The organism is Kitasatospora herbaricolor (assembly GCF_030813695.1).
GTDB lineage: Bacteria > Actinomycetota > Actinomycetes > Streptomycetales > Streptomycetaceae > Kitasatospora > Kitasatospora herbaricolor.
In genome coordinates this window covers 7969174-8026347 of record NZ_JAUSVA010000002.1, presented here as the reverse complement: position 1 = coordinate 8026347, position 57174 = coordinate 7969174, and the positions used below count along the sequence as shown (strand labels likewise).

Here is a 57174-nt window from a genome sequence, read left to right as displayed (position 1 = left end):
AGGAACAGAGCCTGTGAGCGTCAAAACCCCTGTCGGCGGCCGAGGGCGCGCTCGGCGCTCCAGCACCGCGCTCACCGTGGCCATGGGGCTGATGCTCCTCTACGCGCTGCTCCCGCTGATCTGGCTGCTGCTCTCGGCCACCAAGGACTCCAACTCCCTGAGCACCAGCTTCGGACTCTGGTTCGGGCACGGGTTCCACCTCTTCGACAACGTGTGGAACGTCCTCACCTACGACGGCGGCATCTACCTGCGCTGGTTCGCCAACACCCTGCTCTACGCGGTGGTCGGCGCCGGCGGGGCGGCCTTCATCTCCACCGCCGGCGGGTACGCCCTGGCGAAGTACCGGTTCCGCGGCCGCAACGCGCTGGCCGCCGTGGTGCTCGGCGCCATCGCGATCCCCGGCACCGCCCTGGCCGTGCCGACCTACCTGCTGTTCAGCAAGCTCGGCATCATCGACACCCCCTGGGCCGTCCTGCTGCCGTCCCTGGTCAGCCCGTTCGGCGTCTACCTGATGCGCGTCTACGCCATCGGCGCCGTCCCGGACTCCATGCTCGAAGCCGCCCGCATCGACGGCTCCGGGGAGATCAGGACCTTCTTCACCATCTCGTTGCGCCTGCTCGCCCCCGGCTTCGTCACGGTGCTGCTGTTCTCCCTGGTCGCCACCTGGAACAACTACTTCCTGCCGCTGATCGTCCTCAGCGACCCTCAGTGGTTCCCCCTCACGGTCGGCCTCAACCAGTGGAACGCCCTGGCGACCGGCGCGGCCGGCAGCGGCGCAACCACCACCGGCTTCTACCCCCTCGTGGTCACCGGCAGCGTGCTGGCGATCATCCCGCTCGTCGTCGCGTTCCTCTTCCTCCAGCGGTTCTGGCAGTCAGGCCTCGCCGCCGGAAGCGTCAAGGAGTAGCGCGTTCCCACCCTCACGTCCGGCCCTTCGCCCCACCACATCAAGGAAGTCCTGCCATGTCCCGTGCAAGCATGCCCTCACGCCGCAGACTCCTGGCACTCGTGCCGGCCGCAGCGCTCGCCTTCACCCTGACCGCCTGCGGCTCGGACGCCGCCCCCGTGGTCTCGGCCGACCCGAGTGCCGCCCTGGACACCGAGACCACGCTGACCTTCTGGACCTGGGCTCCGAACATGGAGAAGACGGTCGCCCTCTTCGAGAAGAAGTACCCGAAGGTCAAGGTGAACATCGTCAACGCCGGCCAGTCGGCGGCCGAGTACACCAAGCTCCAGACCGCCGTGAAGGCGGGCAGCGGCGGACCGGACGTCGCCCAGGTCGAGTACTTCGCCCTGCCCGAGCTCGCACTGTCCAAGCGGCTGGTCAACCTCAAGGAGTACGGCGCGGCGGCCCTGGAGCCCAAGTTCACCGCCTCCGCCTGGTCGCAGGTCGCGGTCGCCGACGGCGTCTACGCCATCCCGCAGGACACCGGCCCGATGGCGATGTTCTACAACAAGAAGATCCTCGACGAGCTGAAGATCGAGCCGCCGAAGACCTGGGCCGAGTTCGAGGCCGCGGCGATAAAGATCAAGGAATCGGACCCGAAGCGGTTCATCACCTCCATCGACCCCGGCGACGCCGGCGGCGTGGACAGCCTGATCTGGCAGGCGGGCGGCCGTCCCTTCCAGCAGAAGGACGCCTCCTCCGTCTCGGTGAACCTGCAGGACGCCGGCGCCAAGAAGACCGCCGACATGTGGACCTCGCTGATCAACCGCAAGCTCGTCGACACCGCCCCCGGGTGGACCAACGAGTGGTGGCAGTCCATGGGCAGCGGCCAGTACGCCATGTGGATCATCGGTGCCTGGGCCCCCGGCAACATCGGCTCCACCATCCCGGAGACCTCCAAGGACTGGCGCGCCGCGCCCATCCCGCAGTGGAACGCGGGCGACACCGTCTCCTCCGAGAACGGCGGCTCCTCCGTCGCGGTGCCCACCACCAGCAAGAACAAGGCCGCCGCCGCGGCCTTCGCGATCTGGCTGAACTCCGACCCGGAGGCCGTCCGCTCGCTCTCGGCCAACGGCCTCTTCCCGGCCACCACGGAGCTGCTGAAGGACCCGGCCTTCCTCGACCAGCCGGTCGCGGGCCTCGGCGGCCAGAAGGCCAACCAGGTCTTCGCCGAGTCCTCCGCCAACGTCGGCAAGGGCTGGCAGTACCTGCCCTACCAGCTCTACGCCAACTCGGTCTTCAAGGACACCGTCGGCCCGAACATCTCGACCGACATCAACACCGGCCTGACCGCCTGGCAGAAGCGCATCACCGACTACGGCAACCAGCAGGGCTTCAAGGTCGCCTCGCCGTGACCCGACGCCGGCGCCGGCCCGGGGTGCGAACCACCCCGGGCCGGCGCCGGCCGGTGACCGCCCCGCGAGCGCCCGCCGGGACGGCCCCGCCGCGCACCCACTTCCCCCAGGAGCACCAGCACCATGCCCGTCCTGCAGATCACCGACGAGGGATTCCGCCTCGACGACCAGCCCTTCCGGATCATCTCCGGCGGCCTGCACTACTTCCGCGTCCATCCCGAGCTCTGGGCCGACCGCCTGCGCAAGGCCCGCCTCATGGGCCTGAACACGGTGGAGACGTACGTCCCCTGGAACCTCCACCAGCCGCGCCCCGACGAGTTCCGCCTCGACGGCGGGCTGGACCTGCCGGCGTTCCTGGACCTGGCCGCCGCCGAGGGGCTGCACGTCCTGCTGCGTCCCGGCCCGTACATCTGCGCGGAATGGGAGGGCGGCGGCCTGCCCTCGTGGCTGCTCGCCGACCCCGACATCCTGCTGCGCAGCCAGGACCCGCGCTACCTGGCCGCGGTGGACGACTTCTTCGGACGGCTGCTGCCGCCGCTGCGCCGCCACCTGTCGACCAACGGCGGCCCGGTCCTGGCCGTGCAGATCGAGAACGAGTACGGCGCCTACGACGACGACACCGCGCACCTGGCGCACCTCGCCCAGCTGCTGCGCCGCTACGGCGTCGACGTCCCGCTCTTCACCTGCGACCAGCCCGGTGACCTGGCCCGCGGATCGCTGCCCGGCTTCCTCGCCACGGCCAACTTCGGCAGCCGCTCGGAACAGGGCCTCGCCGCCCTGCGCGCGCACCAGCCGGCCGGCCCGCTGATGTGCACCGAGTTCTGGATCGGCTGGTTCGACCGCTGGGGCGGCCACCACGTGGTGCGCGACCCCGCCCAGGCAGCGCAGGAGCTCGACACCCTGCTCGCCACCGGCGCCTCGGTGAACCTCTACATGTTCCACGGCGGCACCAGCTTCGGCTTCACCAACGGCGCCAACGACAAGCACACCTACCGGCCGACCGTCGGCTCCTACGACTACGACTCCCCGCTCGACGAGGCCGGCGACCCGACCGAGAAGTACGAGGCCTTCCGCCAGGTGATCGCCAAGTACGCCCCCGTCCCGGCCGAGCCGGTCCCCGCCCCCGGCCCCAGGACCGCCGCCGCCGGCATCCGGCTGGACTCCCGCGCGCCGCTGTTCGCCAACCTGGCGGCGCTCGGCACCGCCGTGGTCTCCGAGCGGCCGCTCACCATGGAGCAGCTGGGCCAGGACTTCGGCTTCGTCCTCTACGAGTGCGCCCTGCCGGCCGCCGGCCCCGTCCTGCTGGAGCCGGGCACCGTCCACGACCGCGCCCAGGTCTTCGTGGACGGCCAGCCGGTCGGCGTGCTGGAGCGCGAGAACCACGAGCACGCCGTGGCCTTCACCGTGCCGCGCGCGGGCAGCCTGCTGAGCGTGCTGGTGGAGAACCAGGGCCGGGTCAACTACGGCAGCGGGATCCACGACCGCAAGGGGCTGCTGGGCCGGGTGATGCTGGACGGCACCGAGCTGACCGGCTGGACCAGCCGGCCGTTGCCGCTCGGCTCGCTCGACGGGCTCACCTTCACCGAGGACGGCCCCGCGCAGGTCGGTCCGACGTTCCACCGCGGCACCGTGCACCTGGACGAGGTCGCCGACACCTTCCTCCACCTGCCCGGGTGGACCAAGGGCAACGTCTGGGTCAACGGCTTCCACCTCGGCCGGCACTGGTCCCGCGGCCCCCAGCGCTCGCTCTACGTCCCCGGCCCCGTCCTGCGCCAGGGGGCGAACGAGATCACCGTGCTGGAGCTGCACGCCGCCCACCGCGCGCTCACCGTCGAACTGCGCGACACCCCCGACCTGGGACCGACCGAGGAGTAGCCGCACCCGCACCCGCACCCGCTCCCGCTCCCGGTGCCGGTGCCGGTGCCGGTGGGGAGCATCGGAACACCCCGTCCGGGGGCCGCGGTCACGGAACGTACCCGCGGCCCCCGGCATTGCGCTGCACGGGGAATCCGCCGGCCCCGGCCCCGGCTCCGAAGCTCCCCCGGCTCCGGCGGCGCCGAACTGCACGAGGGCATCGTGCCTGGTGAGAGCCCTGCCGACCGGGCCGGGCCGCCGATCGGCGGCGCCGGGAACCCGTCCGCCGACGCACCGCGAGGCGCCCTCCCGGTGTCCCGGCCACCGGACCGCTCCTTGCCACCACCCCACCGAAGCGGGATAAATGGGGAGTATGAGCCAGTATTCGGGCACTCTCCGGAGTTGGCTGACCCGCCGTTCCGGCAAAGCCGGCACGGTGGACCCGCCCCCTCCCGAAACCGGCGACCCCCCGCAGCCGGAGGACATCACCGCGGTGGCGCCCCCGGGCGCGCGCCGCCCCCGGCCCCGGCAGACCCCGCGCAGCTTCGCCCGGGAGGTCTTCCTCCTCCAGCTGATGCTGGTGATCCTGCTGGTCGCCGCCGCGCTGGTGGCCGTCGTGGTGCAGACCCGGCGCGACACCATGGCCGACGCCCGGCACCGCACCCTCGCCGCCGCCGAGTCCTTCGCACACGCCCCCGGACTCGTGTCCGCCCTGAACGGCCCGGACCCGAGCGCCACGCTGCAGCCGCTCGCCGAGGAAACCCGCAAGGCCGCCGGCGTCGACGCCCTGATCGTGTACAAGCTCGACGGGATCACCCTGACCCACAGCGACCTCTCGCAGCTGGGCAAGCACGTGATCGGTCCCTACGCGCAGGCCGCCGAGGGCCAGGCCTTCACCCGGACCTTCAACGGCGCGCTCGGCCCGTCGGTGATCTCGGCCGCGCCCGTGAAGGACGCCTCGGGCCAGGTCGTCGGCATCGTCTCCGCCCCGGTCACCGTGGAGTCGGTGCAGAAGACGGTCAACCGGCAGCTGCCCGTCTTCCTGGTCAGCGCGGGCGCGGCCGTGGCCCTCGCCGCGGTCGGCGCGGGCCTGGTCAGCCGCCGGCTGAGCCGCCAGACGCACGGCCTCGGCCCGGCCGAGATGACCAGGATGTACGAGCACCACGACGCCGTCCTGCACGCGGTGCGCGAGGGCGTGCTCATCACCGGGGCCGACGGCCGGCTGCTGCTGGCCAACGACGAGGCCCGGCGGCTGCTGGACCTGCCCGCCGACGCGGAGGGCCGCCCCGTGGACTCGCTGGGCCTGGACGCGGGCACCGCCGAACTCCTCGCCTCCGACCGGATCGCCACCGACGAGGTCCACCTGGCGGCGGACCGGCTGCTCTCCCTCAACAAGCGGTCCACCACGCCCTACGGTGTGCACCGCACGAGCGTGGTGACCCTGCGGGACACCACCGAGCTGCGGACGCTCTCGGGCCGGGCCGAGGTGGCCCGCGGGCGGCTGCGGATGCTCTACGACGCCGGGATGCGGATCGGGTCCACCCTGGACGTCCCGCACACCGCCGACGAGCTGGCCCAGACGGCCGTCCCCGGGTTCGCGGACGTGGTCACGGTCGAGCTGCAGGACCAGGTCCTGCGCGGCGAGGAGCCGAGCGGGGCCAGCACCGAGCTGCGCCGCACCGCCGTCGCCGGCCTCGCGGCGGACCACCCGCTCTACCCGGTCGGCCAGCTGATCCACTTCGTGCCGGGCACCCCCATGGCGACCAGCGTGGCGGACGGCCGGTCCGTGCTGGAGCCGGATCTGGCCGGCTCCCCCGGCTGGCAGGGCCAGGACGGCGCGCGGGCCCGGAAGATCCTCGACTACGGGATCCACTCCCTGGCGGTGGTGCCCCTGCAGGCCCGCGGGGTGGTGCTGGGCCTGGTGAACTTCTGGCGGGCCGGGAACTCCCCGCCCTTCGACCGGGAGGACCTCTCGTTCGCCGAGGAGCTCGCCGGACGGGCGGCGGTGTCCATCGACAACGCCCGGCGCTACACCCGCGAGCACGCGACCGCGGTGACCCTGCAGCGCAGTCTGATGCCCCGCGGCGTGCCCGCCCAGGAGTCCTTGGAGGTGGCCCACCGCTACCTGCCCGCGCAGGCCGGGGTGGGCGGCGACTGGTTCGACGTGATCCCGCTGCCCGGCGCCCGGGTCGCGCTGGTGGTCGGCGACGTGGTCGGCCACGGCCTGCACGCGGCGGCGACCATGGGCCGGCTACGGGTCGCCATCCACAACTTCTCGACCCTGGACCTGCCTCCGGACGAACTGGTGAGCCACCTGGACGAGCTGGTGGCGCGGATCGACGCCCAGGACGAGGAGGGCGAGGACGCCGAGGGCAGCACGCAGCCGGCGATCACCGGCGCCACCTGCCTGTACGTCATCTACGACGCCGTCCGCGGTCGGGTCACCGCGGCCACGGCCGGCCACCCGCCGCCGGCGCTGGTCCACCCCGACGGGACGGTGACCTTCCTCCGCCCGACGGTGTCCCCGCCGCTGGGCCTGGGCGCGGGCATGCCCGTGGAGACCGCCGAGGCGACCCTGCCCGAGGGCTCCCGGCTGGTCCTCTACACCGACGGTCTGCTGCAGAACCGCACCCGTGACCTGGACACGGCGCTGGAGGCCCTGCGGCAGGCCGTGGGCGGGCCGGACCGCCGGCCGGAGGAGGTGTGCGCGGGCGTGATGGAGTCGATGCTGTCGACCCGGCCCGACGACGACGTGGCGCTGCTGGTGGCGCAGACCCGGCTGCTCGCCCCGGAGCGGGTCGCCGAATGGGACGTCGAACCGGACCCGGCGGCGGTCGGCCCGGTGCGCAACGCCTGCGCCCGCAAGCTGGCGGAGTGGGGCCTGGACCACATCTCCTTCGGCACCGAACTCATCCTCAGCGAACTGATCACCAACGCCGTCCGCTACGGCAAGGTGCCGATCCACGTCCGTCTGCTGCTCACCGAGACCCTGGTCTGCGAGGTGTCCGACGGGAGCAGCACGGCCCCGCACATCCGCCGTGCCAAGGACACCGACGAAGGGGGCCGCGGCCTGTTCCTGGTCGCCCGGTACGCCGAGCGCTGGGGCACGCGGTACTCCACCCGGGGGAAGACCATCTGGGCCTCCCAGTCGCTCGACAGCAGCGGGGTACCGGACGACGAGGCCCTGGGCGACATGTTCGCGGGCGAGTGGGACGACCTGGAACTCTGACCCGTGCCTGAGCCGTACGCCGGACGGACCGGCCCGCCGTACGCCCCGTACGCCGAGCCTGTCCGGCCGCCGCCGGGCTCGCCGTTACCCATCCGTGCCCGCCGCCTGCGCACCGTGCATCGCGAGGCACGATTCGGGCGGAAAGCGGACGAACACCGGCAGGGCCCGTCCCGGCCCCAGGGATTCGCAGGGCCGCCCGGGTGCGGTGGCCGCACCCGGGCCGGGCGGCCGGGAGCGTCCCACGCGCAGTGCCTTGACAGACTCCGGCCCTGCTCCCAGACTCTCCTCAACCCGCTGTGTTAGCGCAGACATCACGCTCTCGTCATGGTCTGCGGAACCGGCGCACCACCACGGTTCACCGCCCCCGGCCCACCCCACCCGGAGCGACGGTGCACCGAGCGACCGGCCACCACCGGTACGCCCGCCCCTCCTCGGGACCGCGACCGCCCTCCCGCCCGGCACAGCCGGCCGGCCGTCGCCTCCGCCCACCGCATGACCTCGCACGTCCGTCCCCACCTGCGCCTCCGGGCCGCCCGGAGCACGGACCGGTCATGCCTGAAGTGAAGAGCAAGAGGTAACCCACATGTCTCTCCGCAGCAAGGCCACCGCGGCGCTGTTCGCCGCGCTGGCCGCCCTCCCCCTCTCCCTGGTCGGTGCCGTCGCCCCGGCGCAGGCCGCGCCGGTCAGCATCGACAACGCCACCCAGTTCACCGACCCGAGCGGCAACCCGGTGCACGCCCACGGCGGCGGCGTGGTCAAGGTGGACCAGTACTACTACTGGTTCGGTGAGGACCGGAACGCCGACAACACCTTCCGGTACGTCTCGGTCTACCGCTCCACCGACCTCAAGACCTGGGAGTTCCGCAACCACGCGCTGACCCAGGCCACCGACCCGGAGCTGGGGTCCGCCAACATCGAGCGGCCCAAGGTCATGTACAACGCCGCGACGCACCAGTTCGTGATGTGGATGCACAAGGAGAACAGCGCGGACTACGGGGAGGCCCGGGCCGCGGTGGCCGTCTCCGGCACGGTGGACGGCGACTACAGCTACAAGGGCAGCTTCCGCCCGCTGGGCGAGATGTCCCGCGACATCACCACCTTCGTGGACACCGACGGCACCGGCTACATGATCTCCGCCGCCAACGAGAACCGGGACCTGCACGTCTACAAGCTGACGGCCGACTACACCGGTGTCCAGTCCCAGGTGCAGAACCTGTGGCAGGGCAGCTCGCGGGAGGCCCCCGCGATGTTCAAGCGGGGCGGCGTGTACTTCCTGCTCACCTCCGGCGCCACCGGCTGGGCGCCCAACCAGCAGAAGTACGCCACCGCCACCAGCATCACCGGCTCCTGGAGCGGCCTGAAGGACGTCGGCGACTCCACGGCCTTCCGCAGCCAGACCGCGTACGTGCTGCCCGTCCAGGGCACCGGCGGCACCAACTTCCTCTACATGGGCGACCGCTGGGGCAACTCGATGGGCAAGTCGGTCAACGACTCCCAGTACGTCTGGCTGCCGGTCAAGTTCCCGACCAAGACGACGATGAGCCTGGAGTACTCGCCGCAGATCACCATCGACACGGCGGCCGGAACCGTCAAGGGCATGAACGTGGTCTGGGAGACCCTGGCGGCCCAGCACAGCGGCAAGTGCGCCGACGTGGCCAACTACGACACCTCGGACGCGGTCCAGCTGATCCAGTGGGGCTGCGGCGCCGGCGCCAACGACCAGTTCTGGATCAAGAAGCTCGGTACCGGGTACGTCCAGATCATGGCCAGGCACAGCGGCAAGTGCCTCGACATCGCCGGTGCCTCCACCGCGGACGGCGCACTCGCCGTCCAGAACACCTGCAACGGCCAGCCGTCCCAGCAGTGGAAGCTCCGCGCCACCGACACGGCCGGCTACGTCGAGATCGTCGCCAGGCACAGCGGCAAGTGCCTCGACGTGGTCAACACCTCGACCGCCGACGGCACCGCGCTCGACCAGTGGGCCTGCTCCGGCGGCACCAACCAGCACTGGCAGCGGACCACCGTCTGAGGGTGCACCACAGGGCGACCGCACGGCCCGGTCGTGGACGGCAGGCTCTCCGCCGTCCACGACCGGGCCGGCGGCGCGCCCCGGCGGCGGTCAAACAAAATACGTTGTTGGTATATGTGACTTCTGGTTGAATCCTGAGAACCGGGCCCGCCGTGGTTTCGCCGGGAAGCGCGATCCGCGCGCCCTGCCTCCCGGGTCCGGAAACCGATCCGAGGATTCCTGGGGGAGCACACCGATGCCGAGCACCGCCCCGACCGCCCCGGCCACGGGGCCGGGATCCGTCCCGCCCGCGGACAGCGGATGGTCAGCCTCCCTTGCCACCACCCGCACCCGCCGGCCCGCACCCGCCCGGGTGTCCGGATGAGCGCCGGACCGCAGCTGCGCCGGGCCGCTACGGCCGGCCCGCCGGCGGCCGCGCTGTTCAGCCCGGCGGCGGTGGTCGCCTCCTGCGTCGGCTTCGTCCTCATCGGCGCGCTCCAGGCCCTGTACGGACCGGCGATCCCCGCCCTGCGCGAGGAGTTCGGGCTCTCCCCGTCCGCCGCGGGGCTGGGCCTGAGCGCCCACTTCGTCGGCGGCGTGGCCGGTGTCCTGCTCTTCGACCGGCTGCAGGGCACGCTGGGCGACCGGCGGATCCTGGGCAGCTCGTACCTGCTGATGGCCGTCGGTTCGGCCGGCTTCGCCCTGGCGCCGGCCTGGCCCTTCGCGCTGGCCGCCGCGCTGCTGGCCGGGCTCGGCTTCGGCGGCATCGACTACGGTCTCAACCAGCTCTTCGCGGTGGGCTTCGGGCACCGCTCGGCCGCCATGCTGAACATCCTCAACGCCCACTTCGGGGTGGGCGCGATCCTCGGCCCGGTGCTCATCGGCGCGGTGGGCCCCGAGCACTACCCCGCGGTCTTCCTCGGCTTCGCGCTCGCCGACCTGCCGCTGCTGCTCCTCCTGCGGGGCGTGCGCCCCCGGGAGGCGCGGGCACCGGACGGCGGCACCGCGCGGGCGGACGCCCCCGACGGAGCCGCGAGCCGCAGCCTGCGCACGGTGCTGGCGGCCTTCGTCGTGCTCTACGTCCTGCATGTCGGCATCGAGGCGGGCGTCGGCGGCTGGGAGCCCACCCATCTGGAGACGGTCGGCCACCGCGCGGGTCTCGCCGCCACCGCCACGTCCGTCTACTGGCTGATGCTGACCGTCGGCCGGTTCCTCGTCGCGCCGATGGCGCTGCGCTTCACCGCCCGGGCCGTCATCACCGCCTCCTGCGCGGGGATGACGGCCTGCCTGTTGCTGGCCTCCGTCCCCGGTCTCGCGCCCTACGCCTACGCCGGTGTGGGGCTGTTCATCGCGCCGATCTTCCCGACCGGCCTGCCCTGGCTGAACCGGGCCGCGCCGCAGGCACGACGGGCGGGCGCCCTGGTCGTCGCCGCGTCCATGCTCGGCGGCGTCGCGGCGGGCCCGGCGCTCGGCAAGGCGATCGAGTGGTCCGGGGTGCGCGCCGTCCCGCTGCTGCTCGCCGGGCTCTCGGCGCTGTGCCTGCTGGCCGCGCTGTGGCTGGGGCGCACCACCGGCTCCCCGGCGCGGCAGGGCGGTTGAGCCGTCGCCGGTGCGGCCGGCGGACGTCGGCCCCGGCCGCACCGGCCCCCTGCGGACGGTCCGTCCGTCGCGGACCTGACGTGGTACCAGCCTCCGTCCCCGTGACGCGTCGCGGCTGACGGCCCTTCGTGGTACCTTCGCCCTCGCCGTGAACAGCCGCGAACCGAGGGGGTGAGACCGATCGACGCAGTGACAGGTCGGGGCTCCCTCGCTCACGAGGTCTAGGGAGCGCCCGCAGAGGCATCCCGAAAGGCCGCTCCACCATGCGCTTCACCTCCCGCACGTCCTCCGACGGCGTCGTCGAGCAGACCTTCACCCTGGGCGGTGTCCCCGGTGTGCTGTGGACGCCGGACCGCCCGCCCGCCACCCGTCCCCTGATCCTGCTGGGGCACGGCGGCGGCCGGCACAAGAAGTCCCCCGACATCCTCCCCCGGGCCCACCGGTTCGTCACCGAGGGCGGTTTCGCCGTGGCGGCGGTCGACGTGCCCGGCCACGGCGACCGGCCGACGGACGAGGAGTTCGACCGGATCGCCACCGCCAACCAGGCCCGGATCGCGGCCGGCGCCGACCCGGCCCCGCTGATCGCGGGCTTCCAGGCTCTGGTGTCGCGCCGGACCGTCCCGGAGTGGCAGGCGGTGCTGGACGGCGTCCAGGGCCTCGACCACGTCGGCGCCGGGCCGGTGGGCTACTGGGGGGTGTCCCTGGGCTGCGGGCTCGGCGTGCCCTTCGTGGCCGCCGAACCCCGGGTCCGCGCCGCCGTGCTGGGCCTGGGCGGGGCGCTCTCGTCGGCCGGTGCCGCCGCGCGGGTCACCGTCCCGGTGCGGTTCCTGCTGCAGTGGGACGACGAGCGGGTGCCGCGGGCCCAGGGCCTGGCGCTGTTCGACGCCTTCGGATCGGCCGAGAAGACGCTGCACGCCAACCCGGGCGGGCACGGGGAGCTGCCGCCGGACGAGCCCGCGGACTCGCTGCGGTTCTTCGCCCGGCACCTGGGCTGACGCCCCTTCGGCCTGCCTCCCCGCCCGGCCGTTCGCCTCGGCGCGCCGGGGGTCCCCTCGGCGGCCTCCCGGCGGCCCCGCGACCGCCCTGCGATCAGCCGTGACCGGAATCCGGTGCGACGGCCAGTAGGGTGGATCGCGTGGGCATACGACTGTTGGGGCCGATCGAACTGCGGACCGCGGCGGGCGTGCCCGCCACCGTGGCCGGGCCGAAACAGCGGTCCGTACTGGCGCTGCTGGCCGTCGAGTTCGACCGGGTCGTCCCGCTGGACCGGTTCTTCGACCTGCTCTGGGGCGACGAGCCGCCGGCCCGGGCCAGGGCCGCGCTGCAGGGTCATGTCGCGGCCCTGCGCAAGGCCCTGGACGGCACCGCCTTCGAACTCCGTACCCGGGCGCCGGGTTACCTCCTCATCGGCGACGCGGAGCAGATCGACCTCTGCCGGTTCGAGGCGCTGGCCGCCCGCGCCGAGGCGGCCCGGGGTGACGACCGCGCGGCGGCGCCGCTGCTGAAGCAGGCCCTGGACCTCTGGTACGGCCCGCCGCTGGCCGACCTCGCCGACACGCCGCTCCGCCGGGACCTGGCGGAGCGGCTCGGCGAGGCACGGGCCCGGGTGCTGGCCGCCTGGGCGGAGCGGCAGCTGCGCCTGGGACTCGGCGCCGCGGCCGTACCGGAGTTGGAGAGCTACGTCCGGACGGACGGACTGCGCGAGCCGGCCGTCGCCCTGCTGATGCGCTGCCTGCTGCAGGACGGCCGGGCCCCCGACGCCCTGGCCGCCTACCACCACACCCGCGGCCGGCTGGACGAGGAGCTGGGCATCGCGCCGGGTCCGGCGCTGCAGGACGCGCTGCGGGCCGTCCTCGGCACGGCGGGCACCGGCCCGCCGCTGCCCGCCCGGCGGGACGTCGGGCCGGTCCCCGGACCGGACCCCGTGCGTGAACCGGACCCCGTGCGTGAACCGGCCGCCCGCGAACGGCCGGCAGCACCCGGGCGGCCCTGCGCCGCGGCCGCCGGCCTGGCGCTGCCCCGGCTGCCGGACGACCTGGTCGGCCGGGCCGAGGAGCACCGGTGGCTGGACCGCCTGCGCGGGCCCGCGCCGGCCGGGGGCGGGATCGCCGTCGTCACCGGCCCCGCCGGGGTGGGCAAGACCGCCACCGCGGTGAGCTGGGCCCGGCAGGCCCCGGGATTCCCGGACGGGCGGCTCTTCGTCCCGCTGCGCGGCTTCGACCCGGCCGGTCCCGCCGCACCCACGGAGGTGCTGGGCGCGCTGCTCCGCGCACTGGGCGTCCCCGCGGCGGGGCTCCCTGACGAACCGACGGCCCTGGGCGCGCTGTACCGGCGGGAGGCCGGGCGGCGTCGGCTGCTGGTCGTGCTGGACGACGCCAGGGACGCGGCACAGGTCGCCGGACTGCTGCCGGCCGGGCCGCACTGCGTCACCGTCATCACCGCCCGCGCCACTCTGGAGGAGGTGACGGTCACCCAGGGCGCGGCCCTGCTGCAGCTGGGGCCGCTGCCGGAGGCCGAGGCAGCCGTACTGCTCGACCGGCTGCTGCCGCCCGGCCCGGTGGAGCCCGGTACGGACCCCCGGGCGGCCGGGGGCGCCGCCACCGGCAAGAGTCCCGGCGCGGACGACGTCCGCCGACTCGCCGCGCTCTGCGACGGGCTGCCGCTCGCCCTGCGGACCGCCGCCGCCCGGCTCTGCGCCCGCCCGACCTGGAGCACCGCCACCCTGACGGACGCGCTGGCGGACGAACGGACCCGGCTGCAGACGCTGGACACCCCCGGCCCGGCGGGACTGCGCAGCCGGCTGATCATGACCTACCGGCACCTGCCCTGGGACGCCGCCCACCTGCTGGCCCTGCTGACGGTGCATCCGGACCGCCCGGTGGACACCGGCTCGGCGGCCGCGCTGCTCGACTGCGACCGGCCGCGGGCGCGCCGGGCGCTGGCCGCGCTGGCGGACCACCACCTGCTCACCGAGGTCTCCCCCGGCCGCCACGCGCAGTCCGGGCTGGTCCGCGGCTTCGGCGCGGAGCTGCTGGCCGAACAGGGCGACACGGTCGGGCGGTCCGCCGCCGTCCGGCTGTTCGACCACTACCGGGCCGCGCGGGAGCGCCGCGCGGCGCTCCCGGAGGGCGTCCGCCCGTCGCTCGCGCCGCCGGCCCCGCCGGCCGCTCCCCCGGCCGTCCGCCCGTCCCCGACCGGGTGAGCCGGGGCCGGGCAGAGCGAGACCGGGCAGGGCGATGCCGGGCGGGGCTCGGCGGGACCAGGTGGGGCAGGGTCAGGGCCGCCGGACGGGTGCCAGCGCCTTCGCCCCGGCCGGCGGCGGGCTCTCCCGGTAGAAGATGTCGATGTCGACCTCCTCGCCGCCGACCGTCAGGGTGTCCCAGGCCCCGCTCGCGAGCAGGGTGCGGACGGTCTCGCCCTTCAGCTGCCCCAGGTGCTCGCGCAGCGTCGCGTCGTCGGGCATGCCCGCGATCCGCGGCGCCAGGCGGTCCCTGATCTGCCGCAGTTGACCCAGCAGCGCCTCGCGGTCCGCCGATCCGTCCTCGCCCTCCGGCAGACCCTCCTCGATGCTCCGGGCGATCCGGTCCTTGATGGCGCAGGCCACGCCGTGCTGGTCGGTGGTCACCATGGCGTTCCAGGCGCGGCTCTTGTGCCGGTACTGGAGCATCGACATCGCCGCCTCGTGCCGGACGAAGTCGGCGTCCCGGAAGGACCGGCCACGCCAGGCGTTGTTCAGCGAGCGGGCGAGCGAGATCGCCGAGGCCAGGCCGCTGTTGAGGCCGCGGCCCGGCCAGAAGTGGATCGCGTTGGCCGCGTCACCGAGCAGGAACCCGTACGTCCCGGGGGTGTTGGCGGTGGCGGAGTAGAGGTGGGCGGTGAACCGCGGCCGCTGCACCATGTCCAGGCGGAACCCGGTGACGGCGCTGAGGTTGTCCTCGGTGACGCCGAACAGCGCCAGCCCCTCCAGGACCCTCTTCCACAGGGCGGAGCCCTTGACCAGCGCGGGCAGGAACAGCGTGCCGTGGGTCGAACAGCGGAAGTCGCCCTCCTCGTCCCGGCCCATCAGGCAGGGCCGGGAGGCCACGCACTGCTCGAAGACCTGCCGGACGGGGTCGACGCCGATCACCTCGCGGGCCTCGGCGTCGGTCAGCCGCATGTTCAGGAAGCCCTCGCCGCGCAGCGAGTTGAGCAGGAACCGGTTCTGGGCGACGGTCAGCAGGACGGCCGTCGGATCGGGCAGGTCGGACTTCACCCGCAGGCCGAGCACCACGTCCTGGACGTGCTGCCCCTCCAGCGAGTAGATCGAGGTGTCGGGGGTGCCGAACTTGTCGGTGAAGAACTCCCTGGTCCTGGAGCGGCCGCCCTCGCAGATCGCCAGCACGTGGCCCTTGGCGACCTCCTCGCGCTGCTCGACCGGGTCGAAGTTGGCCGGCACCAGCCGGATCCGGTCCGCCTTCTCGTTCGCCATCTCCAGCAGGACGTCCTCGACATGGGCGATCCGGATGTTCCGCGGGCCGAAGCCGCGGATGGAGTCCGGCCCGGCCGGCCACATCTCGGAGAACGCCTCCGCGGTGAACAGCCGCTCCTGGACCTCCTCCGGAAGGTTCAGGAACTGCCGGCTCTGGACGGTCACCACCTGCTGGCGCCGGACGTTGCCCTGCGCCTCGTTCTTCCAGACCACGCGTGCGCCGTCCTGCACCCAGCGCCCGTCGTGGACGGTGACGGCCACCCGCCGCCCCAGGTGGTGCTCCAGCAGCAGGGCGAAGGCCAGGCCCACCGGCCCGCCGCCCGAGACGGTGACGTGCAGGACGGGCTCCACCACGGCGGGCGGCAGGTGGAAGACCTCGGTGATGGTCTCCATCGGGTCGGTGACCTCGAAGGCGAAGACCTCCCCGCCGATCGTGATCAGGTCACCGGGCTCGAGCACCCGTGAGGTCACCGGAGCGCCGTTCACCAGCGTCCCGTTGCGGCTCCCGCGGTCGTGCAGGACGTAGCGGTCACCGTCGCGGACCACCTCCGCGTGCAGCCGCGAGGCGCTCCCGCTGGCGATCACCACGCCGCTGTCGCCGCTGCGGCCGAAGGTGACCGGTTTGCTGCCGATCGGGAACCGCCGTCCGGCCAGGGGCCCCTCGCGCCCGATGATCGCAGCTGGCATCGTCACTCCGCTCCTTGAATCTGTGGGTGCTCGGCCGTGTCCGGGCCTGGGCCGGCGGCCCGCCCGGGGCCGCCGGACGCATCTCGCCGACATCGTTGTGGTGGACGGTCTTCGGTGGCTCGCGCGGTCGGCCGGCTGGCCGTCCGGGCGCGGGGCCGCTGGTGAATGCGCCTGCGGGGGAAGCGGTTCGGCGTGAGGGACGCCGGGCGCCGGTTCGGCGTCCGGTCCAAGGGTTGTGGCAGTGGGCGGCCGCGCGCAAGGTCATGACGCGGGAAGTTGCAGACCAGTTGCACGATGGTTGCAAGCCGGCCGCGATCACTGCTTCGGGTGGGGCGCCAGGGCATCGGGGTACGGCGGGGACGGCCGGGCGACGCGGGACCGGGCCGGGCGTGACCCGGGCGGACCGTCCACGGCCACGGGCCGTCAGGTCCCGCGCCGGCGGCCGGGCGGGCTGTCACCGGGCGGGCCGGTTCGCGTACAGTCCGACTGTCGACGCTCCGTCAGGGACTTTCCCCAGCAGCCGAACAGGAGAAGACCGGTGGCCACCCAAGCGAGTCCCGTACCCGTCCCCCCGAACGACTCCGGGGCGCCGCCGGTACCCGAGGTGGACCCGGCCCTGGTGGAGCGGTGGCGCTCCGAGGGCGCCGACCTGGTCGACCTGCTGGCCCGGGTGCGCGAGCGGCTCGGCGGCGTCGCCGCCGTCCGGCTGGGGCCGGCCCCGACCGTGCTGGTCACCGACCCGGCGGCCGCCCTGCGGGTGCTGGCACAGCGGCCGGAGCAGTACGTGAAACGCTCCCATCGGGCCCGGCTGCTGATCGGCGACGGCGTCCTGGCCGCCACCGGCGAGGCCTGGAAGCAGCAACGGCGGCTGTTGCAGGCCCAGTTCACCGGGACCGGGATGCGCCGCTACGAGCAGCGGATCGAGGCGGCCGCCCGGCGGACCGCCGAGCGCTGGGCCGGCCACGCCCGCTCCGGGCAGCCGGTGGACATCGGCGCGCAGATGCGCAGCTTCGCCCTGGACACCATCTGGCGCTCCCTCACCGGGCACCCGCTCGACGCCGGGACCGAGAGCGAACTGGCCGCCGTCGGCGCGGTGGTGGCGGCCCTGCCGACGCTGCCGGCCGGCCCGCCCGGCGCGCAAGGGGCCGTCGCCGCCGACCTGGCCAGGATCGACGCCGTCGCCGCCCGGGCGATCGAGGCGGCCCGGGACGGCTCGGCCGGCCCGGACGGTCCTGGCCTGCTGCACGTCCTGCTGGCGGCGGCCGGCGAGCGGCCGGAGTACACCGACCGGCTGGTCCGCGACGAGCTGGTGACCCTGCTGGTGGCCGGCCACGAGACCACCGCCGGCACCCTGACCTGGCTGTACCTGCTCCTCGACCGGCATCCGGAGGCCCGCGCGCGGGCCCTCGCCGCCGGTGGCGACGGCTCGCCGGAGCGCCGCGAGGCAGTCCAGGCCCTGGTCAGCGAGACCCTGCGGCTCTACCCGTCGGCCTGGGTGCTGCCGCGCTACGCCACCGCGGACGACGTGCTGGGCGGCTACCGGATCGAGGCGGGCACCGACCTGCTGGTCTGCCCGTACCTCACGCACCGGGACCCGTCCCTGTGGCCGGAGCCGGAGCGATTCGACCCCCGGCGGTTCACCACGGCGGGGCTGCGGCCCACCGCCCCCGGCGGTTACCTGCCGTTCGGTCTCGGGCCCCGGGCCTGCCTGGGGCTGCAGTTCGCGCTGCGCGAGTCGACCGTGCTGCTCGAACACCTGCTGCCCGCCTACACCCTGGCCTTCCACTCGGTGCCCGCCGGGGCCGCGTACAGCATCACCGTCCGCCCCGACGGCCCGACGCCGGCGACCCTCACGGCGGTCGCCGACCGGGGTTGACACGCGGAGTCGACGCCCGGGCCGCTGTGGTGCGGCGTGGCGGCGAGCTCCGGAGGTGCCGGCCCGGCATCGGGGCCCGGCGGCCGTCTCAGCCGGCCGCCAGGGTGCCGGGGTCCTGGACGACGGTGTTCTGGGCGGCGGCGATGCGCCAGACGCCGTCGTCCTTGGCCAGGAAGTAGGTCGGGGTGCCGGGAAGGGCACCCGGCTGGTCGACGGCGAGGGCGGCCGGGTCCGGGTGGCCGTGGAAGATCGCGTCGAGGTACACCCCGTCGCGGGTGACGGGGCGCTGGCGGACCTTGACGGCGGCGATGTCCGGACGGACGAAGAGGATGTGGACGGGCCGGTAGCCGGCCGTGGTGGGCGAGTCCGCGGTGGGCGGCAGCACCGTGCGGGTGAAGGCGGCGATCTCGTCCAGGCCGGTGAGCAGCCTGCCGTGCCCGGTCGTCCAGATCGCGTCCGCCCGGAAGTGCCGCAGGAATTCCTCCGGCAGGGCGTGCTGCTGGGCGTGTTCGACGTCGGCGACCAGCGCCACAACCGCGTCCACGTCCTCCTGGGGAACGGTGACTCCTGCGATCTGCGGGCTCATGACGGATCTCCTCGCGACTGTCGGGCGGCTCCCTCCCGACGGGGGAGGGACACTCCCAGCCAACAAGGTGAAGCGCACTTCAAGTCAAGCGATCCACGCGGCCCGGCCGGCCACGTCGCCGTCCTGGTGGCCCCGCGACGGGGATCGCGGCCTCCGGTCCGGCCCGGCCGTTGCGCCGCGTCAGGACGGGTGACCGCCCCGCGCTCACCGCCCCGCCGCCTCCCGGGCGATCCGGTCGAACTGCGCGCCCATCGCCTCGGCGAGGGCCTGGGCGGCGGAGAGCGGGCGGACCATCACGGTGAACTCGTCGATCTTCCCGGCCTCGTCGATGTGCAGGAAGTCGCAGCCCTGGATCTGCTTGCCGCCCACGGTCGCGGTGAAGACGAGGGCGTGGTCGCGGCCGTCCGGGTTGGCGATCTCGCGCACGTAGGCGAAGTCCTCGAAGACCCGCATCGCGCCCCGGAGGATCGCCGCGGTGATCGCCTTGCCCGGGTAGGGCTTGAAGACGACCGGGCTGGTGAAGACGACGTCCTCGGCCAGGAGCGCCGCGAGGGCCTCCTCGTCACGGGCCTCGACGGCCTTGCGGAAGGGGTGCACGGGCCAACCTCTCGATAGTCAACAAATTGAGTAGGTGCTTCAGCGAGTATCCGGGTGCGCCCGCCCGGTGTCCAGAGCCCGAGCGCAGACGCCTCCCGGCGACCTGGCAGAGCACCGGAACGGACGCCGGCGCCGGAGCCGGACCGGCCGCCGGCTACCCGTCGCCGGCCCCCGGGCGGCCCGTCCACCTGGTGCTAGGTTGACGGGATGGCATTGCGCAACGCGGTGATGGCCGCCCTGCTGGACGGTGAGGCGTCCGGGTACGACCTCGCCAAGGCCTTCGACGCCTCGGTCGCCAACTTCTGGATGGCCACGCCGCAGCAGCTCTACCGGGAGCTGGAGCGGATGGAGGGCGACGGGCTGATCGCCGCACGCGTCGTCGAGCAGGAACGGCGGCCCACCAAACGGCTCTTCTCGCTCACCGAGGCCGGGCTGGCCGCCGTCCGGGCCTACACCGCCGAGTCGCCGGCCAGGCCCACGGCCGTCCGCGACGAGCTGATGGTCAAGGTCCGCTGCGCGGACGTGGGCGACCTCGGGGCGGTCCGGGTCGCCGTCGCCGAGCGGATCGCCTGGGCGACCGGCAAGCTGGCCCGCTACGAACGGCTGCAGGCCCGGATGCTGAACGGCCGGAGTGAGGAGCAGTACTTCGCCGGGGCCGAGCGCGTCGGCCCGTATCTGACCTTGCTGCGCGGGATGGCCTTCGAACGGGAGAACATCCGCTGGGGCGAGCTGGCGCTGCGGGTGCTCGAACAGCGGTCCGCCGTCCACGGCTGAACCGGCGGCGGCCGGCGGCCGCGAACGGGGCGCAGGAGAGCTGAGGCGAGGACGGCGCGGCCTGCCACGGAGCCCGCGGACCGGGCGCCGTGGCAGGCCGCAGGCGGAGTCAGGCCAGCAGGGACCTGACCGCGCGGCAGGTCACCGCCGACGGCCGGTGGATGCCGATCCGGCTCGCCACGGAGCGGATCCGACGGTTGGTCGCCTGTTGCGGGAGGTAGTTGCCGGAGTCGAGCAGGACGATGGCCAGGCGCATCGCCTTGAGGCGGCGGTTGTGGTCCTCGTACCAGGCCCGGGGCAGCCCGGGCGGCAGGGGCTGCGGGGCGGGCGGGCCGAGACGGCGGCGTGGGCGGGCAGGAGTTGCGGCCTTGCGCTTGGGCATCGAGCGGCTGACGGTGGCAGCGGACATCGGCGACCTCCTGGTGCGGCGGTGGGGTGCTCACTGACAACCCCCATTTTAGGCGGGGGGTCTGACAATCGGCCCGGTCCCGCGAAGGCCGGCGGCCCCGGTCCGCCCCGCCTCCCGGAGCGCCCTCAGGGGGCGCGGCGCCCGGTGACGGTGACCCAGCCGTCCGAGGTCCGGGTACCGCCGAGGGTGAGGGAACCCACGCCGGCGCGGTCGACCGCGAGGACCCGGCCGGGGCAGTGCGCGAGGAGCCAGCCGGCCAGCTCCACGGCGGACAGCGGGGCCGCCGTTGTACTCACCGTCCAGACGGCGGGCCCGCCGAGGACCGCGCCGCCGACGCGCTCCAGCCAGCGGGCGAGCCGGCGCCGCGAGCCGGCCGGGGCCTCCTCGTGGACGGCCGGCTCCAGCAGCGGGACGGCCCAGGCGGCGACCTCGGACGCGGGCCCCCGCACCCACAGCTCGGAGCGCCCGTGCCGTCGGAGCATCAGCTCGGCCTCACCGTGCTCGATCCGGCGCACGCTCGCCCGGGTCGCGCGCGGCAGCGGCGCGGCACCCGCCAGCAGACCCGGCACCGGCGCCGGTCCGCTCCCCCACCCCGCCGCCAGTTCGCCGAGCCACCGCCCGAGATCGCGCACGGTGGACAGGGCCCGCTCCTCCAGCACGGCGGGCGTGCCCAGCAGTGCCGCGTGCCCCGCCAGGTCCGGGGCCCGGGAGTCGAGGATCAACCGGGAGGTGCCGTCCACCCCGCTGCGCTCGGCGGCCTCCAGCGGTTGCAGGGTCAGCAGGACGGAGTCCCGCCGGCGCAGCAGGGTCGCTCCCAGCGGCTCGGCGAGCGCCGTCCGCGGCCAGTCGAACCCGGGCATGCCGCCGGGCAGCAGCGGCGACAACCCGTCCAGCCAGCCCGCCAGTTCGGCGGGCGTCCGGATCCGGCCGATCAGCGGGACGGTGCCGGCCGCCAGCCCGACCGGCGTGACGTGCAGGATCCGGACGCCGGGGCCGTCCGGGCCGAGGACGGGCTCGGCCGTGGGTGCGATCTCCAGGTGCGGCTCGGCGAACAGCCGGCCGCCGGAGGTGCGGACGTGCAGGCCGTCCACGCCCTCCGCGGTGAGCAGTTCGGCCACCCCGGCCGGGGTCAGACCCCGGGCGAGCTCCACACCGTAGGGCTGGTCGGGCCACCGAAGGTCACCCCGGACGACGTACCCGCCCGGCTGCGGGCCGGCCAGCAGCTCCCCGACCAGCTCCAGCCAGGCGGCCAGCGGCCCGTCCCCGGCCCGCCACTCCAACGGATCGCGCATGCTTCCCCTCCTCGCCCGGCCCACCGCCCGGCCCTTCGCCCGCCCGGCCGGGCGTGGCGGGCCCGCGTGGTGCGCGCCGGCCCGTCCCCGCCGCCCCGTGACGGGGACGGGGAACCAGAAGGCCGCCCGTGCCGTAGCCGAGGTGGCGGCCCCGCGGTCGTCGACGACGCCCGGACCGTGTCCGACACGGCCTGGCGGCGGGCGGCGCAGATCCTACCGGTCCGCCCTGCCGCCGGCCACGGTTCCCTGCCCGGTGCCCGGTGCCCGGCGCGCCGTCAGCGCACCACGTACAGCCGGCGCCGGCCGCCCGGCGCCGGGGCGGCCCACGGGGTGGAGCAGGTGCGGAGTTCCCACTTCGCCGATCCGTCCGGCTCGCCGTCCTCGCCGTCGGCGCCGGCCGGATCGCGGTACCAGATCCAGCCCTCGGTGCCGCTCCGGGCGCCCACCGTGCCGAGGATGCGCAGGCTGGACAGGTCGTGCCGGGTGCCGAGTTCGTCGCCCCAGAGCATCAGGGTCCGGATGTCCTCGGGGCTGGTGTAGAGCACGCTCACGCCGTACTTCTGGACGGTCTCCCAGAGTTCGTCCTCGCGCAGGCCCTCCGGGTCGGCGGTGTGGATCACCTGTGTGGCGCCCGCCGCGAGCGGACCGTGGACGCCCTCCGGCAGGCCGCTCCCCCAGCCCTCGGTGAACCGGCTCCAGTAGACGTCGACGTCCGGTTCGGGCTCGGGGACGAGGTGCCGGGCGGGTGTGGCGGCGCCGGAACGGCGGCGGGCGGCGGCGGCTTGGTGGACCCGGGCGGTGCGGCCCGACTCGGGCCCGCAGCATCGTGGTTGACCGGCCCTCGGTGGCCGGCCCGGCGAGGCGCCGGCGCAACTGCCGCCCGGGACGGGCTCCTCCGCGCCGGCCCCGGCCTCCGCCGGCCGGGCGCAGCCGCAGCCCGCGTCGGCGCCGCCGGTCCGCCCCGCCCGCTCGCGTCTGCGGACGGCCAGCGCGTCACCGGCCGCGCCCCCCGCAGCCGGCTCGGCGGAGCCGGCTGCGGGGGGCGCGGCCGGTACTGGTACGGCGCCGAGCCGGGCGCAGGCGAGTACCGCGACGACCGTCTCGGGAGTGGCCGCGGCCCGCACCGCCACCTGGTCGCCCGCGGCGGTGCCCCGCTCCGCCAGCGCCTCGGCGGCGCGGGCGACCTCCTGCTGGAGGCGGCCGTAGCTGAGCGAGCGGCCGCCGCCGGGGCCGCCCTCGAAGTGGATCGCGACCCGGTCGCCGAGGCCGGCCTCGACGTGCCGGTCGACGCAGCGGTACACCAGTCCAGAGCCGTTCCCGTACATGTCATCCCCGTACATGCTGCAAAACTCCTCAATCGAACAGGCGGAACAGTGCGGTTCGCGGACACCGGGTAGGCACGGCGGGCGGGCCGCCGGCGCGGCCCGCCCGCCCGGCCCCGTGGAGTGGACCGTCGGAACACCCGGGAAATCGGCCCGGAGCCTTCAGACGCGTCTGCCCCGCCCCGCCCGGAGTACACCCCCGAACACCTCTTCCGTGCCCGTCCCAGCACCGGCCCGACCCACCGGGCAAGGCAGGCCGGCCACGACCGCAGGACGACCCGGTGCCCCGCGCCCGTCCCTTTCGGTGCCCCGTCAGGACGGCGCACCGCCGCCCCGGGGGGTGCACCAGCTGCCCGGGTATCCGTAGCAACTACCGAAGTCCCCACCGGGTTCCGCCGTAGAACCCCAGGGCGGTCCACCAGGCCCGCGGATCCTCGCACGGCCCCAGCGCGGGAGCCCGGCCGGTGCCCCCGTCGAGCAGGCAACCGCCCTGGTGCGCACGGATCCTGAAGGCAGTCGCCAGCATGCCGGTGACCGGGTCGGCGCGGAACGCGGCCACCGAATGATCGACGAATCTCCACAATTGGGAGGCCTCCTCCTGGCCGGCCGGCGAGCGGTCGGCCCGGAGCCCGACCGTGCCGTCCACCAGCACCGTGAGCGCGCCGGGATCGTGGGAGCCGCTCGACGACAGGGCCTGCACCACCAGCTCCCCACCCGGAACGGGCCGGAGGATCCACTGCTGGGAGTCCCCGGTGGCGTCCCCGGCACCGGCCCGGGTCGAGGGACGCTCCTGCACCGGGCCGGACCCCAGTCGCAGGCCCGAGCGCTGCGCGACCAGCATCCCCAGACCCTGGTACGGGAGCGCGGCGGCCCGGACGGCGAGCGGCAGTTCGACCGAGCCCGCCCGCCCGGCCGGATCACCGCTGTCACCGCCCGCCGCCGGGCCCGCAGGGTCGGTGTACGGGCCGGCCGCGCGATGGGCCGGCCCGGGCCCGGCCGGCGGCCCGGCGGGCTGCCGGCCGGCGCCGCCGGTCAGTGGCACCGCCAGCACCAGCGCCAGGCAGGCGACGGCCTTGGCCGCCGTCGCCGCCGGCCCCTGCGGCGGGGCCGCCGACGCTCCGCCCCGGGCCGGGAGCGCCGACCCGTCCGACCGGCTCGGCCGGTCCTCCAGGAGGCCGAGGTCGTGGCAGCGTACGCCCGGCCCGGTCACGACGGACGCCGGCCCGTTCCCCCGGCGGCCCGCCCCCCGACCGGAACAACGGCGCGGCGTACGGCGGCCGGGCGTACGGCGGTCGGTTCCTGCCGGACCATCCGTCATCTCCTTGCTCGGACCGGACCCGCGCGGCGGGCGCGCCGCCGGGCGGCCCGGCGGGCCCCGGTGGCCCGAGGCGGGTGGGTCGGGCCGGGCTCAGGCCTTCGACGGGACGTAGTACGCCCGGTGGTGGGCGGCCACCGGCGCCGACTGGTACGTCCAGACCCCCGCCGCCGGGGCGTCGCCGACCAGGGTGGCCAGGTCCCGTCCGACGCCGCCGGCGCGGTCCGCGACCGCAAGCGTGACCCGGCTCGCGGTGGAGTCGTCCAACTCGTGGTATTGGTAGGGCTGGTGGACGTTCATCGGCCCGGCGAGCAGACCCGCCACCGGGTCGGTGCCGTACCCGGTGACGGGCGCGCTGTGGACCGGCTCCGGGGTGAGGCCGGCCAGATCGGCCGAGAAGGAGAAGAGTGCCCGGCCGGCCGGGCCGACGGTGCCGTCCCCGCCGAGCGCCGCCTGCCGGGCGACCACCGACCAGGCCGTTCCGCCGGCGGGGCCGTTGGGCGAGGGCATGACGCTCTCGAAGCGGCCCGGGTACTTGGGTTCGGCGTACAGCCGGCGGCCGGCGTCGATGGCGAGCGCGTTGTCGCACAGGACGTGGATCCGGGCGATGCCGAGCAGTTTGGTCTGGTCGACCCCGCGCGCGTACTCCCCGTACCCGATCGCGGCCGGCCGGCCGGCCGCGGCCGCCGGGTGGGCGACGATGTTGACCTCCACCTCCTGGGTGATCCCGCCGCCGGTCGGGTACTGGGCGAAGTACAGCTGGTAGTTGAGGGAGACGCAGGCCCGGCCGTCGAAGTCGGCCGCGGCCAGGTCCGGATGGTGCTCGGCGAGCAGGTCGCGGACCGGCCCCGGGGCCACCAGGTAGTCCAGCCCGACGATGTGCAGCGCGCCGTAGTGGAAGGGGAGTCGGTACGGCGCGGGGACGGGTGGCAGCGGCGGTCGCTCCGCACGCGCGGGGGCGAACGGCTCGCCCGCCCCGGCCCTGGGGGCAGGAGGGGTGGTCGGGGCGGTTCGCGGGGACGGGCTCACGGACGGGGACGGGCTCACGAGTGGTCGGCTCCTTCGAGTGCGGCGGGGCCCCGGAGCGGCACCGGCCGGTGGCGGGCGAGCAGGTCCTGGTGGATCCGCCCGGCGCTGCGCAGGGCGAGGGCCGCCATGGTCAGCGAGGGGTTGGAGGTCGCGACGCTGGGCATGCTGCCGCAGCCGACGGCGTACAGGTTGGGGTGGTCCCAGCAGCGCTGCCACTGGTCGACCACCGAGGTCCGCGGGGAGTCGCCCATGATGTGGGTCCCCGCGCCGTGGCCGGCCGCCCGGTAGGCGTAGGCACGGCCCTCGTGCTCGAACCGGCCGGGCCATACCGGTCCGGGTGCGAAGCGGGTCCGGTCCTCGGCCCCGAGGAGCGCGAAGAGCTGGTCCGAGACGGCCTTGGCGGCGGCGATCCCCCGTTTGACCCAGTCCGACAGGTCGTAGTGCAGGACCGGGCGCGGAATGCCCAGCGGGTCGCGGACGGCCGGGTCGAGGGTGACCCGGTTCGCCGGGTCGGCGTCCTGTTCCATCTCGAACTGGAAGGCGAACTCGCGGCCGATCCGGTCTCCGGCCGCCCGTCGCAGCTCCGGGCCGAACAGGCCGCGCCCGTCCGGCCCGCCGGTGCGCAGGAGTTCGGCGACCCGCCCGTCCGGCGGGCCGAGCGCCCAGGTCCACCCCCAGTTCCCGATCTCGATCCGGAACGGCGCCCGGCGGGCCCTGGCCGGGCCGAACCGGAACCCCTCCAGGCCGGAGGTCGAGCCCGGACCCCGGTAGGGGCCGACCTGCCGGGGCATCAGCCCCCAGGTGAGCAGCACCGGATGGTCCATCAGGTTGCGGCCGACCTGGCCGCTGCCGGCCGCCGCTCCGGAGAGCAGCAGGAGTTTGGCGTTCTCGATCGCGTGCGCGGCCAGCACCACCAGATCGGCCTCGGCGGTGCGGGGGACGGCTGCCGCCGCGCTCCCGTCCCCCGGGTGACGCAGGTACTCGACACCGGTGGCGCGGCCGCTCGCGTCCAGCCGCAGGCGGCTGACCACGGCCCTGGTGAGCAGGGTGACGGAGGAGGACCACCGGGCCTGGGTGCGCAGCGGGGTGTACTTGGCGCCGGACGGGCAGATCGGCACGCAGCTGGCGTGCCCGCGGCACACCGCGTCGTCCGCGGCGGGCCGGGGCCGGCCGTCCGGGCCGGGCTCCTGGTTCGGACGGCCGTTCCTGGCGTGCGGGGTGGTGACGACCCGCAGGGTGGTCGGCGCGGCCCCGGGTCGCTCGCGGACCGGGCGGCCGTCGAGCGCGCCGGCGATGACCGTGTCCAGGTGGGTGCGCGGGATCGCCCGGGTCGGGAACCGGTAGCCGGCCGGGAAGGGCAGGCCCACGTCCTCGCGCTGCTCGTCGACGTCGGCGGCCACCCCCAGCTCGCGTTCGGCGGCGCGGTAGAACGGCTCCAGCTCCTGGTACCCGATGGGCCAGTTGCGGCCGTGGCCGAAGTCGCCGGCGCGGAAGTCCTCGGGGTGCATCCGCGGCGCCAGGCCCGTCCAGGCCAGCCCGGTGCCGCCGTTGGCCCTCAGGTAACCGCTGGCGTACGGGAGCGGGCCGCGCTGTACGAAGTAGCCGTCCGCCTCGAAGCCGCCGTCCGGGCGGCCGGTGAGGTCGAGGATGTCCGGCGAGGGCGCGGCGGTGCTCACCGGGTAGGGCGAGTTGGGCACCTTGGCGAGGGCCGAACGGAAGGTCTCCAGTGCGTCGGCCCGTTCCCGGTCGGGGTCGTCGGGCGTTCCCGCGCCCGCTTCCAGCACCAGGACGCGCCAGCCGCGGGCGCCCAGGTCCCGGGCGACCAGGGAGCCGGCGAACCCGGCACCGACCACGATCACGTCCCACCGGCCGGCGGCCGGCCCGCTCACCGCTGCCCCGCCGGGGCGGTCGCGGCGCCGCTGCGGGGCCCCGGCGGCCCGGCGACCGGTTCCTCCACGGTCGGCGGGAGGCTCCAGCTGCCGTGCTCCTGCGGCACGGTGCCAGGCGCCCGGGTGCCGAAGGTGCGCCAGACCAGGCCCTCGGCGTAGGCCCGTGAGGAGACCACGAACGGGCCGTCCGCCGGCCTGACCACCCGCTCGTCCACCCGCTCCTCCACCTGACCGTCCGTCGGGGCGTCCGCCGATCCGCCCGCCGCCGCGTCCGGCGTCCCCGGCACGCCGGCCGGCGGGAGCCCGGGCCAGATGCCCAGGTACCAGAGGTGGACGACCGCCCGCGCCAGCTCCCGTACCGGTTCGTCGGGGAAGGCCGGCGGACGGTCGGCGCCGGCGGTCACCGCGGCCCGCAGGCGGTCGAGCCGGTTCGGCCCGGCGCGCTCCAGCACCAGGCTGCGGTAGGTGTCGGCCAGCCCGGTCGCGGACAGCTGGCCGGCCCCGAACCCCGTCAACTCCGCGGACAGGAGCAGGAACTCCTTCGTACCGGTCATGACCCACCTTCCGGGCGTGCGCCATGGGCATGACGCCGACGCCGCGGAGGATCATTCCTTCACGGCCCCTCGGTCATGCGTGTACGTGCGGTCGGGCCGGAGTGGACGGCGGCTGCACCCAGCGCGCGGAGATCGCCGCACGCCCGCGCACGACCGGCCGACGCGCCCCAAGGCCCGGCCGCCCGCGGGCGGCCGGCCCGTCAACGCTGCAGGTAGACCACCACGGAGAGGACCAGGGCGCCGATGCCGGTCAGCGCGGCCAGCGAAGGCAACGGCCAGCGCGAGCGCTGCACCGCCTCCATCTCCTCGCGCAGGGTCGCGACCTCGTCCTCCAACTGGGCGATCCGGGTGGAGACCACGTCGAGACGGCCGTTGAGCCTGGCGAACCCGGTCTCCATGATGCCGCGGATGTGCTCCAGCTTGACCGCCACCTCCACCCCCAGACCCGGCTGACCGTCCGGGTCCTTGTGGTTCACGGCTGCTCCGGCGGCACGTCGTCCGGCGGTGGCGGGGAAGTCGGCGGCGCCTTCGGCGGTTCGGCGGTCCGCAGCCAGGGCGGCAGCGAGCGGTCGACGGCCGGCAGGGCCATCAGCCTGGTCAGCACGGTCGCGACGGTGAGGGCGACCCCCACCCCGGGCAGCGCCCGGGACAGGCCCGCGGTGTCTATCAGCAGTGGCAGTCCGGCGGCCAGGGCCAAGGTGGACTGCAGCACCGTGCGAGCGGTGCGGCGAGCGGCGTCCGACATGCGGGTTCTCCGTTCCGGTGGGGCGGGCGCGGGGCGCGCGCGGGCACGGCGGTGCCACGGCGCGAGGGGGATCGACGACATGTCCGGCCGGAGCGCGGGGCGTCGGGGGCCGGCGGCAGGCCGGCAGCCGCACCGGGCGCGGCCCGGCGCGGACGACTGTGCTGGGAGGGACGGGAAGGTACGAGCGGAGCGGCGGGGCCGACCCGGCGGGTACGGGCCACAAGGACCGTCCGCGCCGAGGCGGTGGTGCCCGCCGTCCCCCTGTTGGTACCCCAACCATCGCCCGCCCAACACTCGCGGACGCACACTCACCTGAACCCGGCCGCTACGGCGGGGCCACGCCGCCGGGCGGCGCGGCGCCGCGAATACCGCTGGTGGGGGCCGGAACAGCCCGGTTAGCATCCGACGATGACCACACCGGCGGACGAAGCACTGGCCGACGCGCTGCACCGGGCCGACACCGGCCGGCTCGCCGGACTCCTCGACCCCCGCGACTGCCCGCCCGCCGTCCTGGAGCTGCTCCTGCGTCACGGCGACCAGCAGGTCCGGCTGTTCGGGCTGGCACTGCTCACCGACCGGCTCGCCGCGCACCACGTCGCCGACGGCGAGCGGGCCGAACTCGCCCGGCTGCTGCCCGCCGTACCGCCCGCCCCGCCGGAGGCGGCGCTGCTGCTCGCCGGGCTGTACCGGCGCCTGGCACCGCAGCTGATCGGACGGCCCCGGCCGCCGTGGCGGGAGGCCGGCCTGCCGGCGCCGGTCCGGCTCGCCTGGCTGCGCGCCGAACTCCTCGACGACCCGGCGGTACTGCGCCGGGAGCCCCCGGGCGAACTGCTCCACCAGGCCGTCCGGGGTCTCGCCGCCACCGAGGCCCGCCGCCCCGACCGGCTGGTCGCCGAGCTGGCGGCCGGTGCGGACGGGGTGCTGCACGCCGAGGCGCTGCGGCTGGCCCGGCAGGGCCTGCACGCCGGGGTGCTGGCTCCCGCCCTGGTCCGGACCCTGCTGGCCGCCCTGCTGGACTCCGGCGACGCCGAGGCCGCCGCGGGGGCCCTGCGCGAACTCGCCGAACCCTGGGCCGTGCCCGACCGGCTGCCGGCGGGCCGGCTCGCGGCCTTCCTCACCACCACCGCCGCGACCGCCGCCCCCGGCCCGGCCGAGGCCGCGCTGACCGCCGCCGCCCGGCACGGGCACCCCGGCCCGCTCCGGCGGGCCGTCGAGGACCGGACCCTGCCGCCCGCCCTGCGCCGCCGGGCGCTGGAGCTGCTCGGCGGCCTGGCCGGGCGGGCCGACATCGGCGCCCTCACCGCCGTCGCCGCGAGCGACCCGCTGCTGCTCGCCGGCCCGGCCCTGACCTGCCTGCGCGGCCTGCACCGGCGCGGGCACTTCGCCGCCGGGCCGGAGGTGCCGGCCGTGCTCGGCCTCGCCCTGGCCGACCACGGCCTGCCGGCCGGGGAGGTCGCCACCGTCCTGTTCACCTCCCGTCAGGAAATGTTCCGGTGGCTGCTGGACGCGCCCGCCGACGATCCGGACTGGCCGCGCCGGCTCGACCTGCTGATCGCCCTGGCCGGGCAGGGGGCCACCGGACTACCGATCGGCGAGGCGGTCACCGAACTGCTGCCCGCCGCGCCCGACCCCCGGCCGTTCCTGCGGGCCCTGCGCGCCCTGCGCCACGCCCCGGCCGAGGCCGCCGTGCTCGCCGCCCTGCCCGCCGCCCCGCCGGACGCGCTGGAGACCCTGGAGGCCGTCGGCGGGCCCCGGACCGTCAGCGCACTGCGGGCCGGTCTCGGCCTCGACCCGGACGGCGGCGGCAACGGGTCCGAGGAGCCGGGCGTGATCGCGGCGCCGCTGCGCGCCGTCCGGCACCAGGCCCTGGCACTCCTCTGGCACCTCACCGAGGACACCGGGCAACGCCGGGCCCTGCTGGAGCGGCTCGACCCCGTCGACCTGCCGGCCCGGATCGCGGCCGACCTCGGCGGGCCGGACGAACGCGAACTCGCTCTGCTCAGCTCCCATCTGGACCAGGCCGACCCGGTGGCCGCCCTGTGCCGGCTGGCGGCCCACGGGAGCGCCGCCACCCTGCCCGTCATCGGCGACCTGCTGCTGCGCGTGGTCACCGACCTGGCCGCGTCCCGGGCACCCGACGCCCCCGCGCCGGCCCCGGCACCCGGCAGGCCCGCCGCCGAGCCGACCGTGCCGCAGGAAGTCCTGGACGCCGTGGGCGCCTTGGGCGCCCGGCTGCACGCGCGCCGCCGGATCAGGCCGGTCTGCCTGCTGGACGCCCCGGACGGGGCGACGGCCGGCCACGCGCTGACCGCCTCGCTGGCGCTCGACCTGCTCGACCGCCCCGGCCGCACCGCCGCCGAACAGGCCGTCCTGCTCGAACTCCTGCTCCGGGCACCGTCGGTGGACACCCGGGCGCGCGTCCACCGGCTGCTGCGGCACCGCGACCGGCACGTCCGCAAGCACGTGATCGCCCTGCTCGCCCGGGACGCCACCGGCGAGGACGCCCGGGCCCTCTCGGCCACCCTCGTCCCGCTGACCACCGCCCCGGACCCGCAGACCGTCCGGCAGGCGCTGCTCGCCCTCGGCCGGGCCCGGGCCCACTGGGCCGGCGACGCCGTCGCGGCCTGCCTCGACCACCCGGTCATGAACGTACGGAAGACCGCCGCCGAGGTGCTGGCCCGCACGGGGACGCCCGCCACCGTACCGGCGCTGCTCCGGCACCTCGGCGGCACCGACAACCCGAGCCTGCGCGGCCTGTTGGTCCAGGCGCTGCGCGCCGTCCTCGGGGACGCCTACCCGGCCACCCTGCTCGCCGCCGCCGAGCAGCAGCGCGAGGCCCGGGCCCGGGACGCGCTGCTGGCCGCCCTCGACGGGGTACTGCCGGCCCGCTCGCTGCCGGCTCTGGAGAGCCGGCGATCGCCCCTGGTAACGCCGTTGCTCGCCCTGATCGCCGCCGGCCGGATCGCCCCCGCCCGGCCCGACGGCCTGCCCGGCGCCGCGACCGGCCTCGGGGCGGTAGGGGCGGCCGAGCAAGAGGTCGCCACCGAAACGGAGTTGGTGGCGATGCTGGCCCGGCACGGCCACCGGGAACCGGCCGGGTGGCGGTCGACGGCGGGCGCCGGGACGGACACCGACCTCGACGCCCTGCTGAGCGGCGGCTGGGACGACGCGCTCGCGGCACGGATCGCCGCCCGGCCCGGTACCCCGCGCCCCGCGCCCACGACGGCCCACCGGTCCCTGCTCGCGGACTGGCTCCGGCTGGCCCGCTCCAGCGCGGCGCTCCGCCGCCCGGCCCTGCGGTTCGCCCTGCACTGCTGCCCCGCGCCGTGGACGGAGGAGGAAGGGAGGCTCCTCGCCCGGTTCGCCCCCGTCCTGCTGGCGGAGCCGGCCGGAGCCGGCGTCCGGGACCGGCCCGAGCTGCTCGCCGCGCTCGACACGGCCGCCCCGCTGCTGTCGGCCGTACAGGCCCAGGCCGTCACGGCGGCCGTCCGCGCCCTGCCGCCCGGGCCCACCGACGGCCCGGCCACGCTGGCCCTGCTGCGCCGGTGCGGCGCGGTACCGCTGCGAGCCGACGTCGAGCGGGCGCTGGCCGGCGCCCGGCTCGGCCCCGACCCGTGGCGGGGCGAACCCGCCGTCCTGCGCGAGGCGTTCGGCCGCACCGACCCGTCCGCCCGGCCCGCCCCGGCCGCGCCGGGAACCGAACCGCCCGCACGGTACGCACCGGCCGAGCCGGGAACCTCGCCGGACCTGGCCGGGGTCCGGGCGGGCGCGCTCGTCACCGGCGCGGCGCAGTGGCGGGCCGCCCTGACCGGAGCCGTCGGCACTCCCGCGGCCCTGGCGGAGTTCCGGCAGCGCCCCGAGGGCCGGCCCGGCTCACGGGACGTCCTGGACGCGCTGATCCAGGTGCACCACGGCGCCGGTCCGCCGGTCCGGGCCGCGCTGCTCGACTGGATGACGGAACTGCAGCCGCTCGGCGCACCGCCCTGGACGCTCACCGAGAACGCCCAGGCCCCGGCGCCGGCCGCCCGGACGGTGCGCGCCGAGGACCTCGACCAGCCGGACTCCGCCGCCCTGCGGGGCCGGCTGCTCGCCGGGCTGGAGTCACCCGCCGCGGACCGCCGGGAGGCGGCGGCGACCGCCCTGCTGCGGCGGCCCGAGCCGGCCGCCCGGATCCCCGTGCTGCTGGCCCGTCTCCGGGGCCGGGTCGACGCTCCGGCCCACTCCCCCGAACTGGCCCGGACCCTCTCCTCGCTGCCCGCCGCCCTGCTGCGGGCCCCCGACGTCCGGCCGGAGCGGGTCGCCCTGCTCGCGGTGCGGCTCGACCCCTGGGACGTGGTGCCGCTGCTGCCGATGCTGCTGGAGTGGTGGGAGGTCGGCCCGCCGGCCGACCGCCCCCTGCTCACCCGGGCACTGCGCCGGGCCCCCGCCGACGTGCTGGCCGGGCGACTGGACGGCCGGCTGGCCGCCGGCGCCTGGGGGGTCCTGGATCTGCTGGCCGGACAACCGCTGCTCCGCACCCCCGAACTGGCCCGGACCTGCCGGCGGTTGCACGCCGAAGGCCGCGAGGACCTCGCGGCCGGACTGCGACCGGTCGACGGCCCGCTGCGGGCCGTGGGCTCGGCGGAGCGGGACGCCGGCGTCCTGGCCGCGCTGCGCGGCCGCTCCCCGGCGGTGCCGGCGCGCCCGCGCCACCCGTCCCGCCGGGAGCTGCTGGAGCTGGCCCGGACGGGTGGCCCGGAGGAGATCCGGCGGGCCCTCATCGCGCTGGCCGAGCACCAGGGGGGCCGGGGGCGGCGGCAGGGACCGGAGCAGGACGGCGAACTCCTCGAACTGCTGACGGAGTTGCTGCGGCACCCGCTGGCCAAGGTGCGTCTGCGGGCCCACCGGACCGCCCGTGCCCTGCTGGACCGGTCGACCCATCTCGGGCTCACCGCCGTCCTGTTGGACGACCCGCAGCCCGAGGTGGTGCGAACGGCCGTCCGTACGCTGTGCCGGGCGGGCTGGGCGCCGGCCGCCCCGGCCGTCGCCGGCCTGCTGGAGCACCCGCACCCTGCGGTCCGGCGGGCCGCCGCCGAGGGCTTGGCGGGGCTGGGCGCGTCGGCCGTCCCGGCGCTCCGCCGCGCCGCCGACCACGCCCGGCCGGACCGGCGGGCCCGCTACACCGAGGTCCTCGACCGGATCGTCACCGAGGGCGGCCCCGGCTGACCCGGCCCGGCCCTCCTCCGCGGCGTCACGACCGGCCCGGTTGACCCGGCCCGGCCATGGCCGGTGGCATCACGAGGGCGGGCCAGGGGCGCCGAGGCCGGGGAGTCACCGCGGCCCGGCGTCGCGGTCCCGGCCCGCGATCCCGGCGCCCCGCAGGGCGGCGACCGCCGCGCCGAGCCGCGGTGACTCCCGCGCCGCCTCGTCCAGCGCGGTGGTCAGCGTCTGCTCGTAGGTGGCCAGCGCCTGCGCGTGCCGTTCGCGGCCCTCGTCGGTGAGCACGGTGTAGATCCCGCGCTTGTCGTCGGCGCACAGGTCACGGACGGTGAAGCCGGCCGCGTTGAGCCGGGAGACCAGCCGGGTCACCGAACTCTGGTTGAGGCCCACCCGGTCGGCCAGCTCCTGCATGCGCAGCTCGTTCCTGGGTGCGGCGGCCAGCAGGCCGAGGGCGCGGTACTCCGACAGGCCGAGGCCGTGCCGGCGCTGGAGTGCGACCGCGAGCCGCTGTTCGACCCGCGCGTGCAGCGCGGTGACGTGCTGCCACATCCCGCTGTCGGAGGGCGGCGAGCCGCCCTCGCCGGGCAGCGGGAGGGCGGCCGCGGCGGTGGAGCGTGGTTGGTCGGAGGTGGCGGGGTCTGCCATCGGGTGCCTCCTCGGTGCGGAGCGCCGGGCCACCGGGGCCGGGCTTGACACAAGAATACATGTACATGCATGCTGCTGCTCGATTAACTTGCACGCACATGCAAATAGAGCGCCCACGAGAGGACCGGCTCCCATGGCCTGGATCCACCTGCTCATCGCCTCCGTCTTCGAGGTCGTCTTCGCCCTAGCCACCAACGCCACCGACGGGTTCACCCGGCTCGGGCCGTCCCTGCTCAGCTCGGCCGCCGCGGCCGGCGGAATCTACTTCCTCAGCCTGGCCCTGCGGACCCTGGACGTCGGTGTCGGCTACACCGTGTGGACCGGCATCGGCTCGGTCGGCACCGTCGTGCTCGGCGCCCTCCTCTTCCACGAGTCGGTCAACGGCTGGAAGATCCTCGCCTTCGTCCTGATCATCGGCGGCGTGCTCGGGCTCAAGCTCTCGGACGGCGCCGGCACGGACGACCCGCAGGCCGCGGCCGGGCCCGAGCCGGCCGCCCGGCCCGCCGTCCCGGCCTGAGCCGACCACCCCGCCCGACCCGGCCCGCCCGGCCGCCCCGGCCGGCCCCGACCCGGGCTCCCCCGGGCCGGACCTCGTCAGCCAAGGAGCGCTGCCATGCCCTGGATCTACCTGGCCGTCGCCATCGTCTTCGAGATCGTCTTCGCCCTCGGCACCAACGCCACCAAGGGCTTCACCCGCCTCTGGCCCTCCGTCCTCACCCTGCTGGCGGCCACCGGCGGCATCTTCACGCTCAGCCTGGCCCTGCGGACCCTGGACGTCGGCGTCGGCTACACCGTGTGGACCGGCTCCGGCGCCGTCGGGACGGTCCTGCTCGGCGCCGTCGTCCACAAGGAGCGGATCACCGCGGTGAAACTGGCCTCCTTCGCCGCGATCCTCGGTGGCGTGATCGTCCTCAAGCTCGCCGCGGGGGCCTGAGCCCGCCCCCTGCGGCCGGGCCCGACCGCTCCGGGCCGACCTCCCCGGCCACGGCGGGCCTGCCGGGGAGGTGGCCACCCGCCCGAGCGGTGTCACCGGGGCACCCGTGCGGGTACGTACTCCTCGCCCGCCGGCGCAGGTGCCGGCGGAACAGCGGCTACAGATCGGAGTTCGGGTGAGCCAGGACGGGATTCCGCCGGCGGTACGTCGGGTCTACGGGCCGGAGGACCTCAGCACCGCGGCACCCTTCGCCGGCGGGTACATCAACTTCGGGGACTGGAGCGAGGTCGGGCCGGCCGGCCCGCCCACCCGGTCCGACCGGGTGCGCAGCCAGCAGGCGCTCTACCGCAGGGTGCTGGGCGAGTTCCCGCAGCCGGCGGCGAGCCGGCTGGCGGAGGTCGGGTGCGGTCGCGGGCTGGGCTGCGCGCTGGCGGTCGAGGAGCTGGGCTTCGCGGCGGTCACGGGGGTGGACATCCACCCCGAGCAGGTGGCGCGGGCGACGGCCGCCAACGCCGGCCCGCTGGCCGCCCACCCGGACCGGCTCTCGTACACGACCGGCGCCGCCGACCGGCTGCCGTTCGAGGCCGGCGAGCTCGACGGCGTGTACTCGGTGGAAGCGGCGCAGCACTTCCCCGAACTGCCGGGCTTCGCCCGGGAGGCGGCCCGGGTGCTGCGTCCCGGCGGGCGGCTGGTGGTGACGACCTTCTTCACCAGCGGCCCGGCGGCGGCCGGGCGGCTGCGCGAGCTGCTGGAGAGCTTCGCGGACGGGCTGGACGTCCCGCACCCGATCACCGGCTTCGCCGAGGCCCTGGCGGCCGCCGGGTTCGCGCGCCCGGCCGTACGGTCGATCGGGGCGGCGGTCTGGCCCGGCTTCGACCGCTTCCTGGCGGGCGGCGTGGTGCCGCCCGGGCACTGGTCGCGCAACTTCCTGCCCGCCTGGCGGGAGGGTCTGCTCGACTACTACCTGGTGACGGCGGACCGGCCCGGCACGCCCTGACCGCCGCCGGCACGCCGGCGACCCCGCCGCGAACGGTCCCGGGCGGCGCGCCCGGGACCGTTCGCGGCGGCGGTGGCCACTGGCGGTGGCTACGGGCGGGGGTGCCGCTCCGCGTGGTCGTGGACGCCGTCGGTGGCCCGGATCTGCTTCCACGAGCGCGGTTCCGGCACCGCGTCGGCCGAGGGCCGGGCCGCCGCCGCGAAGGACGCCCCTCCGGCCGGCGGCGTCGCCGGCCCGGCGGCCGGGCGGCCCGCCGTGTAGAGCCAGGTGTTCAGCAGGTCGCCGAGCGGCTTCCCGGAGACCCGCTCGGCGAACGCCTGGAACTGGGCGATGGTCGCGTTGCCGTACCGGTGCTCGGCCGGCCACTCCTTGAGGATGCGGAAGAAGGCCTCCTCCCCGACGGTGTTGCGCAGCGCCTGGATCGTGAGCGCTCCCCGGTCGTAGACCGCGGCGTCGAACTGCCGTTCCGGGCCCGGGTCGCCGGGCTTGACGTTCCAGAAGGCGTCGCCGGCCGGGTGCAGGGCGTAGACGTAGTCGGCGATCTCCTGGGCCGTGCCCTCGTTCTCGTGCTCGGACCAGAGCCACTGGGCGTAGCGGGCGAAGCCCTCGTTGAGCCAGATGTCGCTCCAGCGCTCCAGCGAGACGCTGTCGCCGTACCACTGGTGCGCCAGCTCGTGGACGACCACGGAGGTGTTGGAGCCGGCGGCGAACTGCCGCGGGCTGTAGAAGACCCGGCCCTGGGTCTCCAGCGCGTACCCGGTGGTCACGTTGGGGACGTAGCCGCCCGCCGAGCCGAAGGGGTACGGGCCGAAGTGGCCGCTGAGCCAGTCGAGCACCTCGCCGGTGCGCTGGACGCTGGCGCGGGCTGCGCCGGCGTTGTCGCCGAGGTCCTTGCTGTAGGCGGTGAGCACCGGCAGCCCGCCCGGGGTGGTGTCGGTGCTGATGTCGAACCTGCCGAGGGCCAGCGTGGTGAGGTAGGTCGCCTGGGGTTTGTTCTGGCGCCAGTTGAAGCGGGTCCAGCCGAGCCGGGAGGTCTGGGAGACGAGGGTGCCGTTGCTGATCGCCTGGGTGCCGTCGGGCACCTGGACGGAGACGTCGAAGGTGGCCTTGTCCGCGGGGTGGTCGTTGCTGGGGAACCACCACCAGGCCGCCTCGGGCTCCCCGGCCGCGACCCCGCCGTCGGGGGTGCGCAGCCAGGCGGTGAACCCGTAGCGGGACACCTTGGACGGGGTGCCCGCGTAGCGGACCACCACGGTGGCCGCGGCGCCCTTGGCGAGCGGCACGGCCGGAGTGACCTCCAGCTCCTGCTCCCCGGTGGGGGCGTACCCGGCCGGGCGGCCGTTGACCAGCACCTGGCTGACGTCCAGGGCGAAGTCGAGGTTGAAGCGGGTGAGGTCCTGGGTGGCGGTGGCCAGGATGGTCGTGGTGCCCTCCAGCCGGTCGGTGACCGGCTGGTAGGTCAGGCGGATGTCGTAGTGCGACACGTCGTAGCCGCCGTTGCCGTACGTCGGGTAGTACGGGTCGCCGATGCCGGGCGTGCCGACTGTGGTCGGGGCCGCCGCGGCGGGGACGGCCAGTAGCAGGGCGGCGGCGCCCGCGGCAGAGACGATCAGCCTCTTGCGCACGTGTTTCCTCCAGGATCGCTGGGGCGGTGGGGACCTGACGTCAGGTCTGCCCTCCGTCCTGTCCCGGCGGGAGGCGGTCCATTCCCTTGTTATGAAATGTTCATGATAGGTAACGCACCGTCATGTCAGCGCCAAAGCGCCGTGCCACGCGGGCGACCGGCCGCCGACGTGCCGGCGGCGTGCCGGCGGCGTGCCGGCGGCGTGCCGGCCGCCTGCCGCGTGGCGCGGCCGTCAGCGCCGCGCCACGTAGTACACGTTCAGCACGTCGCCCTCCACCTGGTGGGTCTCCACCTGGGTGAAGCCCGCCTCGGCCAGCATCCGCCGCGCGGTCTGCTCGCCCCAGACCGTCCCCAGCCCCTCGCCGCCCTGGGCCAGCGAGACGGTCATGCAGTAGAAGACCGAGAAGGTGTACAGGGCCGGCGCGAACGGGTGCCCGACGTTCTCCTCCAGTTTGCTGGAGGCCGCGATGTCGCCCATCAGGAACACCCCGCCCGGGCGCAGCGCCGCGGCGACGGCGGCCAGGGTCGCGGTCGGCCGGGCCAGGTCGTGGATTACGTCGAAGGCGGTGACCAGGTCGTACCCGCCGGTCAGCTCCGCGCAGTCGCCCACCTCGAAGGCCGCGTTGCCGAGCCCGAGCGCGGCCGCCTCCGCCCGGCCGGCCGCCACGCCCTCCTCGGAGATGTCCAGGCCGTGGAACCGGCTGGCCGGGAAGGCCCGCGCCAGCACGTTCACCGCGTGGCCCTGGCCGGTGCCGATGTCGAGCGCGTCGAGCCCCTCCGCCAGCCGTTCGGCGAGCCCGGGGACGACCGGGACGATGCTCCCGACCAGAGCCGCGTCGTAGACCCGGTTCGTCTCCTCCGCCTGCAGCTCCTGGAACCTCGGGTAGGCGGAGTACGGCACCCCGCCGCCCGAGCGGAACGCCTCCAGGACCCTCTGCTCGACCTCGCCCATCATGGCGAAGTCCTGCATCAGGCCGGCCATGTTGTCCGGCCCGGCCGCCCTGGTCAGCGAGGCCGCGTGCTCGGCCGGCAGCCGGTACGTCAGGGCGCCGGGCTCGTACTCGACGACGCCGCCGACCACCATCGCCCCCAGCCACTCCCGGACGTAGCGCTCGTCCAGCGCGGTGGCGGCCGCGATCTCCTGCGAGGTGGCGGGCGGCAGGTCCGCCATGGCGTCGAACAGGCCGCCCTGGTGGCCCAGGCTGGTCATCAGCGACAGACAGGCGTCGTTCAGCATCTGCACCATCCGGCCGGCGAAAGCCTCCTGCTTCGCCTGGTCCAGCTCCCGAACAGTCATCGCTCCTCCTACGGCAGCGGGCCGCGGCGGGGGCGGGTCCTCGGCCGCCCGGACACGGCTCGGCGGACGGATGATCCGGACGTGGTCCCTCCCGGCAACGCTACGCTCCCGCCGGCCGTCCCGGCATGCCGGAGCGGGCCGTCGGTGGCGGGCCACCACGGGCGGGCCGGGCCTGAGCCGGCCTACGGCCAGGGGATCTCCGGACGGCGGGCGAAGCCGAAGCCGGCCGCCTCCCAGCGCGGGCCCTGTGCGGCCAGCCGGAGCCGGAACCCGTCCCAGTCGCGCGCGGACTGCGCGGACCAGCCGACCTCCGCCAACGCCGGCAGCCGGGGCAGGGCCATCTGGTCGACCTCGGCGAGGCCGGGCAGGGTCTCCGTCCACAGCGGCGCCTCGATCCCGGCTACCGCGCCGGCCGGCAGCTCCAGCTCGGTGTCCGGGTTCCAGGAGTACGCGTTGCGCACGCTCACCGTGCCGGCCCAGCGGACCCCGAGCGCCGTGCCGCTGTCGTACTTCATGTCCAGGTAGGCCCGGCCGGCCGGCGCCATGACCACCCGGGCGCCGCGCCCGGCGGCCGCGGTCATCGCGCGCGCGTCGGCGCCGTCCGTGCTCCAGAACTCCAGCAGCCCGACGCCGTCCCCGCCCGCGACCGGCGCCGTCTGGTTCCAGCCGAACGGGATCTTGCCGGCGGCCCGGACCTGCGCGGCGACCCGGCGGACGAACTCCTGGTAGCCGGCCGGCGCCAGGGTCTTCACCTCGTCCCCGCCGATGTGCAGGTACGGCCCGGGGGTCAGCGCGGCCAGGTGGGCGATCACCTCGCCGGTGAAGGCGTAGGTCCGCTCGTCGGTGGGGCAGATCAGGCTGAAGCCGACCGCGTTGCCGAAGTAGGGCTGCGCCGCGGGCCCGCCGGAGCAGTCGAGTTCGGGGTAGGCGGTGAGCACGGCGTTGGTGTGGCCGGGCAGGTCGATCTCGGGGACGACGGTCAGATACCGCTCCTGCGCGTAGCGGACGATCTCGCGGTAGTCCGCCTCGGTGTAGAAGCCGCCGGGGGTGCCACCGATCTCGGTGGCCGCGCCGATCCCGGTGAGCGCCGGGCGGCCGGGCACGGCCAGCCGCCAGCCCTGGTCGTCGGTCAGGTGCAGGTGCAGGTGGTTGAACTTGTACAGGGACAGCCGGTCGACATAGGCCTTGACCTCGTCCACGGTGAAGAAGTGCCGGGCCACGTCGAGCATCGCGCCGCGGTAGGCGTAGCGCGGCCGGTCGATGATGCCGACCGGGGCGACCGTCCAGTCGGCGGGGACCGGGGTGCGGCTCTCGGCCTGCGCCGGGAGCAGCTGACGGAGGGTCTGGGTCCCCCGGTAGAGCCCCTCCTCGGTCCGGGCGGTGATCCGGATTCCGTCGGCGCCCGCCAGGAGCCGGTAGCCCTCGGGGCCGGTCTCCTCGGGCAGGGCCTGGTCCAGGGCCAGGTCGATGCCGTCCCGGGCGCCGTGGTCGCCGGTCACCGGCAGGGGCAGGCCGGTGGAGCGGCGCAGTCCGGCCGCGAGCTGTTCGGCGACCTGCCGGGCCGCCGGGTTGCCGTCGACCGTGCTGATCGCGGTCCGCACGGTGAGGGTGTAGCCCGCGCCGGTGCCGCCGGTCGTGGTCAGCGGGACGGGGACGACCCGGTGGGAGCCGGTCGCCCCGCCCCCGGCGGCCGGCCCGGCGGGATCGTCGCCCAGCGCCCGCTGGATGCCGAGACCGGCCGCGACCAGCGCCAGCAGCACGACCACGAGCACGATCCGGCCGCTCCGGGAGGTCAGTTCCGCCCGCCCAAACCGCACAGTCACTCCCCCGGTCCTGACGCCCGGGCCCGCCCCGGGTGGCGACAGTGTGGCAGCCGGAGCGGCCGCCGTCCCGGGGTTGGTGGGAAATGTGCGGGAGATGTGCAGGAGCGGGCCGCCCGGCCGGTCCGGGCCGCCCGCCACCCCGCCCGCTCAGCCGGGCCCCTTCAGGGCTCCTTCAGCCGTGCGCCAGGTCCGGGGGCCGCGCGGTCAGGAGAAGACCACCGAACGGACCGCCGACCCCTCGGGCGCGACGACGCCGGGGCGCAGCACGTACGAACCGTCACCCGCGCAGTCCGGGCCGGGGAAGACCGTCGCGGTCGCTCCCGTCCGGTTCTTCGGCGTGCGGGCCGGCTCCTCCCGGGTGGCCTCCGCCAGGTTGACGCATGCTCCGTTCGGCGGCCCCACCAACCGCCCGGTCCGCTCGCCGCCGGCGTCTCGGTAGGTGTAGCGGAACTCGCCGAAGCTGGCGTTCGCCGAGCCGGGGACGGCCAGCACGAGGGTGACGGCGCTGGCGGCGGCGATCGCGGCGTTGCGGAGACGCATGAGAGGTGATCCTTTTCCAAGTGGTGCGGTGCAGAATCACCCTAGGGGCCAGAAAAGTGGCGAAACGGTTCTTCTGATTCACCCTTTTCGGTGGTTTTGACCATCAACCCCTTACCTGCCGGCTGTCGTGGCGTATCCCGCGACCGGGCCGCCCGCACACGGGCCGGGAGGCCGTCCGGCAGCGGCGGGGCGGCCGTCGGCCGGCTCCCGCAGCGGATGCTTGGGCCGAACGCAGCACGTCCGGCCGGAGGCCGGCCCGGACCCCTCGGACGGCGGACCGCCGGAAGGCCGGCGACGGCGCACGGACGGAGCGTCAGGCGCCAGGCGGCGCAAGGACGGAGCGTCAGGCGCCAGGCCCGAAGGGCCGTCCGCCCTCCGGGACCGCCGGGCCGAGTCCCAGCAGGACGCCCAGGCGGCGGACCTCGTGGTCGAAGTAGGACTGCGGGTCGGCGACGACGTTGGCGCGGTGCCCGAAGACCTCGAAGGAGACCGCGCCGAAGAGGTAGGTCCAGGCCGTGAGGCCGGCGATCACCAGGTCGTCGGGAATGCCCTCGGGCAGCCGGCCGAGCAGCGGGAGCAGCGCCCGGTGCGCGTCCGCCGGGACGGGCAGCCGGTCGAGCGGGCGGTAGGCGCCGTCCTGCGCGGCCCGGGCGAAGAGGGCGCCGATCAGGAAGGGGACCCGGACGCCCGGGCCGACGGTGTCCTCGGGCGCGGTGTAGCCGGGCACCGGCGAGCCGTGGATCAGCGCGTACTCGTGCGGGTGGGCGAGGGCCCAGTCGCGGACGGCGTGACAGACGGCCACCCACCGGTCGAGGTGGCCCCCCGGGCCCGTGGCCCCGGCGTCCAGGGCCGCCGCGGCGTCGGCCGCGTCCCCGAGCGAGGTGTAGCTGTCCGCGATCAGCGCGGTCAGCAGGGCGTCCCGCCCGGGGAAGTACCGGTAGAGCGCCGAGGCGGAGACCAGGCCGATGTCGCGGGCGACCCCTCGCAGCGAGATGCCGGCGGCGCCGTGCTCGGCGAGCTGGCGGCGGGCCGCCTCCTTGATGTCCCGGGTGAACTCGATGCGGGCCCGCTCACGGGCGGTGAGCGGTCTGGGCGCGGTGGACATGCGCCCATCCTGGCAGCAGGCGAGAACACCCGCAACATCGGAGAACGCCGCATGTGTACGAGAACGGCGCCCACGAAGGAGAACGGCGAACGAAAACGAGCACGGTGTTCTTGACAGTGACGCCCGCAGTCCGCCACTCTCGTGGTCGAGCGAGAACGGTGTTCTCGCCGGAGCCGGCGGCGGTCACCCGCCGGGCCCCGCCCACCGGCCGACCGGCCGACGCCACCACCTGAGGAGTCCACCGTGAGCAAGCACCTGATCGTCGGCGCCGGCCCCGTCGGCACCGCCGCCGCCCGCCTGCTGGCCGCCCGCGGCGAGGAGGTCACAGTGGCCACCCGCTCCGGCGCGAGCGCGGCCCCGCTGCCCGGCGTCCGCCACATACGGCTGGACGCCGGCGACACCACCGCCCTCACCGAGGCCGCCACCGGCGCCGCCGTGCTCTACAACTGCGCCGGCCCCGCCTACCACCGCTGGGCCACCGACTGGCCGCCACTGGCCGCCTCGCTGCTGGTCGCCGCCGAGCGCTCGGGCGCCGTGCTGGCCTCGGTCGGCAACCTCTACGGCTACGGCGCGGTCACCGCCCCGATGACGGAGGAGACACCGCTGAACCCGAACTCGGTGAAGGGGCAGGTGCGCGCCCGGATGTGGCAGGAGGCCCACGCCCTGCACCTGGCGGGACGCGTCCGGGCCACCGAGATCCGCAGCTCCGACTACCTGGGCCCGGGCGCCCTCAGCGCCATCGACGCCCGGGTCTTCGACAAGGCCCTGGCCGGGCGGGCCGTGCAGGTGATGCGCGACCCCGACACCGCCCACAGCTGGACGTACACCGAGGACGCCGCCCGGCTGCTGGTGACCGTCGGCGGCGACGAGCGGGCCTGGGGCCGGCCGTGGCACGTGCCGACCAACGAGCCCAGGACCCAGCGCGAGGTGGTCGCCGACTTCTGCCGTGCCGCCGGCGTACCGCAGGTGAAGGTGACCGGCCTGCCGGACGCCGTGCTCGCCGCGGTCGGCCTGTTCGACCCGACCGTCCGGGCCCTCAAGGAGACCGCCTACCAGCTGCGGGGCCCGTTCGTGATGGACTCCACCGCCGCCCGGAAGACCTTCGGCCTGGAGCCCACCCCGTGGACGGAACTGCTCGGCGCGATCGCCGCCGCCTCCCGCTGACCGGGGACGACGTCGGGCGGCGGCCCCGGGCGGCGGGCGGCCGGGCAGGGGTCAGGGCGGCGCCGTGAACGCGTACCCCTTCTCGATCAGCGCCGGCAGGTAGGCCCGCAGGGCCGCGACGGTCTGCGAGCGGTCGCCGCCGCCGTCGTGGTTGAGGACGATCGCGCCGGGCCGCACCCCGCCCAGCACCCGCGAGGTGATCGCCGCGGTGCCGGGACGCGCCCAGTCCAACGGGTCCACCGACCAGCTCATCGGGCGCAGGCCCAGCTCCGAGCAGACCTTCATCGCCACCGGGGACCAGTCCCCGCCCGGCGCCCGGAACCAGGTCGTCGCCCGGCCGGTGGCCTTCTCCAGCAGCTCCGAGGTGCGCTGCAGCTCGGTCCTCACCGCGGCCTCGGGGAGCCGCCGGAGCTCGGGGTGGGACCAGGTGTGGTTGGCCAGGTGGTGGCCGCCGTCGGCGATGGCCCGGATCAGCGAGGGGTACTCGGCGGCGTTCTGCCCGATCACGAAGAAGGTGGCCCGGATCCCGTACTGCCGCAGCAGGGCGAGCACCGCCGGGGTGTAGCGGGGGTCGGGCCCGTCGTCGATGGTGATCGCCACCACGCGCCGGGCCGCCGACAGCTCGCTGACCGGCCGGTTCTGCGCCTGGTCCAGGGCCCGCGGCGCGGGGGCCGGGGCGGGCGCGGTCGGCGAAGGGGCGGGCGCCGCGCCGGAACCGGCGCTCGCCGTCGCGCTCGCGCTCTGCACGGGCTGGATGCTCCTCCCCTGCCCGGGCCCGCCGGCCGGCGCGGACACGGACGGGGACGGGGAGCCGTGGCCCGGCTCGGGCACCGGCGACGGGGCCGGAGTCGGCGACGGTGCCGGCGGACGCTCCGGTGAGGGGCCGTCGCCGCCGGCCGGGACGGCGCCGGCGTCCAGGCCGGCGCCGAACGCCCCGGTGCCGGGCCACGCGACGCTCTCGCCCCGCTCGAACGCCGGGCGGCCGCACCCGCTCACCGACAACAGGGCCGCACCGGCGGCGACCAACAGCACTCTTCGCGAGTAAATCTGACGATCGGACGACATTCCGAATCCCTGCCCAGCCGCCGCCCCTCCCTCCCGGCCGACGGATCCCGGCGGGCCAATCACCACCCGGACGGCGCAAGCGACCCCTCCGCCGAGCCACGACCGCTACCCTGGCCCGCAGTGTGATGATCTGCCTCCAGAGGAAGTAGTAATGACGACAAGTCAGGCTTTCGCGCAGCAGGACGACGGCGACCGCAGCGAGGTGAGCGACTGGGAGCGCTTCGGTGTCGACACCAGCAAGCCGCACTCCGCGCGGATCTACGACTACTGGCTGGGCGGCAAGACCAACTTCGCCCCGGACCGCGCCATGGGCGAGGCCATCGAACAGGCGATCCCCGGCATCCGGACGATGGCCAAGGAGAACCGCGCCTTCCAGGGCCGCGCGGTGCGCCACCTGGTGCGGGAGCAGGGCATCCGCCAGTTCCTCGACCTCGGGACGGGCATCCCCACCTCCCCCAACACCCACGACATCGCCCAGGCCATCGCCCCCGAGACCCGGGTCGTCTACGTGGACAACGACCCGATCGTGCTGGCCCACGCCCGCGCGCTGATGGTCGGCGACCCGTCCGGGCGTACCAGCTACATCCACGCCGACCTGGGCCGGGCCGAAGAGCTCCTGGCCGACCCCGCGCTGACCTCCACCCTGGACCTGGAGCAGCCGGTAGGCCTGCTGCTGATCGCCGTCCTGATGCTGATCGCCGACGAGGACGACCCCTGGGGCAAGGTCGCCGCCCTGCGCGACGCGCTCCCCTCCGGCAGCTGCATCGCCCTGACCCACCCGACCCAGGACTTCGATCCCGAGGCGGTGCGGCAGGTCGAGGAGTCCGCCCGCCAGGGCGGCATGACCCTGGTCCCGCGGACCCGCGAGGCGGTCGCCCGGTTCTTCGACGGCTGGGAACTGCTGGAGCCGGGCGTCGCGCCGGTGATGGCCTGGCTGCCCGACGGAGAGCTGACCGCCGACCCGGAGACCGCCTACTACTGGTCCGGCGTCGCGCGCAAGAAGTAGCCGCCGTCCGCCGCACCCCGTAGGCGCGGACGGGGTGCGGCGACCCGCGACCGGCGGCCGCTACTTCAGCAGCCTGGACATCCGGCGGTCGGCCAGCGGCTTGCCGCCGGTCTGGCAGGTCGGGCAGTACTGCAGCGCCGAGTCGCTGAACGACACCTCGCGGATGGTGTCGCCGCACACCGGGCACGGCTGCCCGGCCCGTCCGTGCACCCGCAGTCCGCTCTTCTTCTCCGCCTTGAGCAGCCCGGCGGCCAGCCCCCGCGAGCGCTCCACCGCCTCCCGCAGGGTGCTGCCGAGCGCCTGGTACAGGCGGGCCGTCTCCTCCTCGTCGAGGCTCGCCGCAAGCTTGTACGGCGACATCCGGGCCGCGTGCAGCACCTCGTCCGAGTACGCGTTGCCCACCCCCGCCAGCACGCCCTGGTCGCGCAGGACGCCCTTCAGCCGGCGGCGCTCGCCGCCCAGCAGGCGGGCGAAGGCCTCCAGGGTGAAGGCCGGGTCCAGCGGGTCGGGGCCGAGCCGGGCGATGCCGGGCACCTCGGCCGGGTCGTGCACGCAGTAGACCGCGAGGCGCTTCTGGGTCCCGGCCTCGGTCAGGTCGAAGCCGGCCCCGGCCGGCTCGGCCAGCAGGACGCGCAGGGCCAGCGGGCCCTTGCCGGGGTGCGGCGGCTCGGGCGGGAGGTTCTCGCGCCAGCGCAGCCAGCCGGCCCGCGCCAGGTGGACGACCAGGTGCAGCCCGCCCGCCGTGACGTCGAGGAACTTGCCGTGCCTGGTCACCGCCTCGACGGTGCGGCCCTCCAGGTCGGTGAGCGGCGGCGCGTACGTCTTCAGCGCGCTCACGGCGACGGGGTGGACCTTCGCCACGGTGCGCCCGACCAGGTGCTCCCCCAGGAAGACGCTGAGGGCCTCGACCTCCGGCAGTTCCGGCATGGAAGAAGTCTCCCGCAGGCGCCCCTACGCCGCAGCCCGCCGGAGGCGTGACCGGCCCGCCGCCACCGGCCGCCGGGCTCGCGGCCGCGTCGTGAGGCTCTTCACAGGGCCGGCGGTCCGCGGGCGCACCTGTGGCAGACTCGGACAAATGGACAGCAAGCAGGCCGGCAGGACGCTCCGCGCGGCGATCTTCGCCGCGCTGGTCGTGCTGCTCGCCGCGCTCGGCCAGGTGCTGGTCACCGGCCGCCCGCTGCCCGTAGCGGTGCTGGCCCTCGCGGGCGGCGCCGTCTTCGCCCTCGCCCTGGCCCTGGCGGGCCGCAGGCGGGGCTTCGTCCGGATCGCGGCCGTCTTCCTGCCCCTGCAGCTGGCCCTGTCCGCCCTCTTCGACCTCGCGCAGACGACCTGCGCCCCGGGCTCCGGCTCCGGGGGGCACGTCTTCGAGCCGCTGGTCTGCCGCGGCGGTTCGGTCGGCGCCTTCATCGTCGGGAACAGCAGCCTGGCCGGGAACGGCGGCCTGACGGGGGGCGGTGGCCTGCTGGGCCACGGCGCCGCGTCGGCCGGCGTGCCGACCGCCGCCGGCGGGGTCCTGCTCCTGCTGGTGCACACCCTGATCGCCCTGTTCGCCGCCTTCTGGCTGCGGCGCGCGGACGCCGCCCTGGCCGGCCTCGCCGAGGCGCTGCGCACCCTGCGCGACTTCCTGCACAGCCGGGCGACGGCCACCGTCCGACGGCTGTTCCGACTGCTCACCGCGCCGGTCCCGGCCCGCCCGGTGGTCCGGGTGCCCCTGCCGCCGTCGAGCCGGGAACACCTCCCGGTCGAGGACGTCCTGACGTGCCCGGCCGTCCGGCGCGGTCCGCCGGTGCTCGCTCCGGCCTGCTGAGACCACCTCCGCTCTCAGCGGTCGCCCCGCCGCGCCAGGCCCCCCGCCCTCCGCGGGCCGCCGGCGCCAGCCGACCTCCGAACGAGCACAGGACGACCTCCCCATGAGCAAGAACAGCAGCAACGGCACCAACGACAAGGGCAACGGCAACGGCAACGGCGCCCGGAAGCCCGGCGGCCGGGCCGCCACCGAGCGGCTGCACGAGGAGCGCCGGCGGGCCGAGCGGTCCGCGAAGATCCGCCGCCGCACCGTGGTCGGCGCCGCCTCCGCGGCCGTACTGGCCCTGGCCGCCGGTGTCGCCTTCGCCGTCGGCGGCTCCGGCGGCGGGGCACAGGGCGGACCGCTGGTGGTGCCCGCCAACGCGAGCGGCCCCGGCGGCACCGTGGTGACGTACGGCAAGGCCGACGCCGCGCACACCCTGGAGGTCTACGAGGACTTCCGCTGCCCGTACTGCGAGCAGTTGGAGACCACCGACGGGCCGACCATGCAGGCGCTCGCCGACAACGGTACGTACAAGATCGACTACCACCTGGCCACCTTCCTCGACAAGGGCCTGGGCGGCAAGGGCTCGCGCACCGCGCTCGCCGCCGCCGGCGCGGCGCTGAACGAGGGCGTGGACAAGTTCAAGCAGTTCCACGACGTGCTCTACGCCAACCAGCCGGACGAGCGCGACGACGCCTTCGCCGACACCGACCACCTGCTGGAGCTGGCCGGGAAGGTGCCGGGCCTGAAGACCGACGCCTTCGTCAAGGCCGTCCAGGAAGGCACCTACGCCCCCTGGGCCGCCGAGGTCTCCAAGGCCTTCGACAAGAGCGGCGTCACCGGCACCCCGACGGTGAACCTGGACGGCAAGAAGCTGGAGGTCTTCGGCAACGGCGCCGCGGTCGCCCCGGAGCAGTTCACCGCGATGGTCAAGCAGGCGATCGGATGACCCCCGCCGGCCTGGAGAGCACCGGCACCACCCGGGCGGGCGGCGGACCGATCGGCGCGAGCCGGGCCTTCGCCTGGCTGCTGGTGGTCACCGGCGCCCTCGGCCTGACCGCCTCGGTGGTCCTGACCATCGACAAGATCCGCCTGCTGCAGGACCCGTCGTACGTCCCCAACTGCAACATCAACCCGATCATCAGCTGCGGCTCGGTGATGGGCAGCGACCAGGCGGAGGCCTTCGGCTTCCCGAACTCGCTGATCGGCCTGATCGGATTCTCGGTGGTGGTCGCGGTCGGCGTCGGGCTGCTCGCCGGGGCCCGGTACCGGCGGTGGTTCTGGCTCGGCCTCCAGGCCGGCACCGTGTTCGGGGTCGGCTTCGTCACCTGGCTGATGATCCAGACCCTGTACCGGATCGGGGCGCTCTGCCCCTACTGCATGCTGGTCTGGGCGGCGATGATCCCGCTGTTCTGGTACACCACCCTGCACAGCCTGCGCAGCGGCGTGATCCCGGTGTCCGGGCGGCTGCGGCCGGCCGTCCGGGAGGCGCTGCGCTACCACTGGGTGGTGCCGGCACTCTGGTACGCGGTGATCGCCCTGCTGATCCTCAGCCGGTTCTGGTACTACTGGCGCACCCTGATCTGAGCGACGGCCCCCGCGCCCCGCGGGCGCGGTGCCGTCGACGGCCGGCCCGGGAGACCTCCTCCCGGGCCGGCCGAGGCGTTTCCCCGTCCGCCGGGGCCCAAGGCCGGCGGCGCCGTACCCGCCCCCGCCACCCCGGACGGCCGCGGCTCCCGGACCGCGGGACCGGCCCGCGCCCCGACCAGTAGGGTGGTCCCCATGTCCCGTGCCCGCCGTGTCACCCGCATGAGCGAGGAGCAGATCGCGGCCCTCGCGGAGGCGGCCCTCGCCGACCTCGCCGCGCGGCTGGCGCAGCGGGCTTTCCGGCCGCTGCCGCCACCGGCCGGTCCGGGCGCGCCACCGACCCCCGACCAGGGGGCCCACCTCATGGAGACCGACCTCCAGGGCGACGCCCTGGCCAGGCTGCACACCCTGGTGCACCTGCGCCGTGCGGCCGAGCGGCTGACCGACCAGGTCGCCAGGGACGCGGTCGAGGCCGGCGCCGGGTACCCGCAACTCGGGGAGGCCCTGGAGATGAGCCGCCAGGGCGCCCGGAAACGCTGGCCCGGACTCGTCCCCGCCGCCCCGAGCCACCCCCCGACCGAGCGGAGCCCCCGATGACCGTCCCCCGTCCGGCCCGTCCGCTGAGTGTCCTGCTCGTGGAGGACGACACCGCCGACGCGATGCTGATCGAGGAGGCTCTGTTCGACCGCGGCTCCGCCCGGACGATCACCCGCGCCGAGGACGGCGTGGCGGCCCTGGAGTACCTGCGCGACAGCCTGCGCCGGCTGCCCGACCTGATCATCCTCGACCTCAACATGCCGCGGCTGAACGGCCGCGAGCTGTTGCACGTCCTGAAGACCGACGCGGAACTCCAGCAGATTCCCGTCGTGGTGCTCACCACGTCCTCCGCCCCCGAGGACATCACCAGCTCGTACCGGCACCACGCGAACGCCTACGTCACCAAGCCGGTGAACCTCGACGACTTCACCCGGGCCGCGCAGAGCATCGACGCCTTCTACCTCGACACGGTGGCCCTGCCGCCGCACGAGGCGCACTGACGCCCGTCCGGCACGGGCCCGGCGGCCGGGGGCGTCAGTCCAGCCGGGCGGCCAGCAGGGCGATGTCGTCCTGCTTCCCCTCGGCGAACAGGTCGAGCAGGCCGTCGCAGAGCGGACCGAGCTCGCGCGGGCCCTCGGCGATCCGCCGGCGCAGGGCCTCCAGGCCCCGGTCGAGGTGCTCGCCCGGGACCTCCACCAGTCCGTCGGTGAACAGCAGCAGGGTGGCCCCGGCCGGCACCGGATGGCGGACCGCCGGCGGGTGGGTGCTGCCCAGTCCGAGGATGACGCCGTGCTCGGTGAGGTGGCGGGCCGCCCCGTCAGGATCGCGCAGCACCGGCGGGACGTGGCCCGCGTTGGCGACCAGGACGCTCCGCCGACCCGGCTCGACCAGGACCAGGCAGGCGGTCACCGTGACCCCGGGGTGGAACTGGACCAGGAAGGCTTCCAGCCGGTCGAGGACGGCGTGCGGCTCATGGCCCTCGATGGCGTAGGCCCGCAGGGCCTGCCGGAGTTCACCCATCACGACCACCGCGGCGAGCGAGTGCCCGACGACGTCGCCGATGGCCAGCAGCAGACCGCCGGGCGTCTCGACCGCCTCGTAGAAGTCGCCGCCGACCTCGGTCCTCGCGCCGGCCGGGACGTAGCGGACCGTCAGGTCGACCCCGGGGGCCGAGGGCAGGCGGCTCGGCAGGAAGGTGCGTTGCAGCGCCAGGGCGAGGCCCTGCTCCTCCCGCAGGCTGCGCTGCGCCTCCAGCGCCAGCGCGCAGGTCCGGGCGAGCTGGGCGAACAGGTCGCGGTCGCCGCCGAGCGCCCGGGCGGGCACGGCGAGGGCCACCGGCGGGCGTCCGGGGGAGGTCCGGGCCAGGATCACCGCCACCTCGCCCGCGTCCTCGAACACCTCGCAGCCGGTGAGGCCGGTCCACCGCTCGGCGGTCAGCACCGCCGTCCTGGTACCCGTCCCCTCCTGCGGGGCGGAGGCGTCGGCCAGCACGCCCAGGACGGCCGCCGCCCCGCCGAAGCGCCGCGGGCCCTCGCCGGGCCCGCCGGTCGCGGCCCGCACCTCCCGCCCGTCGAGGTCCAGGGCCAGGACGGCGGCGGGCGCGGACATCAGGGCGGCCGCGCCCGCCGCCGCGAGGGCCGCGAAGGACCGGCCGTCGCGCGCGCCGTACACGTCCAGGGTGACCTGGTTGAGGACGGCGATCCGGCCGGCCAGGCGTTCGGCCCGGCGACGGGCCCGGGCGTACCGCAGGGCGGCGGTGACGGTGGCCAGGAACTCGGTCGGGGCGATCGGCTCGGTGAGGTAGGCGTCGGCGCCGCGATAGAGGCCCTGGGCGCGGTCGTTGACCTCGATGGCGGTCGCCGAGACGTGGATGACCGGCAGGTGGGCGGTGAGCGGGTCGGCCTTGATGCTCTCGCAGACCTGGAAGCCGCTCATGTCCGGCAGGTTGACGTCGACGACGGCGAGTTCGGGCCGGTCCGCGCCGGTCGCGGCGGCGAGCAGCGCCAGCCCCTGGGTGCCGTCCGCCGCCTCGGCCACCCGGTGACCGTCCCGGCGCAGCCAACTCGCCAGGATGTAGCGGCTGGTGTCGTCGTCGTCGACCACCAGGACGGTGGCGGCCGCGCTGTCGGGATTGGCCTGCTCGGTCATGGCGCGGTTCCGTCTCGGTGCGGGCGCGGCGCGGCCGCGGCGGTGGTGCCGGGCTGGGCGTCCGGCTCCGGTCCGGAGGTGCTGCCGGCCGTGGCGACCGGCTCCGGTCCTGGGGTGGCGGCGACCCGGGCGCCGAGGGCCAGCGCGCGGGCCAGCCGGGCCGCGTCGAGCCCGCTCTTCTCCAGCACCGCCCGGGCGTGGACGAGGCGTCGGTGGTCCAGGTCGGCGCTCCGCGCCGAGGTGAGGACGAGCGCGGGGACGTCCCGCAGGAGCGGGTCGGCGGCGAGGTCCGCCAGCAGCTGGTAGCCGTCGGGGGCGGGCATGTGGAGGTCGAGCAGCACGGCGTCGGGGCGTTCGCGCCGGACGGCGGCCAGGGCGTCCGCGCTCCGGGGGACTTCGACGACGCGGTCGGCGATCTCGCCGAGGACCGGGCGGGCCCCGGTACGGAAGGCCGGGTCGTCGTCGACCATCACCAGGACGGCCAGCTTGGCGGGTGCGGCCCCCGTCACGGGCGGAATGCGCAGCGCGGGCGGCACGGCCGGCAGCCGCAGGGTCACGGTGGTGCCCCGGCCCGGCGCGCTCACCAGGGCGACGGTCCCGCCCAGCAGTTCGGCCACCCGGCGGACGTAGGGCAGCCCGAGTCCGGTGCCGGAACGGCCCCGCTGGTGCGGGCCGCGCACCTGGTAGAACTCCTCGAAGATCCGCTCCTGCTCCTGCGCCGGGATGCCGACGCCGGTGTCGGTGACGGTCAGCACGACCAGGTCCGAGCCGTCGGGGGCACGGTCGGTGGCGACCTCCAGCCGGACCTCGCCCTGTTCGGTGAACTTGAGCGCGTTGGAGAGCAGGTTGCGCAGGATCCGGGTCAGCATGACCTCGTCCCCGACCAGCTCCGGCGGCCGGAGCGGGTCGGGAATCACCAGGGTGACACCGGGCGTCTGGACCAGGCCGCGCATGGTGCCGCGGAGCTGTCCCAGCAGGATCCGCAGGTCGACGGAGCTCCAGTGCGGCTCCAGCCGGCCCGATTCGGCCTTGGCCACGTCGAGGAGTTCGTCCACCAGGGCCAGCAACGTGCTGCCGGAGGCGCCGATCAGTGCCAGCTGGTGCCGGCGCTCCTCGGCCGACTGGTCCTCGTCGGCGTCCAGCAGCAGCCGGGCCAGCCCGATCACCGAGTTGGCGGGGCTGCGCAGTTCATGGCTGACATTGGCCCAGAACCTGGTCCTGACCTCACCCGCATCACGCAACTGGCGTGACTTGTCGTCGAGTTCGGCGTAGAGCGCGACCACACCGCGGTTGGTGTCCTCCAGCTCCTGGGACAGCTCCGAGTAGAGCGCCACCACTCCCTGGTTGGTCGCCTCCAACTCCTCGTTGAGCCGCTGGAGTTCCTCGCCCTGGGCGCGGGAGTCCTCCAGTGCGGCGATCAGGTCCCGGTTCTGCGCCCGGAGTTCCTCCATCGGGTTGGCCGCCGGCTGGGCGCTCAGCACCCGCAGGGTCCGTTCGGCCAGCTCCGCCGGCGGCGAGTTCCCCGGCAGCGGCTGCTCGACCACCAGGCTGCCCGGGAGGGCCGGCCGGCGGACCGCGCCGGGCAGCAGCCGCCCGACCGCTTCGAGGGTCTCCCCGCCGGGCGCGCGCCGCCGGTCCTCCCAGCGGAGGGTGACCAGCAGGGTCGGCGCCTCGCCGGGGGTGAGGGTGAAGGACGCGTTCAGGCCGCTGACGCCCAGCAGGTCGCGGCCGAGCTCGCTGAGGGCGGTCGCGAGCCGCACCTGCGCCTGGTTGTCCAGGCCCAGGGCCTGCGCGACGAGCCGCCCGCTGCGCCGCAGCGCGAAGATCTCCTGCTCGGAGCCGACCGTGGTGGTCAGCAGCGGCACGGCCGCCCGGGGGGTCACCAGCTCCCCTTGACGACGACGACTCCGGCGTCGTCGCGGCGCACGCCCGCCTCCCGCAGCAGGATGCCCGCCGTCACCAGCGGGCTGTGCCGCAGCAGTCCGGGCATCGCCGCGAGCCGCCAGCGCTCGGTGAGCCCGTCGGAGTGCAGGACCACCGCGCCGCCCCTGGGCAGCGCCTGCTCGTGGGTGCGCAGGGTCGGCAGCTGGTGGCCGACGATCCCGGGCGAGGAGAGCAGGGCGTGCCGCTTCTGCTCGTCGACCGCGAAGCCGCTGACGTTGCCGACCCCGCAGAACAGCACCCGGCCGGCGGCGGGCTCGATCCTGGCAACGGCCGCGGCGCCGCCGCGGGTGCCGTTCAGGACGCGGTGGAGCCGGGTCAGGACCTCGGCCGGCCGGTCGTCGCTGGACGCCCGGAAGGCCGCGACGGCCTGCTGGGCGGCGAGGGCCGCCAGCGGACCGTGCCCCAGCCCGTCGAAGAACATCACCAGCAGCGGGCCGTGCGGGTCGCCCGCGGTGGCCGGCCGGGCCGCCCAGGCGTCCCCGCAGGACTCCTCGCCGCTGATCGGGCGGGTGAGCCCGCCGACGAGCGTGGTGCCGGCCGGCACCTTGGGCGCGGCGCCCGCTCCCCAGAAGCCGGCGGCCAGCACGGTGCCGGATCCGGGCAGGGAGTGCACGTCGAAGGTGTCCGCGAGGCGGGCGATGGCGCCCAGCCCGATGCCGAGGGTGCCCGCCGAGGAGGTGCCGTCGGTCATCGCGTACGGCACGTCGGCCATGCCCGGGCCGCTGTCCAGGGTGAGGAACTCCACCGCGGCGTCGTGCTCGGTCCGCAGCACCCGTAGCAGCAGCGAGCCGTCGACGGCGTGCCGCCGCAGGTTGGTGGCGGCCTCGGTCACGGCCAGCCCCACCTCGGCGGCGCGCTGGTCGCCCAGGCCGATCCGGCGGGCCAGCGCGGTGGCGGCCCCCCGGGCGGCCGCGGGCAGCGACTCCGCGTCCCGGAACCAGGCGACGTCCTGCGTCTCGAGCAGCAAGGGGGCTTTCACCTGGTCCACTTGACGACGGTGACGACGGTGCCGCGGCCGACCTCGGTGTCGATGGCAAACTCGTCGGTCAGCCGCCGGGCACCGCTCAGGCCCAGGCCCATGCCGCCGCCGGAGGTCCAGCCGTCGGTCAGCGCCAGCTCCAGGTCGGGGATGCCGGGCCCGGTGTCCTGGAACACCGCGCTGACGCCCCGGCGGCCGCCCTTGTCGACGAGGCCGACCCGCATGGTCCCGCCGTTGCCGTGGACGAGCGTGTTGCGGGCCAGCTCGCTGGCGGCCGTCACCAGTTTCGTCTGGTCGACCAGCGAGAGCTTGCACTGCTGGGCGAGCGCGCGGACCAGTTGCCGGGCCCGCACCACGTCGTCGTTCGAGGCGATCGGCAGGGTCTGCTGCTCACCCTCCGGTCCGGCGGGGGCCGTGATCACGCGCGCCCCGCGCCGACGCCGCCGGCCCGGCCGAGCATGGCCAGGCCGCGCTCCAGGCTGAGCGCCGTACGCACCCCGCCGAGCGACAGTCCGAGTTCGACCAGGGTGATGGCCACCGCGGGCCGCATCCCGACCAGGACGGTCTCCGCGTCCAGGATCCGGGAGATGGCGGCGGTGGTGGCGAGCATGCGCCCGACGAAGGAGTCGACGATCTCCAGCGCGGTGATGTCGATCACCACGCCGTGCGCGCCGGTATCCACGATCCGGGCGGCCAGGTCCTCCTGGAGGTCGAGGACGGACTGGTCCTCCAGGTCGGTCTGGATGGAGACCAGCAGGACGTCGCCGATCCGCAGGACGGGGATGCGTTCGGTCATCGGGCGCTCCGCACGTTGGCGGCGACGGCCTCGGTCGAGGTGCCGAGCCGGCGCAGGGCGTGCTTGAGCGCGTCGGCCAGGGTCGCCTTGGTGACGATGTCGCCGAACTGGATGCCCAGGGCCACGATGGTCTGGGCGATCTGCGGGCGGATGCCGGAGATGGTGCACTCGGCGCCCATCAGGCGGGCCGCGACCACGGTCTTCAGCAGGTGCTGGGCGACCTCGGTGTCGACCGCCGGCACGCCGGTGATGTCGATGATCGCCTGCTCCGAGCCGGTGTCCACCAGCGTCTGCAGCAGCTTCTCCATCACCACCTGGGTCCGGGCCGAGTCGAGGGTGCCGACCAGCGGCACCGCCACCACGCCGTCCCAGAGCTTGACCACCGGGGTGGACAGCTCCAGCAGCTGCTCGGCCTGCGCGCCGATGATCTCCTCGCGGGTCTTCGAGTACGTCTCCACGGTGAACAGGCCGAGCGCGTCGACCAGCCGGTTCAGCTCCAGGTAGGCCGCGATGTCCTGCTGCGAGGTGCCGCTGTCGGGGACGAGCAGCTCCTTCAGGGCGAAGACGGCGACGGCCGTCTCGGTCGGGGTGAACCCCTGCCGGGCGCGGTTGCGGGACAGCTCGGTGAGCAGCGCCCGCGCCTCCGACCAGCCCTCGCCCCGCCAGTCCGGCCCACCGGCCCGCAGGCCCTCGACGAGCGCGCTGTACAGCTCCCGCAGCTCCCGGTCCAGCTCCAGCACGCTCAGTCGCCCGCGCAGCGTGTGGGAGACTCCCTCGATCCACCGGCCGACGAGGACGTCGCCCTGCTGCGAGAGCAGCTTCACCAGTCGCTCGGATTCCTGACGTTCCGCCACCAAAACTCCCTCATCACAACGGCATCCGGCCGTATCGACCAACGTACTCGCGGGCCGTGACCGCCCCGCGCAATGCTACGGCCGAGTAGGTACAGACCACGAACGGCCCCTCATCGCCTGCCCCGCTCCCCCGGGGCCCACACACCGCTCAGCCCGCATCCGCCCGGATCATGGCGGGGCTCGGGCCGTGCTCCCCCTGCCGTGGCCGGTCCCCCGCAGGGGTCCAGGCCAGGTGCAGGATGGCCAGGTCGTCGGCGTGCCGGCCGGCGTTCAGCCGGCGGACGGTGTCGACCAGGTGGTCCAGGAAGGCCGGGGTACCGGAGGGCGGCGCCGTCGCGATCAGCTCCAGCAGGCCCTCGGTGCCGAGCCGCTCGGCGCCCGGGCCGCAGTGGCCCTCGGTGAGGCCGTCGGTGTAGAGCAGGAGCGCGCCGGCGGGCGGCAGCGACAGTTCGGTGGCGGGCCAGTGCCGCAGGCCGGGCGCGATGCCGAGTGCCACGCCGTGCGCGGCGGCCACCTCGGTGGCGCCGGGCGGCCGGCCGGCGCCCTCGGCGCGGGCGGGGGTGAGCAGCGGCTCGTGGTGACCGGCCAGGTGCAGGGTCGCGGTGCG

49 protein-coding genes (2 of these 49 cut by a window edge) are annotated in these 57174 nt (G+C 75.4%); 22 read left to right on the top strand and 27 right to left on the bottom strand.

Annotated features, from left to right (window positions below):
- The 9 genes from J2S46_RS34890 to J2S46_RS34850 all read left to right on the top strand — a co-directional run.
- Positions 1–17 carry the 3' end of a carbohydrate ABC transporter permease gene (locus J2S46_RS34890; protein WP_073921209.1) on the top strand. 934 nt of this gene lie to the left of the window's left edge, so only the last 17 of its 951 coding nucleotides appear in the window; its start codon lies beyond the left edge, outside the window; its stop codon occupies positions 15–17.
- On the top strand, positions 14–907 hold the full coding sequence (locus J2S46_RS34885; protein ID WP_229912760.1) for a carbohydrate ABC transporter permease: 894 nt from the start codon (positions 14–16) through the stop codon (positions 905–907). The genes J2S46_RS34890 and J2S46_RS34885 overlap by 4 nt, the downstream gene beginning before the upstream one ends.
- Positions 908–963: 56 nt before the next feature.
- Positions 964–2301: an ABC transporter substrate-binding protein gene (locus J2S46_RS34880; RefSeq protein ID WP_191290335.1), complete on the top strand. Its 1338-nt coding sequence runs from the start codon at positions 964–966 to the stop codon at positions 2299–2301.
- A gap of 123 nt (positions 2302–2424) precedes the next feature.
- A complete protein-coding gene (locus J2S46_RS34875) occupies positions 2425–4176 on the top strand; it encodes a glycoside hydrolase family 35 protein (RefSeq protein WP_191290334.1) in 1752 nt (583 codons plus the stop codon).
- A 553-nt stretch (positions 4177–4729) separates the two neighbouring features.
- Positions 4730–7384, top strand: coding sequence for a SpoIIE family protein phosphatase (locus tag J2S46_RS34870; RefSeq protein WP_229912775.1), 2655 nt, complete (start codon positions 4730–4732; stop codon positions 7382–7384).
- A 583-nt stretch (positions 7385–7967) separates the two neighbouring features.
- Positions 7968–9413 carry an RICIN domain-containing protein gene (locus J2S46_RS34865; protein ID WP_307352286.1) on the top strand — a complete coding sequence of 482 codons (1446 nt, stop codon included), beginning with the start codon at positions 7968–7970 and terminating at the stop codon, positions 9411–9413.
- A gap of 360 nt (positions 9414–9773) precedes the next feature.
- Positions 9774–10991 carry an MFS transporter gene (locus J2S46_RS34860; protein ID WP_191290331.1) on the top strand — a complete coding sequence of 406 codons (1218 nt, stop codon included), beginning with the start codon at positions 9774–9776 and terminating at the stop codon, positions 10989–10991.
- A 263-nt stretch (positions 10992–11254) separates the two neighbouring features.
- Positions 11255–11986 (top strand): dienelactone hydrolase family protein, encoded by a 732-nt coding sequence (locus J2S46_RS34855; protein ID WP_191290330.1) that lies wholly within the window; start codon positions 11255–11257, stop codon positions 11984–11986.
- Between the two features lie 140 nt (positions 11987–12126).
- Positions 12127–14193 carry an AfsR/SARP family transcriptional regulator gene (locus tag J2S46_RS34850; RefSeq protein WP_191290329.1) on the top strand — a complete coding sequence of 689 codons (2067 nt, stop codon included), beginning with the start codon at positions 12127–12129 and terminating at the stop codon, positions 14191–14193.
- Between the two features lie 72 nt (positions 14194–14265).
- Here the strand turns inward: J2S46_RS34850 and J2S46_RS34845 are convergent, their stop codons facing one another.
- Entirely contained in the window at positions 14266–16146 is a 1881-nt protein-coding gene (locus J2S46_RS34845) for an FHA domain-containing protein (protein ID WP_191290328.1), read from the bottom strand.
- A gap of 538 nt (positions 16147–16684) precedes the next feature.
- Between J2S46_RS34845 and J2S46_RS34840 the strand changes: the two genes are divergently transcribed.
- The gene (locus J2S46_RS34840; RefSeq protein ID WP_229912759.1) at positions 16685–18022 is read left to right on the top strand and encodes a cytochrome P450; all 1338 of its coding nucleotides are present in this window, start codon (positions 16685–16687) and stop codon (positions 18020–18022) included.
- Between the two features lie 88 nt (positions 18023–18110).
- On the opposite strand, the gene J2S46_RS34835 is transcribed toward J2S46_RS34840, so the two are convergent.
- Both J2S46_RS34835 and J2S46_RS34830 read right to left on the bottom strand, forming a co-directional pair.
- On the bottom strand, positions 18111–18608 hold the full coding sequence (locus J2S46_RS34835) for an SgcJ/EcaC family oxidoreductase (protein WP_191290327.1): 498 nt from the start codon (positions 18606–18608) through the stop codon (positions 18111–18113).
- Between the two features lie 204 nt (positions 18609–18812).
- Positions 18813–19205 carry a nuclear transport factor 2 family protein gene (locus tag J2S46_RS34830; protein WP_191290326.1) on the bottom strand — a complete coding sequence of 131 codons (393 nt, stop codon included), beginning with the start codon at positions 19203–19205 and terminating at the stop codon, positions 18813–18815.
- 207 nt (positions 19206–19412) lie between these two features.
- Between J2S46_RS34830 and J2S46_RS34825 the strand changes: the two genes are divergently transcribed.
- Entirely contained in the window at positions 19413–19979 is a 567-nt protein-coding gene (locus J2S46_RS34825; RefSeq protein ID WP_191290325.1) for a PadR family transcriptional regulator, read from the top strand.
- Between the two features lie 109 nt (positions 19980–20088).
- On the opposite strand, the gene J2S46_RS34820 is transcribed toward J2S46_RS34825, so the two are convergent.
- The 9 genes from J2S46_RS34820 to J2S46_RS34780 form a co-directional block, all read right to left on the bottom strand.
- Positions 20089–20361 carry a hypothetical protein gene (locus J2S46_RS34820; RefSeq protein ID WP_370882341.1) on the bottom strand — a complete coding sequence of 91 codons (273 nt, stop codon included), beginning with the start codon at positions 20359–20361 and terminating at the stop codon, positions 20089–20091.
- A 152-nt stretch (positions 20362–20513) separates the two neighbouring features.
- Positions 20514–21680, bottom strand: coding sequence for a hypothetical protein (locus tag J2S46_RS34815; RefSeq protein ID WP_191290324.1), 1167 nt, complete (start codon positions 21678–21680; stop codon positions 20514–20516).
- 275 nt (positions 21681–21955) lie between these two features.
- A complete protein-coding gene (locus J2S46_RS34810; RefSeq protein ID WP_191290323.1) occupies positions 21956–23020 on the bottom strand; it encodes an AMP-binding protein in 1065 nt (354 codons plus the stop codon).
- 352 nt (positions 23021–23372) lie between these two features.
- Complete coding sequence (locus J2S46_RS34805; protein WP_191290322.1) at positions 23373–24212, bottom strand: hypothetical protein; 840 nt, start codon at positions 24210–24212, stop codon at positions 23373–23375.
- A 198-nt stretch (positions 24213–24410) separates the two neighbouring features.
- Complete coding sequence (locus J2S46_RS34800; protein WP_229912758.1) at positions 24411–25364, bottom strand: hypothetical protein; 954 nt, start codon at positions 25362–25364, stop codon at positions 24411–24413.
- The gene (locus J2S46_RS34795) at positions 25361–27235 is read right to left on the bottom strand and encodes a GMC family oxidoreductase (protein WP_191290321.1); all 1875 of its coding nucleotides are present in this window, start codon (positions 27233–27235) and stop codon (positions 25361–25363) included. The genes J2S46_RS34800 and J2S46_RS34795 overlap by 4 nt, the downstream gene beginning before the upstream one ends.
- The gene (locus J2S46_RS34790) at positions 27232–27789 is read right to left on the bottom strand and encodes a hypothetical protein (RefSeq protein WP_191290320.1); all 558 of its coding nucleotides are present in this window, start codon (positions 27787–27789) and stop codon (positions 27232–27234) included. Before J2S46_RS34790 ends, J2S46_RS34795 begins: the two co-directional genes overlap by 4 nt.
- Before the next feature lie 200 nt (positions 27790–27989).
- Entirely contained in the window at positions 27990–28265 is a 276-nt protein-coding gene (locus J2S46_RS34785) for a hypothetical protein (protein ID WP_229912757.1), read from the bottom strand.
- Complete coding sequence (locus J2S46_RS34780) at positions 28262–28534, bottom strand: hypothetical protein (RefSeq protein WP_191290319.1); 273 nt, start codon at positions 28532–28534, stop codon at positions 28262–28264. Before J2S46_RS34780 ends, J2S46_RS34785 begins: the two co-directional genes overlap by 4 nt.
- Before the next feature lie 408 nt (positions 28535–28942).
- On the opposite strand from J2S46_RS34780, the gene J2S46_RS34775 reads away from it, so the two are divergent.
- On the top strand, positions 28943–33739 hold the full coding sequence (locus J2S46_RS34775; protein WP_191290318.1) for a HEAT repeat domain-containing protein: 4797 nt from the start codon (positions 28943–28945) through the stop codon (positions 33737–33739).
- A 105-nt stretch (positions 33740–33844) separates the two neighbouring features.
- Here the strand turns inward: J2S46_RS34775 and J2S46_RS34770 are convergent, their stop codons facing one another.
- Complete coding sequence (locus J2S46_RS34770; RefSeq protein WP_370882279.1) at positions 33845–34378, bottom strand: MarR family winged helix-turn-helix transcriptional regulator; 534 nt, start codon at positions 34376–34378, stop codon at positions 33845–33847.
- Between the two features lie 133 nt (positions 34379–34511).
- On the opposite strand from J2S46_RS34770, the gene J2S46_RS34765 reads away from it, so the two are divergent.
- The 3 genes from J2S46_RS34765 (at position 34512) to J2S46_RS34755 (ending at position 36309) form a co-directional block, all read left to right on the top strand.
- Entirely contained in the window at positions 34512–34895 is a 384-nt protein-coding gene (locus tag J2S46_RS34765; protein WP_191290317.1) for a DMT family transporter, read from the top strand.
- A 96-nt stretch (positions 34896–34991) separates the two neighbouring features.
- Positions 34992–35312, top strand: coding sequence for a DMT family transporter (locus J2S46_RS34760; protein WP_191290316.1), 321 nt, complete (start codon positions 34992–34994; stop codon positions 35310–35312).
- A 175-nt stretch (positions 35313–35487) separates the two neighbouring features.
- Positions 35488–36309, top strand: a complete 822-nt coding sequence (locus tag J2S46_RS34755; RefSeq protein ID WP_229912756.1) for a class I SAM-dependent methyltransferase — start codon at positions 35488–35490, stop codon at positions 36307–36309.
- An 89-nt stretch (positions 36310–36398) separates the two neighbouring features.
- Here the strand turns inward: J2S46_RS34755 and J2S46_RS34750 are convergent, their stop codons facing one another.
- The 5 genes from J2S46_RS34750 to J2S46_RS34730 all read right to left on the bottom strand — a co-directional run bounded on the left by J2S46_RS34750 (position 36399) and on the right by J2S46_RS34730 (position 42698).
- Positions 36399–37934: a M1 family metallopeptidase gene (locus J2S46_RS34750; protein ID WP_191290315.1), complete on the bottom strand. Its 1536-nt coding sequence runs from the start codon at positions 37932–37934 to the stop codon at positions 36399–36401.
- Positions 37935–38165: 231 nt separating this feature from the next.
- The gene (locus tag J2S46_RS34745) at positions 38166–39230 is read right to left on the bottom strand and encodes a class I SAM-dependent methyltransferase (protein WP_191290314.1); all 1065 of its coding nucleotides are present in this window, start codon (positions 39228–39230) and stop codon (positions 38166–38168) included.
- A gap of 182 nt (positions 39231–39412) precedes the next feature.
- Positions 39413–41053 carry a beta-N-acetylhexosaminidase gene (locus J2S46_RS34740; RefSeq protein ID WP_191290313.1) on the bottom strand — a complete coding sequence of 547 codons (1641 nt, stop codon included), beginning with the start codon at positions 41051–41053 and terminating at the stop codon, positions 39413–39415.
- A 204-nt stretch (positions 41054–41257) separates the two neighbouring features.
- Positions 41258–41593, bottom strand: a complete 336-nt coding sequence (locus J2S46_RS34735) for a hypothetical protein (protein ID WP_191290312.1) — start codon at positions 41591–41593, stop codon at positions 41258–41260.
- A 343-nt stretch (positions 41594–41936) separates the two neighbouring features.
- A complete protein-coding gene (locus J2S46_RS34730) occupies positions 41937–42698 on the bottom strand; it encodes a TetR/AcrR family transcriptional regulator (RefSeq protein ID WP_191290311.1) in 762 nt (253 codons plus the stop codon).
- A gap of 243 nt (positions 42699–42941) precedes the next feature.
- Here J2S46_RS34730 and J2S46_RS34725 point away from each other — a divergent pair, with 243 nt between their 5' ends.
- Positions 42942–43862 carry an NAD-dependent epimerase/dehydratase family protein gene (locus J2S46_RS34725; RefSeq protein ID WP_191290310.1) on the top strand — a complete coding sequence of 307 codons (921 nt, stop codon included), beginning with the start codon at positions 42942–42944 and terminating at the stop codon, positions 43860–43862.
- 51 nt (positions 43863–43913) lie between these two features.
- Here J2S46_RS34725 and J2S46_RS34720 read toward each other — a convergent pair whose 3' ends face one another.
- Complete coding sequence (locus J2S46_RS34720) at positions 43914–44609, bottom strand: polysaccharide deacetylase family protein (RefSeq protein ID WP_191290309.1); 696 nt, start codon at positions 44607–44609, stop codon at positions 43914–43916.
- A gap of 469 nt (positions 44610–45078) precedes the next feature.
- On the opposite strand from J2S46_RS34720, the gene J2S46_RS34715 reads away from it, so the two are divergent.
- Positions 45079–45933 carry an SAM-dependent methyltransferase gene (locus tag J2S46_RS34715; protein ID WP_191290308.1) on the top strand — a complete coding sequence of 285 codons (855 nt, stop codon included), beginning with the start codon at positions 45079–45081 and terminating at the stop codon, positions 45931–45933.
- A gap of 60 nt (positions 45934–45993) precedes the next feature.
- On the opposite strand, the gene J2S46_RS34710 is transcribed toward J2S46_RS34715, so the two are convergent.
- Entirely contained in the window at positions 45994–46860 is an 867-nt protein-coding gene (locus J2S46_RS34710) for an Fpg/Nei family DNA glycosylase (protein ID WP_191290307.1), read from the bottom strand.
- A gap of 148 nt (positions 46861–47008) precedes the next feature.
- On the opposite strand from J2S46_RS34710, the gene J2S46_RS34705 reads away from it, so the two are divergent.
- The 5 genes from J2S46_RS34705 to J2S46_RS34685 all read left to right on the top strand — a co-directional run bounded on the left by J2S46_RS34705 (position 47009) and on the right by J2S46_RS34685 (position 50346).
- Positions 47009–47740, top strand: coding sequence for a hypothetical protein (locus J2S46_RS34705; RefSeq protein ID WP_191290306.1), 732 nt, complete (start codon positions 47009–47011; stop codon positions 47738–47740).
- 103 nt (positions 47741–47843) lie between these two features.
- Positions 47844–48671 carry a DsbA family protein gene (locus tag J2S46_RS34700; RefSeq protein WP_191290305.1) on the top strand — a complete coding sequence of 276 codons (828 nt, stop codon included), beginning with the start codon at positions 47844–47846 and terminating at the stop codon, positions 48669–48671.
- Positions 48668–49309 (top strand): vitamin K epoxide reductase family protein, encoded by a 642-nt coding sequence (locus J2S46_RS34695; protein ID WP_191290304.1) that lies wholly within the window; start codon positions 48668–48670, stop codon positions 49307–49309. Before J2S46_RS34700 ends, J2S46_RS34695 begins: the two co-directional genes overlap by 4 nt.
- A gap of 195 nt (positions 49310–49504) precedes the next feature.
- Positions 49505–49906, top strand: coding sequence for a hypothetical protein (locus J2S46_RS34690; protein WP_229912755.1), 402 nt, complete (start codon positions 49505–49507; stop codon positions 49904–49906).
- A complete protein-coding gene (locus J2S46_RS34685) occupies positions 49903–50346 on the top strand; it encodes a response regulator (protein WP_229912754.1) in 444 nt (147 codons plus the stop codon). Before J2S46_RS34690 ends, J2S46_RS34685 begins: the two co-directional genes overlap by 4 nt.
- A gap of 34 nt (positions 50347–50380) precedes the next feature.
- Here the strand turns inward: J2S46_RS34685 and J2S46_RS34680 are convergent, their stop codons facing one another.
- The 7 genes from J2S46_RS34680 to J2S46_RS34650 form a co-directional block, all read right to left on the bottom strand.
- Entirely contained in the window at positions 50381–51994 is a 1614-nt protein-coding gene (locus J2S46_RS34680; RefSeq protein WP_191290303.1) for a fused response regulator/phosphatase, read from the bottom strand.
- A complete protein-coding gene (locus J2S46_RS34675) occupies positions 51991–53877 on the bottom strand; it encodes a hybrid sensor histidine kinase/response regulator (protein WP_191290302.1) in 1887 nt (628 codons plus the stop codon). The genes J2S46_RS34680 and J2S46_RS34675 overlap by 4 nt, the downstream gene beginning before the upstream one ends.
- Positions 53874–54905, bottom strand: a complete 1032-nt coding sequence (locus J2S46_RS34670; protein ID WP_229912753.1) for an ATP-binding protein — start codon at positions 54903–54905, stop codon at positions 53874–53876. The genes J2S46_RS34675 and J2S46_RS34670 overlap by 4 nt, the downstream gene beginning before the upstream one ends.
- A gap of 8 nt (positions 54906–54913) precedes the next feature.
- Positions 54914–55297, bottom strand: coding sequence for an ATP-binding protein (locus J2S46_RS34665; RefSeq protein ID WP_370882340.1), 384 nt, complete (start codon positions 55295–55297; stop codon positions 54914–54916).
- Between the two features lie 38 nt (positions 55298–55335).
- Complete coding sequence (locus J2S46_RS34660; protein ID WP_191290300.1) at positions 55336–55713, bottom strand: STAS domain-containing protein; 378 nt, start codon at positions 55711–55713, stop codon at positions 55336–55338.
- Positions 55710–56567: an STAS domain-containing protein gene (locus J2S46_RS34655; RefSeq protein WP_191290299.1), complete on the bottom strand. Its 858-nt coding sequence runs from the start codon at positions 56565–56567 to the stop codon at positions 55710–55712. Before J2S46_RS34655 ends, J2S46_RS34660 begins: the two co-directional genes overlap by 4 nt.
- Before the next feature lie 148 nt (positions 56568–56715).
- On the bottom strand, positions 56716–57174 hold the 3' portion of the coding sequence (locus J2S46_RS34650) for a PP2C family protein-serine/threonine phosphatase (protein ID WP_229912772.1). Its footprint extends 774 nt past the window's final position; the window shows 459 of its 1233 coding nt (coding positions 775–1233); its start codon lies off the right edge, out of view; it ends in the stop codon at positions 56716–56718.

Excerpts from the sequence above, each read along its gene's own strand:
- J2S46_RS34880 (WP_191290335.1), top strand. The coding sequence starts at position 964 with ATGTCCCGTGCAAGCATGCCCTCACGCCGCAGACTCCTGGCACTCGTG.
- J2S46_RS34875 (WP_191290334.1), top strand. The coding sequence starts at position 2,425 with ATGCCCGTCCTGCAGATCACCGACGAGGGATTCCGCCTCGACGACCAG.
- J2S46_RS34870 (WP_229912775.1), top strand. The coding sequence starts at position 4,730 with ATGCTGGTGATCCTGCTGGTCGCCGCCGCGCTGGTGGCCGTCGTGGTG.
- J2S46_RS34865 (WP_307352286.1), top strand. The coding sequence starts at position 7,968 with ATGTCTCTCCGCAGCAAGGCCACCGCGGCGCTGTTCGCCGCGCTGGCC.
- J2S46_RS34860 (WP_191290331.1), top strand. The coding sequence starts at position 9,774 with ATGAGCGCCGGACCGCAGCTGCGCCGGGCCGCTACGGCCGGCCCGCCG.
- J2S46_RS34855 (WP_191290330.1), top strand. The coding sequence starts at position 11,255 with ATGCGCTTCACCTCCCGCACGTCCTCCGACGGCGTCGTCGAGCAGACC.
- J2S46_RS34845 (WP_191290328.1), bottom strand. The coding sequence starts at position 16,146 with ATGCCAGCTGCGATCATCGGGCGCGAGGGGCCCCTGGCCGGACGGCGG.
- J2S46_RS34835 (WP_191290327.1), bottom strand. The coding sequence starts at position 18,608 with ATGAGCCCGCAGATCGCAGGAGTCACCGTTCCCCAGGAGGACGTGGAC.
- J2S46_RS34825 (WP_191290325.1), top strand. The coding sequence starts at position 19,413 with ATGGCATTGCGCAACGCGGTGATGGCCGCCCTGCTGGACGGTGAGGCG.
- J2S46_RS34820 (WP_370882341.1), bottom strand. The coding sequence starts at position 20,361 with ATGCCCAAGCGCAAGGCCGCAACTCCTGCCCGCCCACGCCGCCGTCTC.
- J2S46_RS34815 (WP_191290324.1), bottom strand. The coding sequence starts at position 21,680 with ATGCGCGATCCGTTGGAGTGGCGGGCCGGGGACGGGCCGCTGGCCGCC.
- J2S46_RS34810 (WP_191290323.1), bottom strand. The coding sequence starts at position 23,020 with ATGTACGGGGATGACATGTACGGGAACGGCTCTGGACTGGTGTACCGC.
- J2S46_RS34790 (WP_191290320.1), bottom strand. The coding sequence starts at position 27,789 with ATGACCGGTACGAAGGAGTTCCTGCTCCTGTCCGCGGAGTTGACGGGG.
- J2S46_RS34780 (WP_191290319.1), bottom strand. The coding sequence starts at position 28,534 with ATGTCGGACGCCGCTCGCCGCACCGCTCGCACGGTGCTGCAGTCCACC.
- J2S46_RS34775 (WP_191290318.1), top strand. The coding sequence starts at position 28,943 with ATGACCACACCGGCGGACGAAGCACTGGCCGACGCGCTGCACCGGGCC.
- J2S46_RS34770 (WP_370882279.1), bottom strand. The coding sequence starts at position 34,378 with ATGGCAGACCCCGCCACCTCCGACCAACCACGCTCCACCGCCGCGGCC.
- J2S46_RS34765 (WP_191290317.1), top strand. The coding sequence starts at position 34,512 with ATGGCCTGGATCCACCTGCTCATCGCCTCCGTCTTCGAGGTCGTCTTC.
- J2S46_RS34760 (WP_191290316.1), top strand. The coding sequence starts at position 34,992 with ATGCCCTGGATCTACCTGGCCGTCGCCATCGTCTTCGAGATCGTCTTC.
- J2S46_RS34745 (WP_191290314.1), bottom strand. The coding sequence starts at position 39,230 with ATGACTGTTCGGGAGCTGGACCAGGCGAAGCAGGAGGCTTTCGCCGGC.
- J2S46_RS34735 (WP_191290312.1), bottom strand. The coding sequence starts at position 41,593 with ATGCGTCTCCGCAACGCCGCGATCGCCGCCGCCAGCGCCGTCACCCTC.
- J2S46_RS34730 (WP_191290311.1), bottom strand. The coding sequence starts at position 42,698 with ATGTCCACCGCGCCCAGACCGCTCACCGCCCGTGAGCGGGCCCGCATC.
- J2S46_RS34715 (WP_191290308.1), top strand. The coding sequence starts at position 45,079 with ATGACGACAAGTCAGGCTTTCGCGCAGCAGGACGACGGCGACCGCAGC.
- J2S46_RS34710 (WP_191290307.1), bottom strand. The coding sequence starts at position 46,860 with ATGCCGGAACTGCCGGAGGTCGAGGCCCTCAGCGTCTTCCTGGGGGAG.
- J2S46_RS34705 (WP_191290306.1), top strand. The coding sequence starts at position 47,009 with ATGGACAGCAAGCAGGCCGGCAGGACGCTCCGCGCGGCGATCTTCGCC.
- J2S46_RS34700 (WP_191290305.1), top strand. The coding sequence starts at position 47,844 with ATGAGCAAGAACAGCAGCAACGGCACCAACGACAAGGGCAACGGCAAC.
- J2S46_RS34695 (WP_191290304.1), top strand. The coding sequence starts at position 48,668 with ATGACCCCCGCCGGCCTGGAGAGCACCGGCACCACCCGGGCGGGCGGC.
- J2S46_RS34690 (WP_229912755.1), top strand. The coding sequence starts at position 49,505 with ATGTCCCGTGCCCGCCGTGTCACCCGCATGAGCGAGGAGCAGATCGCG.
- J2S46_RS34685 (WP_229912754.1), top strand. The coding sequence starts at position 49,903 with ATGACCGTCCCCCGTCCGGCCCGTCCGCTGAGTGTCCTGCTCGTGGAG.
- J2S46_RS34680 (WP_191290303.1), bottom strand. The coding sequence starts at position 51,994 with ATGACCGAGCAGGCCAATCCCGACAGCGCGGCCGCCACCGTCCTGGTG.
- J2S46_RS34660 (WP_191290300.1), bottom strand. The coding sequence starts at position 55,713 with ATGACCGAACGCATCCCCGTCCTGCGGATCGGCGACGTCCTGCTGGTC.